This is a genomic window from Microbulbifer variabilis, assembly GCF_052468405.1.
In genome coordinates, this window is sequence record NZ_CP174343.1 from 2,363,864 (window position 1) to 2,421,534 (window position 57,671).

The following is a 57,671-nucleotide window of genomic DNA, read 5'->3' on the forward strand; positions in this document are numbered from 1 at the left end:
TTTCACATAAAAGAACGACAAGACCCCACAGCCCATTACTGGAGATAAAAGAGGAGTTCACAAGAACAACACACCAACAGATTGAAATCAGGAAAACCTAGCGGCCTAATATAAAACCAAATAAATGCATTAACTATTCATAAATTTCGACGTGACACATCGAAGTTAAAATCGCTATGACTGTAATGCTACTCGCCGTTCACACTTAAAATGTCGGAATAACGGTTGCAGAAAACATGACTCACTCCCCTTGCATGCACGCTCAACAGTATCACTGCGTTCATTGTCCAGGGGGTAATTGAGGTAACCACTGGTTCTGTCGATCTCCCTTTATACGTCATCCACAGCAACCTGGCAGTTTTCACATGAGTACCGATCACTTCCACAATTAAGGCCAAAAGCAATTTGGCCGGGACCTGAGAGCCCACGTCAGCTTCTATCCAGCAATAGAAATCACGAGGCTCCCCAGGCACTCGAAGAAACAGCAAGAGCAGATTTCAAAGCATCGAACTTCTCTGCTTTGCTATAAAAAAAATATTTGCCCCTCTTTAGTTTTCTTTAAGGCGAACATGGTATAATCCTTGAGACCAAATCTCACCCCATGACTGTGAGCAGGAAGAGAACTTTTCTTCGTCAAACCATAAAGTCACACTCTTACCAGTTGCATGAGCCGTGGTTAGAAGAGAAAAAGCAACCTTACACGATTCTTGCTTGAATCCACCCTCTATATCTTCTGTGACTCTGCAAAGTGCGACACTATGAAAATTTGTGCCATTTCCGCTATCTTTTATACCAGCATTAACATTTCCGTTTGCAGCAACTTCTACTGAAGTTACTTTACCAGTACATTCAGTGCCAGAGTAAGCACTTCCAGTAGCAAAAATAAATCCCAGCATGGCAAGCTTTCCAGGATTCACAATATATTTCTTTAAATTACTATTCATATCTACTTCGAGCTATAGTCAAATTCGTCGTTAAAGGGATTGAAAGATTTGCCCTATCTACTTGATACTGTCGCCAAATAACAAATCAGTTTTTGGGTGCGACCCATAAAATAAAATATCAAGTTTGACACTTTAGGTCTATAAGAGATGGTCGATTGGTTATTAGAACCAATACACTAAAAAGAGAGCTATTGCAGATTATCGAGAAAAGTAAACCAACCACTTTCTTGAAAGTATTTCGTGTGCGCTATTTAGATGATGATCTCTAAATCGTAGTGCACAATGGTCCCTACCGGAGATTAATTTTCAAATCAGTAACACTGACGGTGCTTATAGTGCGCAGTAAAGCTTATCAGACACTACTATGTAGTAGCTTGACAGGATTTTTGAGGATAACAACTAACCGCAAATTATGTAGTGTAGTAAAAATTAAATTAGGGTATAGAGGGAATTGCTTTGCGTACTTGCTAGTTGACCCTCTTATGACTTTTACGATTTAAATATCAATGAGTTCTCACCAATCAACACAATTATAGGCGAACCTATTTTATTTAAAGTAAGAGTTGGGAAATATGTATTGACATCCAGTCGATAGCAAATTGCTCTCCAAACTCCTCTAACGAAGAAACTAACAGACCCTGCTACTTTTTAGGAGTATCTAATAAGTGGGTGGAGCCATTAAAAATCAAGTGAAATTAAATAAGTGGGCCCGCAAATGCGGGCTTTTCTAGCATCTTACTGGCGAACTAACCTCGTTGAGAATCTGGCACTCTGTCAATACGCCCATTCTTTACAACTTCCCAATAATATTCACAAACACCCCCTGGCTATCGTAATCAAGTTGGGTAAGATCATCGGAGAAGTCGGTAAAATTGTAGCCTACACCCAGTTTCAGGTGATCCCCGATATGGCGATATAGGCCAATCAGAGCACCACTCTTGCTATCTTGGGCGTCTGGAAGGTCAAGCAGGCGGCCCTCGATCAACAGATCCCAGCGCTTTACGAAGTGCCAGTCTGCTCGTAGAACATAGAGGCTGGCACGGCTGTCGAAGAACTCAGGGTCTTCTCTATCGAGGCTTAATTGCCCAAGGCGATAGGCATATTTGGCTCCCAGAGTCCAGCGGCGGGTAAGATCATAGCTGGTATCTACAGAGAAAATATGGCTCTTCTGTATAAATTCAGCTGAGGTATTTTCCACCGTAACCTGGTCTTGAGTCGGTACATTATAAAAATAAGTGTATTTCAATAACGTATTCAGACGGTCGTGATTTACCGGGCGATAAGCATAGCCCATTACGGCTTCGGTAAATTTGCCATCATAAAACTCTCCCTGGGAACTTTTGCTGTCGGAATAGTTTAACTTACCCACCAAACGCCAATCCGGGTTGAGCTGATAACTCAGGGTATTTTTTAGCAGCCAGGTGTCCCGCTCAGATTCCGTTACGGTTTCTTCATCTAATGCCGTTTCCATAATATCAGTACGGTACTCAAGCGCAGTTGCCAGGCGAATAGTGTCCAGGCTATAGCCCATATTAAAGCCCAGGGCATTGCGCTCGGTTTTGGCACCAGTACGCGGATCTTCCAGTGTGCCCGCCTCTACCGTGGTGCCGTAGGTCCAGCGGTCGTTAGGTGCCAAGTCCATACCCAAGGCGTGTGTCAGGCCGGTGGAAACATCGCCGTGGCTGTAACGCTCCTCGCCGTACATACTCAAAGTATCGGAGTAGCGGCTGCGGAAACCGGTACTCATATTCCCCTTGCGCGCACGCACGCCAGTATCACTGCGCTCATTATCCAGGGTGTAATTGAGATAAACACTGGTTCTGTCGCTAACCAGGAGATCTGTGCCCAAACGTGCTGCCATACCGGTATCGCCGCTGGACAGTTCACTATCCATTGTGAGTCGATCGCTCACTCTATAGGCGCCTCCCAGGCCAACACGGTTATTTTCCTCTCGAGTACCGGTGACCTCCATAGTGTTCTGTACAAAACCATAAGCACTCCAGTTTTCACCGGAATCGTAACTGGCCTCCACTGCCATATCGGTGCGGTCACCCTGGGTTTGGGTGGCTGCAACAACTTCAGAGAAATCTTCACGGCTGTCCGTCCTCACTCCGGAGCTGAGCCGCCAGTGATCGTTAAGGCGATAGCCGAGCATCAGGTCTGTAGCACTGGTATGCAGCCCAAACTCCTCTTCCTTGCTATCCGCTTTGAGGCCCACATCAAAACTCTCCCCAAGGGGTAGATTAATACCGGCTCCATACTGGGTGGTATCACCCTGTACAAATTGACCGGGACCGGAGAAACCTGCTTCCCGCTCCTGATGATAGAAATTCCCGGAACCGCGTAGGCTTTCAAAAAAATCCCCGACCTGCAGGCTACCCTCAACCTTGGTTGCGCCTGCTGTAGCTTCCGGGTCCAGGTTTTGCCCATCATCAAAAGTAAAACCGCCATCCAGAGAGCTAAAGCTATCCAGGTTACCGCCTTCGCTATCTGCGACTTCAACCTTTAGCCAACTACCGGCACTTTTCCGCAGGGTGAGATCAAAGCCCTGGAGGGCCGTTTCATTATCATCCTCGTCCTGCTGAGTACCACTGATACCCAACTTTACGTAATCCCCAAACCAATAGTGGGCGCGGCCACCAAATGCCAGAGTGTCCATCTCCTCAAAGCCGGGGGTATATTCGTAGCGGGCTACCAAGTACTGGGGGTTCCCGTTATAGGAGCCATCCTGAATCAATAAATTATCATTGGCCAAGGCGGAAAGGGGCTTATTGAGTAAGATACGCCCCTGGATATAGTCGATATCGTAATCGATCACCGGAGAGAGATTTTTTACTCCTAAAACCAGGCCGGAATCCTTATCCCGCACTTCTATACGCAGACGCTCAGAGCCACTGAGAATATCCTGGTGACGAAGGGAATACAGTGAGCCGCCGGTACCACGATATTCATCGCGACCGGCAATAGTGCCGGGTTCCGCTCCAAAGGCATCTACCTGGAATCGCTTTTCCCCGAAGCTGGTCATGGCATCACTTTCAAAGTGGCCGTTGGCCCCGTAAAGTGCCCGGTCTATTTGCGCCAGTTCGTTGTCAGAATAGGTCGCCTTGAAATTACCCCACAGGCCGTAGTCATCGTATTTGGATAACTTCACATAAAACTTGCCGGAAGTGGGCGCATCTTCAACTACCGTAGAATCATCACCGAAGGTGGGATAGTAAAGATCACTATCGAGCCGACGAAAAAGTGCATCCGGTGACTTTTCCATAAAATTGGAAAACAAATCATCGACAGGCCCCTCTTCCGTATCCGCACTGGCAGCCAAGCGCCAACCCTCTCCAAAACCGCCGCTGGTATAAAACGCCAGACGACCATCGTAGCTTACAGAGTTGTCGTAGTGGGTTTCATCGCCCGTCACCAGGGCCGCGGGGCCATTGGTTTTATCGTAACCAACAGTTAGGTCGGCTATCCCTACGGTAAACCAGTCATTTTTAGCAAATTCCAGATCACGCAGGAACAGTTCACCATTGCCCTCTTCATCCAGGATTGCCACTTCTACAGTGTGCATACCAGGGTCAAAAATCTGTTCAGCAATGAATTGACCTTGATCATTTACCGGTACCGGATTGCCCGCCAGCCATACAGTATGGCCCGGCGGCACCTGAGCGCCGTTGACAAGCACACTATTGCCGTCCAGGGGAATATTTCTCCGTGCGAGGCGGTTCTCACCATAGCCCACCAGTAGCTCCTGGGCTATATCCACCTCTTCATCAGACTCTTCGATACTATCTACCAGCCACAAAGTTTGCTCAGCGGTTTCATCGAAGCGGCCTTTTTTGTCATATACCCGCAGCACATAGTGGAGCTTTTTCAGTGGTGCCTGGAATTCAGTAAATTCTGCCTGCCAGTTCCCTTTTCCATATTGGTCTAACGGAACAATCGCAATGGGAGTATCGCGCAGGGATTGCTCCTCTTCAAACAGCCGCACTTCAGCCCGATCAACAAAAGATGGGTAATTGGTGTAACTGCGAAAAACTACACGATTCTCGCTAAGGTCAGTATCTGGATTATCCGCATAGCGAATGGTATTGGGCCACGCAGTGACATTTAGCCGTGGTTGCATTTTTTTGTTATCGAAACGGAATTGGATATTGGCACTATCCAGAGCCACGTCCGTACAGCGCTGCAGGTCAGCGGAGTTTTTATAAGGATCGTATTCCGGGCTGCCATCCACGGTAATACGCATCAAATTCAATGAGTAAGGATTATTGGCGATAGCCTCACGGTTAATGCGCTCGATTTCTAAGCGATCACTTTCTGCCAGTATTGCCAGCTCATCGTAGAGCACCTGCACTTCAACACGCGCTCCTTCCTCCTGGATAAAGCCGTTGGTCACCACATCGCCTGACTGCACATAACCACGCCCTTCAAACTCCACCTGTGCATCTTCGAGGCCAAGCAGTTCTTTTACCTGTTCCATTGCGCGTTGGGCACGGGCGCCAGATAAGCCAATATCATCCCCATAGACCATGGCCTCACGGCGATCCATACGCTTGTTTTCGCTATAGCCAATAAAACTTAAGCGCACATTGGCCTTGCTGGAAATTTCTGACATGGCACTGCGCATTTGCATCAGTTGCGACTGGGTAATGATGGGGTCGCCATTGTCAAAACGAATCGGTGCTACCGCACCGCGAAGGGATTCATAGGCAATAGTAATAGTTTCTGCGGCTGCAGCTTCCGGGCAGGCCTGCACACCATCCGCTGTAACTTCCAACGGGTCGTCATACCAAAATTCCACTTCCACCCGCCGGTTAAGGGCACGACCTTTAGGTGTGTCATTTGCGGCAATGGGCTGGCTGGCTCCTTTACCACTGCTAGTAATCATCGCATCTGGCAAGGCCAGTGCATCGCGCACGGCGAGGGCAACACGGCGGGCTTCACCGTGGGATTTTTCCAGGTAAGCTACCTGTTGATCTTCGGAACTTTGATTCACATCCAGCGGCAGTGCATCGGTGTGCCCAACAAAGCGCATTACCAGATTATTTTTATCTGCGAGATTTGACCGCACCTCGCCTAAACGCCGAATAAATGCTTCAGGCAAGTCTGTTTGTCCCGGCTCAAGGCGCAGGGGAATAACCAGGTTTTTCAAGCGTGCACGTTGCTCACTACCCGCAGTGTAATTAAGTCTACACACTGTTTCCTGGCGGCACACTTTTACTCGATTCAATGCCAAAGCTTCTGCTCGGGCACGTGCAGCCATGGCTTCCTCGTCTAGTGCGTCATAAGTCACCTGTACCTGAATACGACGATTTAATTCCCGCCCCGCGGTGGTGATATTATCGGCAATCGGCTCTACATCACCGCGACCTTCCACCACTATCATTTCTTCCGGTAATTCCAGCGCTTGCTGGAAGAAATCTGCAACAAATTGAGCACGAGCCAGGGTAAAATCTTCCTTACTCTCGAAATCTGCCACCAGTTCTTTTTGCATGGGATCAGAATCAGTGTGGCCGATAAAGTACAATTTGAAGTTAGGCGTCTCTCCCAGTTCGTTTAATTTTGCCCGCAATAACTCCACAGTTTCTGCCGGAACCTCGTCATCCACTGTGTAAAACGATATTGGTTCAATAAAGTCTTCTACAATAATCGGGTCAAGCGGTGGAATAAAAGTGGTGGCATCCTGCAGCCATTGATTAGTAGGTGCACGCAGCAACATACCTTCGGTATTACTACCGATAGACGTTTCCTCAAACTCAACTTCGGGCCCTTCCACTTCCGAAGCCAAGCCGGGAATTTTCTGCCATACCTGCCACCAGCTTGCTTCCTGGTACTGAGTGTCCTGCGCTGCAGCTTTCTCTTGACCTTGCACGGGAAGAGTTAAAGCCAGGGCAATCGCTGTGGCAAGACAGTGTTCGCGGCGACGGAAAGTCCTGGTCATTGTTTCCATTGAGCTACCAGAGCTGCGTAACCGACCCATATTGCTGCGCTTGACCGAGGACATTACTCCAATCCTCCCTTACTGGGCGGCGCTCCACGCCGCCAGAACACTTCAGTCTCAATATTCAAGTCGTAGTCGCCATTACTACGCGCCCACTCATCGGCAATCTCTGCCTTGATCGTTTGCAAACGCTCTTCCACCAGATCCGGATCTTCATTTTCCGCAAGGTAGGACAGGCGCAATACTGATGGAGCTTCACTGAGTTTTTCCAACAACAGCTCAATACGAGACTGCCACTGGGGACGCAACTCAGTAGAGCCTGGCTCAAATACCGCCTCGGCCATATCCAGGCGTACTACCCGATGCAAGCTGGCACCGAAGTTAAACTTCACCATCTTGCCTCGAGTTGCACGCATCACCCGCGGGTTTTCAGTAGTGAGACGATATCCGCTAGGCAAGCTGCGGTCGTCGAGCTTGAGCACAAAATTGGAACCGCGATCAGCATTTGGTACTACTGCACAGGTGATATGGAATCGCCCGTGAGCATCAGCTGTGGCATTTAAGCCGGTTGCAGTAACTACCCTTGCTCCAGGAAGGCCACCCTCACCGGCATCCTGGTAGCCGTTCATATTTTTATCATCGAAGACTTTGCCGATGACATCAGTGCAATCGAAAGTGGGGTCCGGCACCACGCGCACTGTGGCTGAGGCTTCACCGGACGCAACCTGGCTGGAGAGCTGGTTAAACATACGCGCGCGGTTGACATACTTACCCTCGCCTACACCGGAGCCGACTACCAGCAATAGTTTCAGCTCACGGGTTTGCTCGGCTTCCACACGCAGATCGGACCAGATCAGCTGTAGCCCATTCATCACCGGCTCCACTGGTTCGCCATCCATGCGCGCCGAACCAGCCACGTATTTAAAGCCTGCGGGGAAGAAGTCCACCAGCTGCAAATCCGAAAGCGGTATAGGCAAGGTATTGCCAAAGGTAATGGTGTAAGGCACCAGCTGGCTTCGGGTTACATTCAACATCGCCGCAGTTTTGGTAATGGAAAGTGCACCTTCCAGGTGCGGGTCCATGGCGATATGGTTATTGAACAGCTGGCTGTCTCCTGGAACCTGATCACCGTCCAGTGTCAGGCGCAGGTAATAGTCGGTAGCTGCATCGCGTGCTTCTATATCCAACGGTGGGAGCGCTGGAGATAGCTGTACTTCACAATGCTGAGCCGTGCCAGGAATCATATCGGCATTGCTGCCGAGGCACGCACCCACATCGAAGCCCGCAGTTTCCTCATTGGTCTGTGCAGGAATTACCAGGGATTCACCACCGACATAATCCTCATCGGCAATCTCCACTTTAATCAGGTAATCCGTATTGGCCGGACACGCAGCATCATCGAAGTTAATATCAAATTTGTAATAACCACCTGCACGGGTTACTTGCCCCTGCTGCTTTTTATCATCGAAGCAACGATCCGGCAGCTCCTGACCAGAGCTGGCGCGCAGCATAGTCAACGTAGCTCCGGTGATAGGAGCACGCAGAATAGAGTTATAAATCACTCCATTAGGCGTGAGCGGCAGGTTCAGATCTTGCGGATTGGCTCCCGACTCCACAAAGATCTCGCTGATACGCTGAGGACCATTGGTAAAATCAGAAACCGGATTACCCAGGGATGCTGTTTTTTCGCCGGCATCTGGAGCGGTGTAACGCATCTCATAACTGAGTCCACCATAGCTATTAGGTACTAGCCCCTGAAATTGGAAGTAGCCATTTTCATCGGTCTGAATGGTTTCCAACAATGCGTCATTGAAGTAGAGATCTACGGCCCAGTTCAACAATAACCGTTCATCCATATCGACTTGGTTATTGAAGTTCACATCGTGCCACAAGTAGCCTGCCAGATTGGCGATTCCCGGTGTGCCACCAACATCAAGAGCAACGCTGGCCTGATTGGTTGAAGGTGGATCATTCCAATGCACTTCCGCGGTGTTCAACACCGTATAACCAATTTCCAGGTTATCGGAGAGCTTGGCCTGGAAACGCAATACAGCACTTTCACCCGGTAACAAATCTCCATAAATAGCGGAGTAATCTGCAGTAATTACGGTACCGGCTATGCTGACTCCATCTACCTGACCATTAAGCATGGCGGAGTCTGTAACATAGGTAAGGACACCATCGCCAGCAACCATAAGATCATCAGTAATACTCACCATGGTCGCCGGTACACCACTGATATTTTCGATGGTCACCAGGTATTCAAGCACCACACCAGCTTCTGCTGCGCCGCCACCGACAACAGCAACTTCTTTTACAATCGACAACAGCTGCGCATCGCCCACAACCACAAGTGTCGGCTGTGCACCATTGGCCGGATTGCCATCCGCGTCAGTGAGTACCAGTGGCAGCTCCTCTGCGGTAACGCTGCCCTGATTGCTGATCACAGTACCCCTGGCAGCATCCACATTCACCATCACATCAAAAGTTACGGTGGCAGTTTGTGCAGAAGTAATCACACCCTCATTGGCACCCGGCAAGGGTGGCGTTAGGTCATCCGAAGCTACCGGCAATTCAGTATTTAAAAGCGACATACCACCGGCGTTATCAGCGACAGCCATACCATTTAAGGTGGTGCTGCCGGCAACATAAGTGGTATTTGCGGGCACTTGGTCAGTGAGTGCCACCTGCAGTGCATCAACGCCCCCCATATTGGATATTGCAATGGTGTAACGCAGTACATCACCGGGATCGACAATCCCCATAGAGATATTGTCCACGGCAATTGCCACCGTTTTATGAGCGATTAAAAGGGGAACATCGCCAACAATATCTATAGTCGGGTCGTTGGGAGCATCTGTAGCAGGGTCATCCGATGGCGCTTCATCGAAGGGTCCACTGCCTGCACCTTCGCCATTAACAAAGCCTTGGTTGGAAATTATGGTACCGTCATTGACATCATTAATGGTGACATCAAAGGTGATTACAGAAGCCGCGGCGCCAGTTGCAGTTGCACCAATAAAGCCATCGGCCTGGCCAGGTGTATGAATACTCATACCAGCTTCAAGAGGCGAAGCACCACTCACATCTGAAAGCGCTGAACCGTTCAAGGTCGTAGAGCCAGCTACATAGGTGGTATTCGCCGGGATCTGGTCGCGCAACATCGCATTAACGATATTTTCGTTACCGGCATTTTCCACGCGAATGGTATAGCGCAGGGTATCCGCCACCATCAGTAAATCCGGGTCACCGATGATATCTGCTGAGGTTTTGTGAATCACCAGCAGTGGCTCGGACTCAATTAATATCTGGGTAGGATCTTCATCATCCGCAACGTCAGGGTCGTCAGTACCGTTGATATTGGGATCATCACTGTTTTTCAGTAGCTGGCCAGGCAATTGCACCTGGGCCTGGTTCAACACCGGCGTACCGCTGTCGATCACAGCTGCCAAAGTGACCTCGTATACCAGCTGAACAGAATCACCAGTATTTCCTGTGGCCGCCAAATCCAGGTTTTTCACCTGTAAAAAGCCGCTGCCATGTGTGCCAGCAGATGCATCAGAGTTACTGCTATCGCTACCCACCGGCGCTGTCACCAGTTGTAGTGAACCCGACTGGAACAATGGCAGGCTGTTCAGGCGACCCAGATCATCAGTAATTTCAATGCCACTAACATCTGCACCACTCAGGTTGGTAAGCGTGAGTGTATAGCGCAGTACATCTGCTGGAGTGGCCAAAGTTGCCGGATTTTCTGCACGGGTAACATTCTCAACGGTTTTGTAGAAAGTTACCTTGGGCACAGAGGCGCTTACGGTATAGGCATCTTCGTGATCGAGTACGCCTGGCGTGCCATCAGTGGGCGCCGGGCGTGTGTACTGGCGTGCTTCCGGTAAGCCACTATCCCAACTGTGCCAGAGTTCCACACCGGCAATATTGGTCAGTGTATCGCCATCGATGGTATCCACGTCCAGGGTGGCATCGTAACTCAACAATAGGTGGTGGTCCGCAGCCAGCATAGCCGCCGCACCCATGGAGGTGATCGTCAGAGTGCAGCTGGCTTCATCAAAAACCGTATTAAAGTCAGTTCCTGCTACCAGAGTAGCAACCGCAGTGCCTGCACCATCAATAATTTGCGCAGCAAAATTATTCGGAGGAGTTTCACACATACCACCGGGATCTTTATCCGGCAGAATATCGGTCACTGTAATATCCCATGCGGGGCCAGTGCCAACATTGTGAAGGTCGAGGGTGAAGGTACCTGGCAATCCAGACTGCACACTGGCAGGGCCGGTTTTAGTCAGGGTGATGGCCGTTGGCTCCACTACCTGCATATCAAGGGTCGTGTTTCCGGCACCGGCACCCTGCCCGGCGGCCGCATTATCATTGTCGTAGTTATAGCTGTAGCTGGCGCTATTATTAAATGCCAACCCATCCACATTGGGTGGATTGCTGTCGCGCAGGCGCAGAGTCACATCAATAACCACCTGTTCACCCGCCGGTACATCAATGCCGCTAGTGGCATCGGCAATGACCAGCGCAGTGCCCGATCCACTATTTTCTGGAGTGAATACGTTGCTGCCCGATACTTTTGCCGCGCCGACAAATTCCATGTCGGCTGCAGAAGTACTCAGGTCCATCAGCACACTGACATCGTGCAGGGCTGTGGGCTGCACGGTTTCCGGAATAGTGATGCGGTAATTAAACGGTTCGCCAATAGAGGCTGTCGGCTGGGTATTTTCAATAAGCAACGGCGCTGCATTGGGCGTATTGAACTGCACACTGACTGGTGCTGTAGGACCGTAGTCCTCACGCATATCTGTGGTAACCGCGGTCGCACCCAGGGATGGTAAATTATCGTCATCCAATGAGTAATACAGCTCGACATAAGCGGCATTTTGCAGATTGAGACCTGCCCCCAGATTGGCATCTGCCTGAACGCGATACACCATCTCCAAAGCCTGGCCAGGATTAATGGCATAACCTGTGCCCGCAGAGAAATCCCAAACTGCCGCACCAGTGGCGTTGTCAAAAGTCGGGGCAACAATAGTTGCTGCAGCGCCATTCACAGTAAGGGACTGCACATTGACACCGCCTTGGCGCAGGCCAATGGGGATCATGTCGCGGAAGACCGGATCGTAGGCCGGCGCTGATCCGTTATTGGTAATCGTTATGGTGTAATCGACAATATCACCGGCAGACAAGGTAGTGCCGCCAGCAGGGGTAGCGCTGATTGCCGCAATGAGATCCGGCTGTAACAGGTCCAGGGTATCACTATCATTTCGCAGCTCGGCACCGGCGGCGGCATCGAAAGTGAATTCCACATTATTGGTTAGCGCTGTATTACTGGCCGGCCAGGGGTGTACGTCCTTATTCAGAACCCTTGCCTGATAGCGAAGTATAAATTCATCGTTAGTGAGATTGTTATCACCACTGTTGATCAGCTGTGCAATATTCCAGCTCAGTGTTGTCGGGCCGGTAGCGGGATCACCGGTCTGCACAGGTTCGGCAATATCGTTATGAGCAAAGGGTGCCGCCGATGCGAAGGGTGCAGTAGTAACGCCATTAATTGATTGGGTACCTACAAACACCATCCCCTGTGGCAGGGTATCGACAATTAAGGTATTGGGAGAGGTGCCCTCTGGCAGGGACAAACGCAGCTCGTATTCCACCAAGTCACCGACACGCAGCTGTGCATCTGCACTACCGTAACTGTCGTTAACGCGGGTCTTACTGATTGTGCTGTCATTGGCAGCGGTTAGCTGAGCGGCAATATTTTCCAGCACATAATCATTCAAACCACCAATACCATCGGCACCGTTTCGCTCGTAGGGGCTACTGTTATCCTCATCCAAACTGGTCCACTCAATACGGGCAGAGGCAGACAGCGAGGCTTCAGCCAGCACTTCATCCAGCACCAGCACATCAAATACCAGTAGGCTGTTAGTGCCAGCAGCGATATCCAGGTCGCTGTTTGCGCGATTCCACTCCAGTAACTGCGCAGCATTAATACCATCCCCACTCACAGTAGGATCAGCCTGGGCGACACCGGCAAAGATCACACTGCCCGGAACAAATGCCAGGCCAAGGGACAACTGCTCCCTGACCAACAAATCGTAAGCAGCGGTGTTTTCCGGATTACCTGCGGCGGTGAGATCCAATGTGAAACGCAGGATATCGCCAGCATCCGGGTCGTTACCAGGGTTAGTCTGGTTAGCCACAGAATTTGTCGCAGACAAATCCGGCTCCACGATAGTTAAGGTCGGTGCAGTACCCGTGCCACCGGCTTGAATCACACCACCGCTTGTAGCGGCATAGGAATAGCTGGCTTCATTATTGAAATTATGACCCGCCTGTGCCGTTGCATTATTTGCAACCCGGGCACGCAACTCGAAAATAGCGACAGCACCAGCCGGAATAATATCCAGGGCCAGGACAATATTGTTGTTAGTGGTGTTATCGGTAAATGCACGGCCATTAATTTCCTGCAGCTGGATCAGCTCCAGGCTCGGGTCCAGTACATCGGTAATTTCCACATCATAGATGGCCGATGTGGTTGCACTACCTGGAACCTGTATACGGTAAACCACTTCCTCGCCCACTGCTGCCGTAGCAGCACTCTGCAGAGTTTTTTGCGGCGCAGTGACTGTGGTGGCGACAGTTCCCATCGGATAGGGTGTACCCAGTGGAACAGGAGCGTATTGCTCTCCGCTTTTTGCCGGCAGTGACCAGAATTCATTGACCGTGAAGGTATTTACCCAGTTTTCGCCACCGCCAATATCAGTATAAAAGCCAATTTCGTAATTGATATCCAGGCAGGCTCCCGCTTCGACAGGCACCAGGAAAGTGAACTGCATATCGTCGCCACGATTACCTGGCGCTGTGTAGGTGTACTCGGTGCCCTCTGTGAGGAGTGTGCCATTCAAAGTGACCTGCAGATTGGCGATGGAGGCCTCATCCATCTGAGTAGCCAAGTCATCAGTCAGGGACAGATCGTAGGCTGGCGCCAAACCGGAGTTACAGGCGTGCAGAGTAAACTGCATCACATCGTTGGCCGGGTCCACATTCATATGGGAGCTTGGCCAGGTAGCGTCCGTTTTTGTCAGGCTGTCGATCACCGGCTGCAATATCGTAATGTCGGCACTATCTTGCAGGGTACTGGCAGCGCCGGTGTAATTAAGAACGGCTGTATTGGTCAGGGTCGCAGTCGGCGCTGCAATACCCGAACCCGCCACTACTTTGGCGGTGTACTCGATAACAAATTTATTGGTATTGCCGAAGTTGCTGAGGATATCTCCCAGGTTCCAGGTGACCGTACCTGTGTCTCCTGCTGCGGGCACAGCAATGGCTGAATAAACAAAATCATTCAGGTTGTCGTCGTAGGGCGCAGCAGTATCACCATTCACACTGACAATGGAATTAAATTCCAATCCGCTCGGCAGTGCATCATTAATAGTCACTGCCGGTGTCGTACCCGCTTGCAGGTTCAGGGCCAGTTGATAGGTAACCGTATCGCCAACCCTCAGCGTGCCTACTACAGAAGCAGTATCAGAATCTGCAACAACCGTTTTCACAATACCGGTGTTGTCCACAGTATCAATACTGGCTTCAGCCGGACCCTCACAGTAATCGTCCGGTGCGGATACTGCCGGGCAGCCGTCACCATCACGCTCGTAAGCCAGCTGGTTAATGCTGCTGTCGTCGAGGGACGTCCAGTCAAGCATTACGCTGTTGCTAATCGGCGAACCAAATACTCCTGTTACCTGGGTTCGATAGGTAATAACTAAAGTTTCACCAAGCTGCAGGTCCAGAGTGTTATCGCCATTATCACGCCCCCAAACCAGAGGGCCAGTGGGTGCTGCCGCAGGTGTTGCAACAAAACCAGTAACTGCACCACCATTAATTAATGCAGTTGGGGTAAAGCTGCTATCAAACTGCAACTCCGATGGCAGTGTATCCACTAAATTCAGATCAAATGCTGCAGCAGTAGATGCGGGATCATGGGCAACGGTAATCACGTACTCCAGTACATCGCCACCCACTGGCAAATTGCCCGGGTTAGTCGCATTGCTGACCGCTTTATTGATAGTAAGCAGAGGTTCCACCACCGTAACTGCGGCGGTATTGTCATTTAAGTTTTCTGTCGCCCCACTCTCACCGTTACTATATGTCAACGCCGCACTGTTCTGGCGGGTGTCACCATTATTGGTCGCAAGGTCATTCTCCACGCGAGCGAAATAAGTAATTCTTATTAAGGGGTCCAGAGTGCTGGCGGCAGTATCATTTTCACTGGCAGTATCGACTGTACCAATATTCCATACAGCGTTACCGGAAGTATTATCAGTAGGGAAACTGTTAAATGCCCCCTCAGACGGGGCCGCACCATTAATGGTTTCAATACCTACAAAATCATAGGTAATATCGAAATCCGCATTGTGGCTCAGTACATAGCCTTCCGGGCTGCCGAGCTGGTCAGTAATTACTACACTCTGGCTTATGCCTTCAGGTAGGCGGATTTCCAATTGGAATTTTTTATGCGCACCTATAGTAGGAACTACAGTGGGCTCAAGATCGGTTTTAACCAACTGTAACGCTGGCACCTCTGTCTGGGCACTAGCTGTAGTTTCGTAATCGTTAATCGGATCGCCGGTATTGGGTAACACACCAATACGCATACCATCGTCTGCACCACCGGTGCCGATAGAATTACTGCTGTTTAAAGCAATATCATTGCCCGGCAGGGACTGCCAGCGCGATTGGATGGTGTTATCCAGGATTTCATGGGGCTCTACGCCCTGCTCTACCCGGACATCAAATGTAAAGGTTTTAGTCTCGCCTACAGCAATGGCGTAATCCGCATTGCTGCGATTCCAGCTGAAGATGGGCGCATTGGCTCCGATAGTAGTGACATCGACAACCTGAGGCGGATCAGTACCACCGATATTGCCCAGGTAAACCAGCTTGGTGCCTGTGAGATCGTCGAGCACATGCAGATTGTAAGCTGCCGCAGTACCAGTATTTTCTGCCGTTACAGTAACGGTAAGAATGTCATCTGCATCGCTGTTAGCAACTGAAAATGACTTATTTAATTGTATTTTCGGTTCCTGTACAGTAATTGCGTGAGAATCAAAGGGTACAACTACGGTAGTCCCTGCTTCATCAACATAACTCACCTGTGCAGTGGTATAGCTACCGCCATTCCCAAGCACATCGCCGTCATCAGTATTGCTGCTGTTCTCAATACGTGCAATAAATTCCACCGGGAAATCAAAAAGGCTGCCCGTGACAGTGGTAAGCTCCTGATCACCAAAATCCCACTGTACATAGTCGGCTGTGCCAGTGCTCGTACAGGTAGCATTAAATGTACCACCGGGAATAAAGCCGGCGGCATCGTAAGGTGACGTATTCAGGTTAACCGCTTGCCCTTCGATACAGCGCATACCAGCCGGCAACTCATCACGAATTACAAAGTTACGCAATTTGGCCGCGGGAATTTTCGCTGTCAGTTTATAGCGGACTTCCTCTCCGACAACGGCTGTATCGCTGTTGGTGCCACTGGCAGTGCCATTAGAGAACTCCAAGGCTTGTTTAGGCTCCGCCTTAACTTCAATAATTTGCATACGCGCTTCGGCGTCTGCAGATTTATAGTGGCGTGCACGCCCTGCTGCAGGAGTTCCATCACCGATACCATCATTATCCGCATCGCTGTCGATTTGTGGCGCACTCTGGTTACCAAAGTCTCCTTCCAAACTATCATAACGAGCATAGAAGGTATTTGTAAATGTCTGCAGCGGTGCTACGGAACGATGTGGTTTCACTCGATAATAAAGAGTGACAGAGTCACCCGGGTTAATACGCTCAAGGGCCGTAGAATGTTCATAAGAGAAGGTAATTACTGCCGGTGTCCCGCCATCACTGCAGTGGAGGGCTTCAGAGTAGTCATTTGCTCCAGTAGTTATACCCACCAAGCCGTCATCGCCTGCGATGGTCTCTGAGGAACCATCTCCATCGTTGTCCAAACCATCACTATCCAAGGGCTGCACGCACATTTGCCCGGAAACATCTAGTGTGTCAGTTACAACCAAATCATAAGCAGGGGCTCGATTTACGCCGCCATCGGACGTACGATTAGTTAAAGTCAGGCGGAAAACATAAGTTTGGTCACGATGACCCTCGTTAGTAAAATCAACGAAATTTGCACAGCTGGTGCCTATACCATGCAAATTTTCGTTACAGACTTTTTTATCGATTTCAATGTGGGGCTCAGAAACAGTAACAGATTCGGACCACTCGGAAATATCGGGAAAGCCGGGTACTGTTGTAGGCACACCATCAATATTGGTCAGCACCCCACTAGTATTATAATTATCTACCACGATGGTTTCGGTATCAAATACTGCGGTAAATTGCGCACGAGCATAGTCGGTACTGGGGTTTGCATGCTGATTGGGGTCAGCGCTTTCAGTATCTATAGGATCATTTAATAGACGCGTGGTCATATCCGATAGGAACCAACGATCCCGTTCGGTAATTTTTGAAGTTACCTCCCATAGAAAATCTGTCTCGCTAAGGGGAATATTCAGGCCTCCACCTTCTACAATATCACCAGAGGAAATTACAACACAGTTAGCCTGAGAAACCGGATGCGGCAGAGTTACATCTACACAGTTTAGCGGCGCATCTGCTATATAACCCTGGCCATCCGGTAAGTCATCACGCACATCAATATCGCGCACTTCAATCAGAGTAAATCCGGGTGTGTCAAAGCCAAACCAGCCACCGGCCTGGATTTCAAAGCGGCACTCTTCACCAATAAGAACACTGCTATTGGGGAATGCTGCCTCAGAAGTCAATTCATTACACTGATCAGAGCGTTCCTTGATCAGATTAAAACCCATTACACGAGCGCGCATGCCATCGAGGGTGTAGTTATTAGCCAGTTGTTTACCTGGTGTTGTTTCAGTCAGAGTGGCCGGTTCAGGAAAGTTCAGGGGTGTATCATCCGATAATGTGATCTCCCCCACCACATCGGCACGGAAAGTGAGATCGTCATCGGTTGCCGCGTGGTTTTTTTCCACTTGAAAAACGATACGCTCAGTTGTTCCGGGCTCAATAACACCTCCCAAGTTGGTGGTATTACATCGATAAACAATTGCTGAAGAAGGAAGGTAATCTGGCTGATTCCATACAGGATGCCCAGGTACAGTACCTGGATTTGGACTACCAATCGCAGTACAGGCACGATCGCTGGACAATACTCTCATTGCCTCACCGAAAGTCACATACACACTAAAATTATCCGCATCATGACCACCGTTGTTGGTCACATCCACCGTTAACTCGGAGGTGCCATTGTCCCGTACGATATACAAAGGGTGTACTGTACTAATATCAAGATCTTCTGGATCTGGTGTCACCGATTGATTTTCAACCTGGGTAGGCGGATTGGTGCCAGGACAGAAATCTTCATAATCAATAGTTAGAACATTATCAGATAAACGGATATTGCTGTTCGGATCTTTGCCATTTGATGCCGACTCCTCTTCAACATCAAGATCGGCAATCTTGTCATAGAAATTTGGTTCGGTGGTGACAATACGAAAGCGAATCTGAATTTCATCGCCATAACGCATCATATTTTGCTGATCTGAATAGTTGGGATGTACAGTGCTACTCAATAGGCGAAATTCTGGTTTGTTGTTTTTTAGAGGGTCTGTATCCCACTGATTCCAGTTGCTCCCCACGCGCCATTCGAGAGTATCTGCTTTACCCGGATAAGTGGCACTATAACTTGCACTATGATTATCTTCACCGCGACGTTCGCGGACAATTTGCGGTGTATATGTGGTATCTACCACATACTCATCAGGCAGATCACTAACGAACTGGATATCCTTAACTGATCCACCTGTCCGGTTATTGACAGTAACAGTCACAAAACCAGCCGAACCCAATGGCTGGTTCAGGTTTGTACCGGTTATCGCCTGGGTAATATTGAGGTCGGTAGTTACCAGGGCCCGCATTTCTTCGGAGTCAGGTCTTGGGGCATTTGCCGTGGCCGGATCAGAGATCCCCCCTACTCCGGTATCATCATCAATTTCACAACCCCACTGCAAGTCAGAGACAGTATTTGTACCATTGCTGCAAGAAGTATTGACTTTACCCACCAGGTAAATGTTTAAGGTTGAATTTGCAGGAATATCCGTACGTCCGGGGCCATTGGAGAAAGCTCCACTCAACTCAAAATTATTAATGCTGTTATTCGCAGATACACATCCAGAACCTACCGGGTTTACTCCATTATTATTTGCAACTGAAAGTGCTGCACTTTCACTGGGGCAGGCATAATTGATATCCATATTGGGGTTGGTCATCAAATCATCGAATCGCACATCCTGCATATCGGCATCTCCACCATTAGAGATAGCGATACGCCAGATCACATCATCATTGATATTGCCGTAAACATCGTTGGTATAGTTGGTCTGCGCCGCATCAATATTCCTTCCACGTTTATCCATGGATGGAAGGGGTTCGCGTATGTCCAGCTCAATACTGTCTGTATCTGTTGTAGTGGGATAACTACAATATTCAAAAGTCGCTGTAGCATTCAGGGTACGATTGTTGTTTACCAGATCCTCTTCTCGGTCGACCTTACTGCGTACACCAAAAGTAATTGTCATCGTGGTGTTTTCATTGCGCGCGGCAAGTGCGGAGAGATCATTCTGATCCCAGCGAATAACCGTCCCGCTTATGGTAGGCTCACTCAATACAGAGCCTGAACTTACTCGAGTAGAACCCGGAATATACTCTAACTCAGAACTACCCAGATTTTCCGTCACAATAATATTTTCAATATGCTGGGTTCCCATAAAACCACTGGAGATTCCAGGCACATCAATCTCTATCGTTACCTGCCCATCTCCACAGAGTTCACACCAGCTATCACTGAAGCGGTGATCCAGAATATTAAAGTTAACTGGGTTATCGGGAAAAGAGGGACAATTATGGTCAGCCAGGGCCTGCGGCGCGAACATGATTGCCCAGATACATAGCAGTACCAAGCCAGCAAGCAAATTATTCCAGGATTTCCGTCCAGTTACTTCTGACATCATCGTCACTTATAGCCGCCACTTTTCTATTTCAAAACCCTTGACAATGTCCAAGAACACTGCCGCCGAACAGACACAGTCCGGTGCGCGAACTTTAAATACAGGGTGAAAAAGTGGCCGTGAAGCAGGTCATAAATAACAGTCAGGTAAGGGAACTTTTTTGGGGATTGCCAAGTGGTTCTCAGGCTGGGGGATAGAAAAGACTGATCAAGTGGAGGGGAAGAAACCCAACTCCTCGACGCCTTCTAAAATAGCAGCCTCCTTCTCACTTAAACGAGAAGGAGGCGGAGGCAATACCACCTAGTTGTTCGGGAAGAAGTCGATTGGGAAAAGAATGGTGATCGTTGGAACACCGGCCTTCTCGCCAAAATTAAATCGCTTCACCCGCGCTACAATCTTGGCGTTGAGTGCAGGCGAATCCATATCGCTGGACTCCACTTCCGCAAGGGATACCGAGCCATCAGGCTCAATGGTAATCCTCAAGACCATCTTACCCTGCAAGGCGGGGTTGTTACGCAGTTCACGGTTGTAAATGCGATACAGCGAAGCCTTATAGCGGTCGAAGACAATCTGGATTTCCTCGTCGGTACGAGACGGACCCACACCATCACTGAGCGGTCGGTCCTCGCCGGCGAAATCACCTTCTGTGCCAATGGAGCTCTCCACTCGCGAGAAGGCTACTCCACCCAGGGATGATCCAGTACCACCCACATTGCGACTAAGCTCTGCAGTATTAATACCACCACTACCCGCAGTTGCCGCTGCAGTAATCAGCGAACGCTGACTACGGTTTTCCTTCTTACCTGCAGTACTGAGCTGTGTTTGTTGGCCCAAACGATTGTCCAGGTCATCTTGAATAAGATCCTGGAAATTATCCTTAAAGGCGAGAACACCCGCACGCTCAGCTTTCTTACGCGCTTGTTTTTTCTCCACTTTGGATGGTTTCGGATCCTGCTTGGCCACTTTCTGCTCAGGCTTGGTTTCAGGTTTTTTCTCCTCTTTCTTGGGCTTGGCTTTTTCTGGCTCAGGTGGTGGCTTGGGTTTGGTCTTCTTCTCGATTACCAATTTGGCCAGGCGCTCGGGTATCTCCACTATCTGTGTTTCGGGTTCAGGCAAGGTATATAGAGGAACCAGATAACCCAACAGTGCCGCAATAAACAGTGATGCAAATACACAAATACGGAAGCGCTTTTCATCCTCACCCTTGGTATGCCAAGGCATTTCCATCGGGCGAAAAGTGGGCTGCTCATATTCACGGGTGATCTCGAATTCAAACTTGGATTCCTCTTCCTCACGGCGCAGCTCATCAGCGCGCTCATCAAGGGCAAAGATCTCCTCATTGCAGTATTCGATATTATCCAGGATATCCCTACGCTTCTGATGAAGCTGATCCAGGCTTTCGTTATAAGTACGAGTTGACGCCCCAATCCGTGCGATAACCTGCTGGGAAGCATCGACCCGATAATTCTCGGCCCAAAACATTTCACCTGCGCCGATGTCCTCGAGTTTTCCAAGGCGCTCAGAAATTTCATCGAGCAACTGGTACTTGGAACCATCGACTTGCAATTCAGCCAGCTTCTCTTCGATCTGCCGCTGCTCATCCTCGAGCAGATGCATACGCTGGCGAACCGTATCAAGCGCCTCGCTGACCGCCTGCTGTTGTTGAAGAAAATTACTCACAAACTTCCATTAACCCTGAGATGCTTTCTGAATTACCGCCAGTGATACCTTGGTGTAGCCCGCTTCGGTGCAGCTGGACATCACCTTTTTCAGCAAACTGAACGGAATGCCCCTGTCCGCAAGAATATTCACTTCGGGTGGTTCCGGTCCCTGCTCACCTTCCACTTCAGCCTCGCCCTCATTTTCTGCGGCAGAGGCCTGGGCTATACCGATTGCCTTACCCAGCTCTGCGGTCATGGCCTGCTTAATAACATCAATCACAACCTCTTCACTTTCGAGCACCTCACTGGTTGCGATAACAGATTTGGATTCCACCAGGATCTCCTCTGCAGTCACCATCAGGGTTACGGTTTCCCTGGGTTTGCTCTCAACCACCGAATCCGGCAATGTAATCACTTTGGGGGGCTCCAGCGCTTCGTTACTGGAAGTATTGGTCAACAGGAAAAATACCAGGATAGTGAACACATCCATCAGGGATGTCAGATTCATGCCTGAAGTTTTTTTACGCTTATGGCTGCGAGCCATGCGCTTCATTCGTCGGCTTTCATGTCTCACGGCGCATCTCCTATGGAAATATCAGGAAACAAAATCACCTTCTCCACAGCTTCCGGATCACTGGGGTCGCTGCCTTCAACCCGAACTTCTGCACCACGCACGGTATCCATGACACCCACAAGATGCTCATAAGCAATATCCGCCTCCATCAATAAAATGGAGTCTGTTTTTTCCGGATAACTGGCTTTCACCTGCAATAAAAACTCAGTGAGTTTTTTCAGGTCGTACACTTCAGCTGTCGGTAATACTGCGAGGTCCGTATTCTGCCCATCGGCTTCCACTACAGTCACATCCGGCTGGACAGTCTCGCTTTCTTCAGTGGCATTCAAATTAGGGAAACGCGCAATTACTTTCTCACCATCGCTGATTTCCACAGCCTGCTTTCGCACCACTACTTCCACGGTCACTGTGGGGTCATCCGGTGCACCACCGCCAGCCCCGCTCGGCATATTCAGTTCCAGGATTGTTACCCGTGAAAACACCGCCGACACCAGTAGGAAAGGTACCAGTACCACCATCAGGTTAAGGAAGGCGGTAATGTCCAGCTCCGGGGCTTCTTTGTCTCTCCCGTGACGCCGCCTTCTCATTATGCAGTTTCCGTTTGCAATTCTTCGGTTTCGACTTCATTCGCAGATTGCTCGCCAGGCTGTTTTTCTGGCTTGGGTGCATCCATTTCGAAGCGACGACGGGTTGAGCTGTCAATCAGGTTGGAAGCTTTTACAGAGACCATTTCCAGGCTATCGATAATTTGACCGGTCAGGGAGTTGAGCAGTGCGTGCACTATCAACAGGGGAATACCGGTCATCAGGCCAAAGGCGGTGGTGTTCATCGCTACGGAAATACTGGCAGAAAGTAAATCAGCTTTTTCCGCCGGGTTGGCATTGGCTACCGCAGTAAAGGCTTCGATCAAACCCATGATGGTACCGAGCAGCCCCAGCAGCGTGGCGATATTGGAAAAGAGCGCAACATAAGGTGTGCGTTTTTCCAGCTGAGGTGTTATCTCCATCATGCTCTCTTCCATCGCGATCTCGATATCTTCGCGACGACGCACCGCACCCTGGCGTGCCAGACCCATGGACAGCAGTTTACTCACACTGGAGTTATCCTGCTTAACCAAGTTGCGCGCGCGATCAAAATCCCCGGAGGCGAGAACGGGTTGTAATTTATCCCACATGGCACGGTTTGTATGGCGCTCATAATGCAGGCGAATAAATCGTTCAATCGCTACGGCGCCGCCCAAAGCGGCAACGACAAGAATGGGGTACATAAAAGTACCGCCCGTCTGGAAAAACTCGATGACGCTGTTAAAAAAGTCCATTACAAACCCTCTTGAGAAATACTGCAGTAATTTGTTGCTGCTCCAGTCTTACCCGGAGAAAGGACGGCGTTAATCGCCGGACAGGCTGAGCTGGTAGAACTCCAACTCACGCATGAAAACTTCCTTGTCAAGCGGCTTAAGTTTGTCATCCATCAGACTGGAGACAAGATCGCTTTCGACACCGACTTCGGAACTTTTCCAGGGGACAATATAGAGAGACTTGGGAGCTTCCTTGTTACCGATAATGGAAATACCCGATAGCTCTTTGATCTTGGAGTCCACTTTCTTTTCCTTGGACTCATTTTCTTCTTCACTCCCGGACTGCGCAAAGGCAGCGGGGAGAGTTGTGAAACAGACAACCAATAGCAAAATCCATTTAAACTTCAATATCACTTGCCCGCTCTCCGCTTAAGATCCGCCAGCCAGATGGAAACATCCTGGTCCTCTGGCTCCAGTTGTACATATTGCTGGAATTGTGCCAGAGCACACTGGAGATCTTGCAGATAGAGATCACACAATATGCCGAGATTTTTTATCAAAGGCAGGTATTCGGGGTTTTCTGCCAAAGCATTCACATAAATTTTCCGCGCATCCGCAAAACGCCCCTGCTTGCGATAGAGCACTGCCAATTCATTGGTTGCGACCGGGTGTTTCGTATCCAGCTCGAGAGCCTTCAGAAAAGCTGTCTCCGCGTCTTTCTCACTTCCTACCTGATAGTGAGCAATTCCCAGGTTGATATAAGGGGCCGGAAGGCGCTGCTCCCGCTCCACCACCGACTGCAAAAGCTCAATAGCAGGCTCGTACCTCTTTTCGGCCAAGTATTCCAGTGAGCGCTCAAAGTCCCTATTAACACTGCCCGAAACCTTCACCGAGGAATAGTCAGAGATTTTTCCCGTCTTGGTTTGGGTGCCCGCACAGGCCGTGAAAAGCAGTGTAAGCCCCAGTAGAAAAAATACTCTCAATTTTGTATGCATAACCTTCAGCCCCGCACCTTAATGCTACTAGCTTGAACCTTTTATTTATTACCGCGTCGGCAGTTGCCCTTACTGACCGGAGACCGCTTCACCAGGGCCCAGCTGCTCAGGTGCTGGCGGCAGCGGTACAATACTTTGCAGATACTGCCCTGCTTCCTCGGCCCTTGCATACCGGGCCGGCATCAATCCAGCAAGCTTATCGATACTCCTGTCAATCCAGGGGTTATAGATACCTACCCCCAAAAGCTCGACATTTTTCTGGTGGACCGAGATCGCCTTTTCCTCAAATGGGTAAATCTGATCCTCCAGAGCCAGCTCGTATTCCTCCAGTTCCAACGCATTTAAATTAGTAGGCCGCTCGGAATCTTTGAGAGACTGACTGAAATGCAAATAGATTTCTGCAAGATAATAAGTCGCCGCGGCAGTGACATCTGCAACCTGGTAATCAATCAAATCTGTGAAAGTGCTGATAGCTGCTTTCATCCGCTTGCGCTTCAAGTTCAAATTCTTTTCAATGGGCTTCACCAGGGCTATCTGGGTAAAGGCAGCGTAACTCGGCTCGGCAAGTTGCAGTGCTGCATTACCTGCAAGGTAGCGGGTGCGATCAGTACGCTGTGAGCCACCGCGCAATTCAATACGGACCATCTCACGAAGCTCTTTCATATAGAGCATTTCATTCCCACCTGCTTTATAGATATCGGCGATTCTCTGCCGTGTTTCGAGAGCAGGCTCCATGGGGTTGGGGAAAAGGCCCACATAGCGGCGCAACACTTCCAGAGCTTTTTTGCTGTCTTTTGCTGCACTGTACAAATCCGCTGCCTGGGTCAAGGCTTCGCGGCGGATCTCCTCATCCTCAGACTCGCGCTCAATACGCTCAAATTCCGCCGCAGCCAGCAGTAATTCACCACTCTCCTGGTACACCACTGCTAATTTCTTGGTTACGTCTTTTGCCAGCTCATGCTCAGGGAAGTTAGTGCGAAAATTGTTGAGCACTGTCGCAGCCTGGCTCCAGTCTTTCAGGATAATCAGGGAAGCGGCGGCATCATACTCTGCCGTGGCCAGCAGGGTTGCCCCGGGAGCAGCGGTACGAATACGCAGGAAGTGTCCAGCAGCTGCCGCATGATCTTCCTGCGTACGGGCCATATCGCCCTGCTGGTAAATCGATGCTGCCAAGTTATCGATCAGTCCAGCGCGATCTTTGGCATCCGCAGCGGTAAGAGTCAGGGTTTCCCCATAGGCTACTTCCGCATCCTCAAACGCCTGAACATCAAACGAGGCATGTGCTACAAGCATCCAGCTGGACCGGCGAATCTCCTGTTCCGCCGCCGGGAATTTCTCCAGCAATGATCGGCCGTTTTCAATAGTGGGGGTATAGTCCTTGAGGCCATACAAGTCCTCTACTGCACCTAACATCACCTGCGGTGCCTTCCCATGCGCAGGGAAAGTATCAGCAAAAGTCAGAGATGAACGGATAATTTCGCGTAATAAAGGAGCACGCTGGTCTGCCGAAGCTTCTTTCAGGTTATTTGCCAGGTGCTCGCGGTAAGCGTAGACGGCCGCATATCCCGCCTCACTGGAATCCTTGTGGGCCGGATATTCATAAGCTGTGCGCTCATACTCCAAAGCGGAGCTATGGAAATCCCTATTCTCCAGCATCAAGCCGGCCAGCTGGTAATTAATCTCCGGTGCACGCTCAGTTTCACGGAAGGATTCCAGGTAACTGCGATACCAGTGAATTGCTTCACGATAGTGCTCGGACTTTTTATCCTTCAGCTTCTTGTTCTGGTAAGCCGCGTGATAGTGGCTGGCGAGGTCAATCAGGTTTGCCTGCAGGAACTCGACCACCTCTCCGTATTCATTGATATCGAATACTGTCCAGTATTCAGCTTTGAGGGCATAGGTGTTGGCAAAGGATTTCTTGGCTTCAAGTACCAGCTTGGGAAAGCCACCCTTCGCGTAGATTTCAATTACGCGAATAGAGAAATCTGCAGAAACCTTGTGCAGGGGATTACGCTCAACAAAAGCAGTGTAGGATTTTGCCGAGTCCTGATAGCGACGCTTATCCAGGTAGTATTCGCCCAGATGGCTGTACACCAGGTACTCGTACTGGCGCGCCCCCTTGCGGGAGAAATAGTCGACAATCGAATCGGGACCTTCCAGGTAAGAGAAGCTCAAGCTCACCACACGGAAGGTATCATCGATATGCTTTCGCTCTACCTCGTTGGTCTGCTGGTCGAAGTCATAACCTTGGGAAACTTTGTAATCGAGCATGGCGATATAATCATCCAACGCCATCTCGTACATGTCCTGCTTGAACAGGGACCAACCGCGCTTGTACAGGGCCAGCTCATAAAAGCTGGAAACCACTCCGATATTAATCACCTTACCGTAGGCTTCCTCAGCATCCAGGTATTTCTTACGGGTAAAGTAATACTCTCCCAGACGGAACCAGGATTCATCAATGTGACGGGAATCTGGATATTTGGCAACCAACTGTCGCAAAACATCCACTGCATTTTCAATCTGTCCCGCCTCTTCATAGGCTCGGGACAGCTGATACATCACCTGGTCGTTGCGGTCGTACAGCGGGTATTTTTTAAGTAGATCGAGATATAGGTTAATTGCTTCCCGGGCATTGGCAGACATCAGCGCATCGGGATCATCCGCAGGCAGTGGCAATGCAGAATTATCTGAGGCAATCTCAACATTGCCACTGGCACGCGCCTCAAATTCATCATCAGACTCTATCGCACCTGAGTTTTCCCCTGCCACCTGTTGGGCCCGAGTAACCGGTGCGGCGACTTCGGCGGGTGCATCAAGGGTATTCTCCGCGGAAATTTCCGCTGCTTCTATAGCAACTACCGCTCCACTCGTACTAACCGCGCCGGCACCACTGGCGATTCCATCAATAGCAGCATCCTCAGCCCGGTGCGCCTGTTTAATTTTCAGGTCGGCAATTCGACGCATCGCCTCCGGGGTGAGATTTGATTCAGGCGTTTCCTGTAGGTAACGTTGGTAACTGGCGAGGGCTTTCTCCAGGCTTCCGTCGATATACTCCTCTTTAATTTCAATATCGACATTTTGCAGGCTGCCAATAGTCTTGCCGCTATTCACGGCACAGGCATTGAGCATCAGTGCAGCAGTGGAAGCCAGTACACATCGACGCGCAATAGTCATACTCAGCAGACTGGAATTAAAGCAAGGCATCAGGCTTCCCCTCCATCACTCACTTCGACTTCCGCATCCAGTTCGGGAGGATTTTCCTCTGGCAGGGATTCGCGGTGCTGCTCAATTTTGAGCTGGTCCTCACGCTGCTCCTGCAATTCATTGGCACGGTCATAGCTGTCGGCCAAGGCAAATCTCGCTTTGATTTGATAGCTTTCCAGCTGGGTACGACGGCGCTCCAACTCCTGGATTGCCAAAGCCTCCAACATACTGCCCTGACGTGCCATCAACATTTCCAGGCGCTGTTGGCTGCTGCGGATCTGCGCACGCAAGCGGGTAATCTCTTTGTTGTAGCCGGTGTAACTATGTGTGGCCGCCTGGCGGCTACGCACATAGGACTGGTAAACCACCTGTAGCTTTTCAATTTCTATATTGAGTTCCTGCAGGTGTTTATAAGCTTCTGTAAGCCGCTGGTCATACTCAGTGGAAAGGCGAAGATCTAAAACACCCTGCAGGCGCGCTACCCGGCTACGCGTCGCCTCGGTAAAGCCCTGCGGACGCTCTGTGATCTGTTGATGCAACTTCATCAACTCCAGGCGTGCCTCCTGCTCATTTGCGGTGGCAAGATATTCCGGGCGGCGAGAAACCAGCATCTGTTCAATACGGCTGGCAAATATATCCCGCTGCTCAATACGTAGTTTGATACGGGCATCCAGCTTGCGAAATTGCTCGTCGAGCTGCGGCAACAGGGGTTCGTAATAAGCCCTGCGGATACTGATAATATCTTCGTAGGCGCTAAGGCTTTTGAGCCACTCTTCATTGCGCTCAAAGAGATCGTTTAGGTCGCGGTAGTTACGCAGGAATTCCTGATAGTCATTGGATGCCATCAGGTCGAGGAGGTAATGAGTCTCAGGGGCATCAGGCAGGTTGCGCAGTGCCACCACCCAGTTCTGTACCTGGGTTGCCTCTTTGCGGCGCAATGCCTCAAGGAACTTGCCTTCTCGGATACTGTTGATCGAAGCGGTCAACGTATCAATCTCATTGCCGAATGAGTCCAACGCACGACCATAATTAATTGCGGCTGTACTGTGTACATCCAGCTTGCCATAGGCATAGGGTACGGCGAGCATGGCTTCATGTACGGATTCATTGGTGCCTTTGCGGTTTTGCAGCATTTTCCAGGGCACCAATGCTCTCCCATAGCGACCGGCACGTGCCTCGACCCAACCAGCGCCCAGCAACGCCCGATTGGAAAACGGTCCTTCGAGATTGACGCGGTCAAAATATGGACGAGCCAGTTCTAATTCACCGGCCTCCATTAAATGCGAACCTAGCAATAAATTGGTTTTATCATACAGCGCCTGCGCGGCGGGCTTGCTGCTGCTCTTCTTACCCAAGGCAGTCAGTTCCAGTACACCACGGGTTTCTTCGCCAGACTTTAACTGGGCGATTCCGAGGTTGAACTCAATAAACCCGGCAAGGGATTCTTCCCCCTTCAGGTCTTTTAGTAATTCCACCGCTTCATCAAAGCGCCCCAACTGCATAAATACCCGCGCACGTAAGAACTGTTCTTCCGCACGCACACGCTCGGGTACACGCCCTTCTATCATTTCCAGAGCATGCAAGGCATTCACTGGTTGCTGCTTGTGGTAATGAATTTTGGCGAGGCGATAGGCAGCCTCATTGCGTACCGCCTGAGAAACATTACCTTTAAGCACTGCTTCAATTGCGCGCCCAGCCTCCCGATGCATGCGATAGGAAAGCTCCAGGTCGCCCACGGAAAATTCTGCCTGCCCCAGATGCGCACTGAATGGGTCCAGCTCCGGCTGATCCAACCGATAAAACTGGGCCAGCTCTGTATCCAGAGCCACAATCGCATCAAAAAAGTTTTCCTGGTGAGCATGAAACATGGCAGCACCAAAAAACAGGTCGCGCAGCTCCTCACGCTCTTCGGCATTAACCACACCTACGAGGATAGGCAAAGTACACAGGGAGGCCGCCAAAGCTCGCAGTATTGCTTTAGCCGGGACCGGCAGTAGCGACAGCAGAGATGTACACATGGTTACCAGTCCTTGAAGTTAATCTCAGACTCGGCTCCTAAGATGCTGATCTCAACAAATTTCGGCCCCACAGCCTTATCTACCTGGTAAGAAGCTTCGGCCCGATACTCGCGGCCGGAGGGTGTTTTACCGATGAAGCGGACTTGCAAAGGATGCGCGCCAGTCTGGACGTTACCGGTATATAATTTTTGCACGCCACCTTTTTGTAGGGATTCGATTTCGCGATAGGTATATAAATGGTGCGCAACAATTTCGCCGTTTAGCCTGACCTCTACAGATTCCAGCTCAAAGGGATGCTCATCGGCAACAGAGACAAAAAAGGCCACTTGTGAGTTAGAGGGAAACAGTAGTTTCTCTTCCAGCTGCGAGAGAGTCGCAGTCAGGTCGATCACATCCTTTTTTACATCCTGGATTTGCTCATCCAGACCACGAATATCATCGCGACTGACATTTTGCGCAGAAACCACGCTTGCCAATAGCAGCAGGATTGTTACCTGTAGAATTCTGAACATGTGATCTACCTCTGACCCTACCTTTAACAATGAAACCAGCGATGCGGAAGACCCTTGCGGGCCACATTGAAATGCCTGTACACAGGGACCCTTCAGCCAGCGGCATTGTATTGAATACAGGAATCGGCAGATGTGAGGAAAGTCAAATCTAGCGAAACAGACAGGTGGGAATTTTTCCGATTTTAGAGGGGCGCAGGGCAGGAAAGTGTGAAAGAAATCACGTATTTTATCTATGCGATGGCCAAGCTCTGATTACTATAAAACAGCTTGCATTACCTTAAGATTGTGCCACTTATTGATAAACCTACAATAATAAAACTTTTGTACTGTAAGAGTTTATCCGGCCCCTTAACTTGACCGCCCCTGTTTTTGGGGCGGTATTGATATCAAATCAAATTATCTATTTTAAGAGCTTTACTACCCACTTAAGCATTAGCTGACTCCCCCATGGATACAATAACCTTGCCTTTCGCACGACCGGTTTCCAGGTATGAAAGCGCCTCAAGGCTCTGTTCAAAGGGGTAAATCTTATCAATAACAGGGCTGATAATATTGTCCCGACAAAGGGAGCCCAATTCCTCAAGCTGCGATCCGTTTGCCTCCATAATCACCATCCGGTAGAGCGCTGTCTTTTCCTTTGCAGCCTTCATTACAGAACGTGCTTTAAGCCTGAGCAGCTTGCGCAGGAGCCAGCCGATACCAAATTCCTTCGCCGTCTGAGGGTCCAATACACCGGAGATTGAGACAACCCTTCCGCCCCGCTTCAGAACTTTAAAAGCATCGAGCGTGTATTGCCCACCCAGGGTGTCATAGACCACATCAATATCAGAGAGGAGATCCAGGTAATTTTCCTTCTTATAATCAATTACCTGATCCGCGCCCAGTTCGCGTACCCACTCAACATTGGCGCTACTTGTTGTGGTAATGACATAGGCCCCATAGGCCTTGGCGAGTTGAACTGCCACAGAACCGATACCACCGGAACCGGCATGAATCAGTACTCTCTCACCTTTTTTCAGGCCGGCAACCTGAATCAGGGCCTGGTAGGAAGTCAGGCTCACCAAGGGGATGCTGGCAGCCTCCTCATGCGTCAGATTTTTTGGCTTTCTCGCCAGGTGTGAGGCATCCACGCTCAGGAAATGCGACAGTGTCCCCACATGATCCTCCCCAACGCGGGCGAAAACCTCATCGCCGGGCTGGTAGGCTGTAACGCCACCGCCTACAGAAACCACTACGCCGCTGAGATCGCGACCAATCCCTACCGGAAGATCCAGCTTTTTGACGGCCTTCATATCGCCACGCATCACCATCAGGTCAATCGGATTGATACTCGCTGCATGGATTCGTATCAATACTTCACCTGTTCCTGGTATCGGCACACTCGCCTCACCAAAAGCCAGGCTCGTATTGATATCACCATAGCGAGTTATTTTAAGTGCTTTCATAAATATCTCTGGTCATCCGTTCATTTGATGTCAGCGATAGTGCCCCCCGCCCACCTTGGGAAACAGATGGCAATAGGTGGAAGTCTTTTGTCTTTTTGACAACAATAAGGAGAAATACTGGGCGGTATGATCATCTGGGGAGGTAATTATGGACAAAATCAGGGCGTTACGTTATTTCAAGCGGGTGGCAGAACTATGTAGTTTCACTGCCGTGGCCGAGGAGTTTGACGTACCAGCTTCCTCCATCTCGCGCAGAGTCCGCGATCTGGAGCATTCCCTGGGTATTGAATTGCTACAACGCAGCACTCGCCAGGTTGAGGTGACCGAACTGGGGAAACTCTACTACTCCATGATCGGCGAGGCCATTCGCCAACTGGAACAAGCTGATGAACTGGTCAGCCAGACTTTTGAGGCTCCTAGTGGACTTGTTCGAATCAGCTGCCTCCCCTCCTATGGTGAGCAACACCTGACTCCCCTGCTGGAGCAGTTTGCCCAACGCTATCCGGATATTGTCTTTGACCTGCACTATAGCGACGATCTCACCCAGCTGGGTAAGGACCCGGTTGATATCGCTATACGCGGAGGCTACGCTCCTGACGAACATGTTATCGCCAAGCGCTTGTCAAAAAACGAATTCTCACTAACCGCTTCACCTGAATATCTCAGCTCCCTGAAGCAAGAATTTCCCCTAAACAAGCAAGCCATAGAGTCCGCAAACGCATTGCAGTACCGGGGCCCCAAAGGGCCTATTGACTGGCACTATTTCAACGGCAATTACTGGGAGCCAATCGAGCTTACCACTCACCTGATCAGTAATAATGGCAAAGCCCTACTGGCTGCCGCTTTAAATCATCGCGGTATGTTCTGTGTGCCCTCATGGAGTATTTGTGAACACATAGACTCTGGCGAGCTGGTAGAAGTGCCTACCGAGGGCAAGGTATCGGTTAGTCCCGGAGGGGACATTGGCATTTTTCTACTCTACGAACGCAGCAAATATCAGATCCCCAAAATTAAACTTTGCGTGGACTTTATATATTCAAATTTGGGCAAGCTGTAAAAATATCGAGAAATTTACTCAACACGACTTTCCGGGGTGCCCCTGGCAATAAAAAATACCCCAACTATCAAGCTAGCAAAAACCAAAAATGCATTTAACAAAAAGGCCCGACCAATACCAGTGATCATATCTGGAGCAAATGCCACCACCACGGCATTCAGGCCCAGCCCCAAAGCGCCGCCTGCAACCTTAAACATAAACAGGATCGCACTGGCAAGACTCTCCCGCCCAGGCTCGACTATTGTTACAACCAGGGTTGTTGCGGCAGGGTTAAACAACCCCAGGCCAAGCCCCAACAATACTAAACCTGGAACAACATCTATGTAACGTGATTCACCCGATACAGCAGAAAGTGATGCCATCCCTGTCCCCATCAGGAAAATCCCCACACAAATTATAAGTTTCGGCCCCAAACTTAAATAGACTCTCCCCGATAAAAACGAGATAAAGACGAAGGAAATCATTAGTGGCAGTAGCGCCAAGCCCGAATCAAGAGCCGAGAATCCGAGCACTTTAGAGGAATACTGGGGCAAATAAAGAATCACTGAAAAGAAAACAACCGATGTAACAAAACTGATGGCACCCACCACTGTAAATTTTGCGTTAGTGATTACATCACCGGGAATCAATGCATCCCTGCCTTTCTTTACTTCCAAAAACAAAAAGACCACAAGAGAAACAAAAAAAACGAAGAAAAAATACAATGTATATAAGCGATTGAACCCGATCTCCGCGGCAACATACATACCAAACAAAAGACTAAACACTGACACCATTAGCATAATTACACCGGCATAATCGACCCTGACCGATGATTTAGTTGGCGTATCCTGTGGAACAAACTTCCAGCAAAGAAATACAGATAACAGGGTTAGGGGTATATTGATCAGGAAAATCCACCGCCACCCCCATAGATCAGACAGTGTTCCTCCCAGAATTGGCCCTATTGCATTTGCCAAACCACATACCGTCATCACCAACCCACCTACCTGGCCAGCCCTGCTGGGTGGCACCAATGTATAGGCAATTCCCAGAATTGATGGCCACATCAGTGCAGCCCCAGCCCCTATAACAATTCTAGAAATCAGCAAGGTTGGCGTATTAAAGGATAAGCCCCCGATCAACGAAAATAACAGAAAAACACTGCTGCCAATAAAAAATAGCCTACGGCGCCCATAGATATCAGCAAGACGTCCACCCGTAACGATCAATACCCCAAACATCAGCCCATAGCCATTGATAATCCATTGGGAGGTAGTGATATCAATATTAAATTCCTGTTCAATCGCGGGAATTGCAGGAGAAAAAGCCGTGAAATCAACAGTGACAAGGAATAAAGCGAGGTTGACTGCAATAAAACCCAATTTCTGAGACTTCGAGAGCGTCATCTGGAAATATGACATAAACAGCAGCCTTACCAAAAACCTCAAGTCAACTCAGCGATGAAGCCCCTTCAACCGAAAAACCAATACAGCCTCCGCCAACTCACAAAAAATGCTTATCATTCAGTACTACCTCTCTCACTTTCAGTCACAGTGGGTGCGCTCATAAACAGGAAAGCAATAACAAACCCTACAAATGCAAAGCAGGCATTTACTTCAAAAGCCCTACTAATACCTGTAGTAATATCGGGTGCAAACCCCACAATAGCGGCATTAACACCGAGTCCCACCGCGCCGCCAGTGATTTTCAACATATAGATAATCGCACTGGCCAGGCTCGCGCGACTGGGGTCTACTACAGCGATGACCATTGTGGTTGTAGATGGATTAAATAACCCCAGTCCAGCCCCGAGGATAATCAATCCAAAGATATACTCACGGCCATCACTTAACCTGGAGATATAAAACATCCCCAGACTCATGGCCAGGATCCCAACACAAACCAGAATCTTCCCCCCGGTCTTTTGATAGAGTTGACCGGCTATAAATGAAAAAACCGCAAAGGCAATCATCAAGGGAACAAGCGTTAAACCCGATTGCATAGTGGTAAAACCACGCACATTTGTCAGGTACTGGGGCAGATATAAAATAACTGAAAAGAAAGTAATAGAAGTAAAAAGAGTAACGGCTCCGGCCGCAAAGAACCTCTTATTTTTAATAACATCCTGAGGAATAAGAGCTACCTCTCGTTGGAGAGACTCGACATAAATAAAAACTGCACTAAATACCAGAAATCCCACCAATAGCCCGATTACCAACGGATGCATAAAACTAACCCCCGATGCATAATTCAGGGCCAGGAGAAAACTCAGTAGAGAAGCAGTCAGAGTGATAACACCCAGATAGTCAATACGTTCATCGGGATCAAAGGGAACATCTCGGGGAACAAATTTCCAGCACATAAGTGCAGCGGCAAACGCTACTGGCAGGTTTATAAAAAAAATCCATCGCCAACTGAACATATCCGCCAATAACCCGCCCATTACAGGTCCAAGGGTGTTCGCCAAGCCACAAACAGCCATAATCAGACCACCGGTTTCTCCAGCGCGCTCTTCGGGCATCAGGCTATATGCCATTCCCAGAATAGAGGGCCACATCAACGCTGCCCCCACCCCCATGAATGCCCTGGCGGCGAGAAGCATCGGCACATTCAGGGCAAGGCCGCCCATCAAGGAGAACGTCAGGAAAATTCCTGCTCCAGTGATAAATGCCCGTCGCCGCCCAAAGATATCCGCGATTCGCCCTCCGGTAACCACCAACACACCAAAGACAAGACCATAGCCATTGATAACCCACTGGGAGGTGGTGATATCCATATCCATCTCCCGCTCGATCGCCGGGATCGCGGGAGAGAATGCAGTGATATCAATAGCAATGATAAATAGGGCCACGAATATGGCCAGCAAGCCTAGACGGGGGGAATTGGGGTCCTGCTCCTGGATGTGTGACATGGACGTTACCAACTCCAAGGGTTTCAGCCTGGAATTACAATCCGACCAGATTCCAAGTTAAGTTCCCGGAAAATCCCAAGTTATACCCCATACCCTTGGATGTACGCTATAGCCTCAGCAGTGACGGCAATTTATAAATTTCCACCCCAACCGAGACAGAGAATAAGTAGCAATAAGTTTAGTTGAGAGCACTCGGCTAAAATATAGATATTGGTGATTCTTCCCATCCACAGCCAGGTTTTCTCTACGGTACCAAACAGCTCTTTATGCTATTTAAACAACGTAAGCAGAGATGCTGAAGTCACCAACCGGGCCATAGCAGAGATATTCTCATGCGCAAATACATTCTTCTTATTTTGTTAATCTTCGCTCCTTATCAATTTGCGGAAGCAGACACTGTGAACAATCTAAGCAGCTTCCAGTGGCAGAAACGCGTATTACTCCTCAACAACCCTGCCAATGAGACAGAGACTATGCAGTCTCTACTGAAGTTGGGCCCTCAGTTTGCAGAAAGGGATTTACTGTGGTTTGTCTTTTCCAAGGACAATATCGAGACGAATTATCCAGGGAAAATCACCAGCGATTTCAACACCAATATCAAGGATCAGTATTTCAAGGGCGATGGCGAGCAGGTAGTCTTGATAGGAAAGGACGGTGGCGTGAAATATCGTGCTGTCAAGTATGCCCCCACGGAAATTTTGCGGCGTATCGACAGCATGCCGATGCGCCAGCAAGAGACAAAAGATGGTTCCGCGCCTTGACCCCATAGGTATCATCGGCGCCCACACGCAAAAACACTGAAGGCGACCCTTTAGCTATAAGCCCACACAAAGCTTATACCCTATCCCTTGCCCTCTTGCCGGCCATTTTGAATAACACCGGGCGCACTTTGGCTACCAACCAACCCAGTGCCTTGCCACCAGCTGTAGTCTCTGTTGCCTGGGCGTATTTATTCAGTGCCAGCTCACTTTGGGCTTGTTGACTTAACAGGTCAACCTCTTTATCCAACTCTATTCCTGTCGCGTTGGCAATACGATTCATGCGCTGGAAACTGCCGATTAGTGCCGCCACATCCACTAAAGCGGAACTACCGTGTTCCTGCTCCAGTCTCTCCCTGGTGGGGGGGATCAGCTGTACATCCTCGCCCATGACCGCATCCACAAAAGCGAGAAGTTGCGCATAATCCTCTGCTCCATGGGGGTGATGTCTTCCACCGCCATTGCCTCCTGCAGAATCTTCAGAAATAAGCAGGTTGGCAATATCTTCCTGTTTTCCCTGCACTTCACTACTCACCTGGAGCAACATCGCGTGTGAGGCCGCACAGTAAAAGCACTCGTTGTTCATCGACACCCTAGTGGCCACCAACTCTATCTCAGTACGAGAAAGAGCGCGATCGTGATTCTCTCCCACTTGCATGACCTGAAAGGGCATAAAGTAATAGCGGTTTTCCATATAGCGCTGGCAACGCACAGCATCCGGCACCAAGCTCAGAGCCCTGAGTACATTAGTAGGTCTGGGGATATCCTCATACAGATCCTGCTCGGCACCCGTGCACTGGCCCTGTCCAATCATAGGCACCCAGGCAGCACCCTCTTCCAACCCTGCGGGTGTGTATTGGGAGGGCACTGTGTCCTCCCCGGCCAACGCCTTAGGGAGCTCTTCTAAATCCAACCCCAACGCACGATGGAAGGTATCCACATTCATGGCAAAGACAACAACCGCCACAAGCTCCACATACTGGCCTATGGAGATTTCCGAAGGTACCAGCTTTTTCAACCACTCCTCACTCAGGCGGGAGGGGTCAGTCACTATTCGATGAACAGTATCTACAACCGCTTTGGGAAGATCCGAGCGGCTGTCGTGCAGCCCCTCCACCTGATAAGGGGAGAGCGCCTTTCTTCGCTCCCGACAATATTCGCAGTCGTAGGCCGCACGCACTTCCCTGGCAATAGCTATATGATCTTCTATAGACCACCAGTTGCCCGTTTCTCCAATAAACCGCCAAGCCTTTAGATTTGCCTTGCGTAAATCATCGCGAATAGGATAAGGCACGTTCGAATAATTAAATGGCATCGCTTATACAAATCCCTATGACTAATAACCAAAATATTAGGCCGTCAATCGAAGGAGTATTACTCAAGGCATTACGTTTCCCAGTATTCAATTCACGACTACTCTTCAGACTAATTCCCCCCAGCATGAAGTACAGTTTAATTTGTCATTAATACCGGTGATTTAAGGATTCTCTACAACGCCAGGCCCACAAAGAGCTTGAAGGCAACACCCCTGGCAGGCCATCATCCACACGCATTCCAAACAAAGAAGTCGGAAGCTATGGCTAAAAAAGCAATTGTTATAGGTGCAACTGGGCTGATTGGTAGCCACTTGGTTGAGCAGCTGGCACAGGAAAAATCGATAGGCGAAATAGTCGCTCTGACCCGCCGCCCCTTGTCCTTTTCCCATCCAAAAGTTCGCAATGAGCAGGTTGATTTTGAACACTTAGAAGAATACGCAGACCTGTTTCATGGTGACTTGCTGTTCTCCTGCCTGGGCACCACCAAGAAGCAAGCGGGCGGCCTGGAGCAACAATTCAAAGTGGACGTGGAGTATCAATTTCGCGCTGCACAGCTGGCAGCAGATAATGGGGTTGCCCACTACCTGCTGGTATCCTCCAGCGGCGCCAATACGAAAAGCAACAGTGCCTATTTGCGCATGAAAGGGGAACTGGAACAAAAGATCCTGTCACTGCCCTTTGCCCGCATCAGTATTTTCCGCCCTTCTCTGCTCATCGGTAAACGGGCCGACCTCCGCCCTGCAGAGAAAATAGGCGCCATTATCTTACCCTGGGTCTGCCGACTACCCGGACTACATCGTTATCGTCCTATTACGGGCTTCCAGGTAGCCGAGAAAATGGTAGCCGTATGCGAAAAAGCGGGAACTGGCGTAGAAACCTTCACGTTGGATGAGCTGTTCTACACCTGACTTTTATTTCTGCATCCGGGGCATCAAGACTGGCGATCAGCGCCACAGGGGCACAGACTATCAATAGGTAACCGCTTTCCGGTAAGCACTATGTTGTTGTCTGTGCGCCTTCTCACCCCTTTGCTTTTTATCTGTTGGGCCCTATTCCCCAGCTCTTTCATGGCAGACTGTCGCCTAGATCGACAGCAACAGAAGCGCTGCGGCCCCGGCCAGTGTGCGCGAGATAGCGATGGAAATGTCTATTGCGCTATTCACTCCGGAGGTGGAGCCCTCTCTGATATCAATGGCAATATTGTCTGTGGTGTAGGGTTTTGCACCAAAGACTACCTCGGCAAAGTCTGGTGTTCAAAACAAAGGGGTGGCCTGGTTGGGCGCGATAGCAAACAGAAAGTTGAGTGCCAGGGAAGCTGCGCACGGGGCACGGCGAAACTCTGTGTGCCAGGGCGCTGAGGGCTAGCCCATCATGTCACAAGAGATTACCGGTCTTAGCCAGTTGCTGGATCAGATAAAATCCAGTTGCCAGCACACCGAGCGCATTTCCCTACAGCTGGTACTGGAATCCATCGGGCGCAGGTCATTCGCGCCCTTCCTGCTATTAGTTGGGTTAATCCTCTTTTCTCCCCTAAGCGGAGTACCCGGCTTATCTACCGTAATGGCCACTCTCTTATTGCTCGTCGCTATACAACTGCTGCTGGGCCGTAGGCACGTTTGGTTGCCACAGTGGTTACTGAGTCGGTCCATCTCGCGGAAAAAAATGAATGACGCCTTACAATGGCTGAGGCGGCCAGCAGCATTTGCCGACCGCTGGATGCGGCCGCGCCTGGATTTTATGGTGCGGCGCAGTGGCACCTATGCGATAGGCACTATCTGCTCACTGATTGCATTAACCATACCACTGCTGGAACTGGTGCCCTTCTCCGCAACCACAGCAGGTTTTGCCCTCACCATTTTCGGCCTGGCGCTCGTTACCCACGATGGCCTGCTCGCACTGATTGCCTGCATAATTACCGTGCTACTCACCTGGCTTCTCGCCCATACCCTACTTTGACAAATATTGAGCCATCTGCACCGTCGTCTTATGCACTGGTATTATAATTGTAGGCTTGCCGCTGTTAACGGATTTATTAAACTCAACTCTAAAAACTTAACCCAGCATAAGCTTATTCAAAAACGCATGAATGAGTTTTCAATTTTAAACATCAAGTTTAGCGGTGATTAACGTAAAATAGTTTGCACACCATCAAACCAGACCAGTAACACACTATTACCAACACGACCTTACCCAAACATGTCAGAAAGTACATTTCATCAATTCTAAAAAATTATCCCCCGCTTAATGACACAAACAAAAACAAACCCGATATGAATTAGCCTTTAAAAAAATAAGCTTAAAAAAATAGATTGACCTGATACAAACAAAATTGTATTTACTATTGACCCCTACTGTTAGCAATCCTAAACTTGAACGTCTAACATGCAGTTTCATTGGACAACCCACATGACAGATTTTATCGAAGTATATGATGATGCCCTTCCCTTAGATTTCTGTCAGCAGGTGATCAAACTTTTTGAGAGCAGCCCAAGCAGGCAAGTACAGGGAGTAACCGGAGGAGGCGTCGACCCGTCTAAAAAACTAAGCAAAGATATCTATTTAAATCAACACCCTGAATTTAAAGATATCTTAGCCCAAACCATTGACTATACCTCAGAATATATAACCGAGTACTTTAAAAAGTATTACTTTCTGCTTATAGGTACCTTTGGACTTACTGTCATCCACCCCAAAACGGGGGAGCCGGTTAAACTCACCCAGGATAATTATGAAGAAGTCGGCGCTCCGCAAGCACACATTTTGATGCAGCAGTTGTTCCGCTTAGGGCATATTAACGCCCAGAAATACAATAAGGGGGAAGGTGGCTACCCCTATTGGCACAGTGAAGTTTTTCCACAAATGCCGCACAATGAGGCCTTGCATCGCGTCCTCTTGTTTATGTTTTATCTAAATGATGTTGATGAAGGTGGGCATACTGAATTTCACTACCAAAATAAAACAGTAAAGCCCAAAGCTGGCCGAATGGTGATTGCTCCAGCAGGCTTTACCCATACTCATAGGGGTAACATACCCAAATCAGGAGATAAGTATATATTAACTTCTTGGGTCCTATTCAATCGGGCAGAGCAAATATATGGTGCGGCAAAGTAATTCAGATAATGGCCAGTTTTTACTGGCCACTTTTCTTTTTTTTAAGTGAACGTCTTAGGGCTTGCCGGCCACCCCAACCTGTGCGGCACCTCCTCCAATATCAACAGAATACGCCTCCTCACTCAGTAAACACCTCGCTAGATGTATAAAGACAGTTCATGTTCCGCTGAAGAAGCGGGACAGATTCTTCCTGAACCTGCCTCCACACAACTAAAGTGTATTGACCGACAATAAATGCGTCAGTAGCTGATCTCGCTCAAGTTGTTTCTATCAGCAATCATTAACCTACCAGCAAGTCATAGATTAGCTTTTAAGTGAACAAGCCCTTTTGGGCATCAAAAATACCTGAAGGACCGCAAATCGTGTAAGAAATGTGGAGCAAAAAAGGAGTAAATAAGGAACTTTTGCTTAATTCGCCAACTTAGGTAGTTACCAAAAAATTGGCATGCTAAGTTCAAGATTGGAATTTACATTACACTATCAATTATCAAATTAATTTTATTATCTAGTGAAATGAAGAAATCGTCGACTATCGACCTGCATTTGAATAATCTATAAACACTATCATCTTAGCGAACAACCGGATATCGCGCATAGTTAAAATCTAACGAAAAGGAAATAGAGATATGCCAAGTTATGACGATTTCTTAAGTGAATTGGACAACGATATTGAGACGGCCTTCAAAAAGTATAAACTGGATTTCAATACTCAGGAATTTGATATTAAGAATGGAGTGTATCAAACCGGAATCGACTTTGTATTCAGGGACCCAAATATAATCCTGATGAAAAAGGATGACAAATCCGAAAAAAAAGCGACTTATATGACCTGGGCTCGTAAATCAGCCGTATCAGTAACTTTAGATAGTAAGAGCCCTCCCTACTTTATGACATCGCACCTTAGCGGCTGCCGAATGACCCTTAAATTTCACGATGACGCAAGACATAGCGTTACAGTCATGCATGTTGCCGGTGATACTAGTTCAGGGACAACCTGGAATGGTTCTAAACAAAGGGATAAACTGGAAGAAGAGGTAGATATTCCTGCTCCAGTAAAGCTCGAAAGAAGGCTTTCGGTTACGGGCTTTAAAATGAATGGAGTATCAGGACCCAAAAAGATGAAAAAAGTACTCGCGAAAGGAGGTACTACCTTCTACGACAGCCTTGCCCGCTGTTTTGGTGTGCGCGGCGAAGATAACAAATGGAGATTCTACGTCCAAAATTTAAATAATGATGAACAGATCATAGGCTTTTTTGAGATTGTATAACAATATATTTATGCGGTGGTCCAAATTAACATTTTCCCTATTGTTAACTGGCTACCGCATAATCAAAATCGAATCATCAGGCCTAAAATCGATCAACAAGCCACCTGTATTTAAATAATTTTTTTGTTTTCTCCAGGGCAGACGGGAGGTGCTGCCCCAGACAAATAGTTTCCCAAATCTCTATTTGTCCAGTGGAACTTCCAGGCCTAACATACGAGGATATTTTGAAAGTACCATGAGTGCGAGCAAGTCATAAACTGCGTGCCAAATAATCACCCCCAATAAGCTGCCTGTCTGCTGATAAGCAACCCCCAAAACCAATCCAACAACAAATGTCAGCAGGAAATATGTAAATGATGCCCAATGCAGAAAGGCAAAAATTAGTGAAGCACCCAGCAACCCGATTAAAGGGGAACTGAGCTGTGATAGCCATACCTGTAGAAATCCCCGAAAAAAAATCTCCTCACAAATACCTGCAACGATAGACAACAGAATAATCTGCGTAGTAGATATTCCTGAGAATAATTGAGTCAGCTGCGCACAGTGGCCGCGCAGCGTACAACCGAAAGATGTAGGAGAGCGGGTAAGAATTACAACAGCGGTAAAACTAAATAGTGCCCCACAGACTCCCCAAACTACTGACAAAAATGGAGAGTCGCCAGGTATAGGAAGTTCAATACCGGAGAAGCCAATCGCAACAAGGGCAAATAGCAACCCCCCTGCCTCAATCCACATCATGACAGAAAAAATTTGTCTGCTGCTCAATTTATCCGCTGTCTTCTTAAACACTGAATTTTTGTCTTCCGACACAGGACATGCTCCATCAACCCCCTTGCTCGCCAGCCCGCTCTTCACCAACAACAGTTTTAAGGCTTACCTGGCCACTGGGCGCCACCATTAACTCTGCCACCCCCCCTTCTCGTAGATCCTTCTCAAGCTGCAGCGCCTTTTTCTTGGGAGCAAAGTAAGCCTCTATGCCGTACTTAACACGATAGCTATCGTCATTACCCCAAGGCCTTGTGTTGGATATACGCCCCCTCAGGAATATACCCTCATCGGGCTTATCAAAACTCGCCGAAGAGAATTCATAAAGTCCTGATGGAGACTTCTTCAGGGAGACATAAACCACCTCTCCCTGGCGCACCTGCCTGCCAGCAGACAGTGCCGATTTCTTAATCTCAGAAAAGCCATAGTTCAAGCGGGCGTAATTACCTCGGAACATGGAGCGGGGGTCCACCGGGATAGTCTTAACCCGAATTGGCTCGCCAGACCAAAGCGGTACCTGAGCCTTCACGTATAGGCCAGCAAGAATCAAAAACTGTACAGCAATCGCTGCAACTAAGGCGAAGAAAACCCCCCTCTTCATCGTGCTTCCTCCCTGCCCTGATGGAACTTCCAATACTTGGCCGCCCCCAACAAAAGGCCGGCGAACAGGATGAAAATCAGAGCTGCCCCCAGGTAATCTCCAATAAGGTCGATATAACGTAACAAGGCGGTGAGCAGTATCGCCACAACTCCAAGGAAGAAATAATGTGAAATACCATCGTGAACCCCACGATATATCAGCCAAATACCACTGCCAATCAAGGCAAAGTTGGCAGCCACCTGCAGGTAAATTGCCAGATCTATATTATCAATGGTAGTTACCAAAGCCAGGACTCCAGCAAACAAAACAAGGAGGGCACTACTGGATAACAACCTTCGCGTAGGCATCGCCAATACCACGGTTACTGCAGCCATGGCTGCAACCACCAGCCACATGGACCACAAATGATCCCAATTCGCTTCAATCAAGGACTCCCAGGGAGATTCAAAGCTGAAAACCAATAAGGTGATCAACGCAAAACGCAAGCACCAAATGGAGATTACCGCCGAATAATCCCGAGCTACGGAGGATTGCTTCAAGGCCAGCCAATGACTGAATACATACAGCATTACAAACAAGGCAATTGCCACCGGTAAGCTCTCAGCCTGCAGAGCCAGCTTAAAGCCCTGCTCTTGTATGCGCCAGATCTCCGCCAGTGAGTATTCAATCCAAAGGCCAATGCTTCCCAGTATCACCAGCAGCAATAAAACACTCGCCCGTCCACGTAGCAGAACAAAAAGGGAAACAAGAATGAATAACGGAAATAGTGCTGGGTAATATCCCATCACTACCTGCAGGTAGAACCAAATTAGCGCAAGGATATTGGCTTGTAGCGCTATCCAGGGGCTCCTTGTAATCAGGGCAAATGGGATACAGCCAAGCGCCCACCACAAGAGCCCATCGGGCATATGCTCACCTAAGTGATAAATCTGGGCGATAAGAATTATCGAGGCACCAAAAAAGAAGTTCCCCAATAGGAAAAGCCCCTCGCCTGCACGGGGGTTGCGCTTGAAATATACATGCAATGCAGCACACTGGGTCGCAACAGTGAGGGCGATCAAACCTCCCATTCTCAATGCGCGGGGAATCTCATCCCAGTTGGCGCCTATCAAAGTGATTAATGCCAGGGCAATAAACAAGTAGCCAAGGCCCACCAATACGTTATACCCAAGGGAACGCTGGCGCGCCTTGTGGTAGTCCACCTCGTAGCGAGCACAGATCAACTCGGCCTGCGCCTCACTGATCAGTCCATCATCTACCCACTCCCCAGTCTCTTGTGCCAGGTCGTGCTTTAACAATCGAATCAGTCGCATACCACTATCCTGCGGAAAAGTATCCATCCCGGTGCGATCTACTACTCGCACCCTGAGTCAGCGCTGAGTATCCCTAAAGTCGCCCTTACCCTCAATGAACAACCGCAGATAGTCAAAGGCTATCTGCGGCATTTAAATTGTTAATTTCTATTAAAGTTGACCAACCCATAGTATTTAAACCATCAAAGAACACAGACAAACAACGGAATTTCAAAAGGAGCTATCCATGTCCCGTTACATTGAATCCCAACTCAAGCCGTTCAACGCCAAGGCCTATCAAAACGGTGAGTTTCACGACGTCAGCGATTCCGATGTCAAAGGCAAGTGGGCTGTATTCTTTTTCTATCCTGCCGACTTCACCTTTGTCTGCCCCACTGAGCTAGGCGACCTGGCCGACAACTATGAAGAGTTCAAGAAACTGGGTGTTGAGATTTACTCCGTATCCACCGATACCCACTTCACCCATAAAGCGTGGCACGACTCTTCCGATACCATCGGAAAAATCCAATACCCGATGATCGGCGATCCCACCGGCACCATTACCCGTAACTTCGGCGTGATGATCGAAGAGGAAGGTATCGCTGACCGAGGCACCTTTGTGATCGACCCAGAAGGGCGTGTCCAGATCGTTGAGATCACCGCAGGCGGTATTGGGCGTGACGCCAGCGAGCTGCTGCGCAAGATTAAAGCTGCTCAGTACATCGCAGCACACCCAGGCGAAGTATGTCCAGCTAAATGGAAGGAAGGTGAAGAAACCCTGGCACCATCTCTCGACCTAATAGGAAAGATCTAAGATTTCCCAAACCCTCACAGGATTGGAACTGGCGTTGCCCACCATTTGGTGGGCATTGCCATTTTTTAACTATTGCGGTGGGCAGGGAACGTGTGCAAGAGTCATTGGTACAAAGTAAATTAATCACTCTGGTTTCAAATATCTTTAGGCCGCATCACTGCCTCAATAGAAAAACCAGAGGATGAATTATTAATAAATATCTGTGTGGCTTGACAGACTGCGAAGAACTGAGAAACATGCAATAAGTTGACCCTGAACCACCAATAGCCTACACAGCCAGGCAGCGCAACATTCTTAGAGCTTTTACATTTATAGGTCCATTTGGCAGTATGGAAAAGATAAAAAATAAGTTAATGTGCGTCTCTCCCCACCTTCCATAGCCTGGACATAATGAGGGAACCTTGAGCTCAAAGCGACAACCATTGAGTTTTCTTTTGTCTTTAACTCAACCTCAGCATCCCTTAGATAATTCGTATAGGTGTAGCTCCCTCCCGTATATCCACTGGAGAAATGCAGCACTATCGAGGCATAATAATTTGGATTAGTATCTGTATCCAGATGCTCAGAAATAAAACCTCCTTTTTCTAAAATAGTAAATTGACACCTTGGCATAATAAACTGATCACTTCCTATAATTTCCTTATAGAAGGCTCTCATTTTTTCTGACAGTAAGATAGAAAGTATTTCTGGTGCAATTTTTGTATTCATTAATTTGGGTTTATAGTCTTTAAACTGATCATAAACCACCCTGCTAACAAATATTTCATGAGTATCACCAGCATTACTGAGTGTTACTTTTTCATAGTTAACGTCGCTGGAAATACGCCTTAATATTTGCCACTCTGATTCTGTAAAAGGAATTTCTTTTTTGGGGAAAACCATGGGCTGATGTAAGAGTTCATGCTTAAAACTCAACAGCTGATCATTATATAAGCAGCTTTCTCGACGAAACCCAAAGTTGTCCGACAAAAAATAAACTAAGGTCTCCCGATAGCCCTTTGATATCCGAGTCACTTCATGAAGAAGATTACCATCAGTAATTAACATAGCTCCGGGCTCTATATTTATTCTTTTATCTTCATCAGCAAAATGAAGAATGGTTTCTCCCCCCTGCTGTTGATAGGAATCTATATGCACCACTATTGCAAACTGGTAGTCCAAATGGCTATCTGGCTTGTCTGGATCACCTTGCATATCAGAGTGCAAGCCAACAAAATTCCCCACCTTGAGCCTGTTTACCTGGCATCTTCGAATACACACATTGCCAAACCCGGTTATTCCCTTATAAAACTGTTGCATCTGCTCATTATTTATAATGAGATCAACTTGCTGCATATAGTTTGAGCAGTCCTCAGGGAGGTCAATATCATTCCTTAGCCTACCAACTAGAAGATTATGCTTATCTCCAGCATCTCCATCTAAAACCTCCTCATAATCCAGGTTGCTAGCAATGGAATCTATTTCTTTTAACTTATCCTGGGTGAGAGGATGTGAATCTAACCTTAGATACAAATACTTATCCTTCTTGAGCTTCTCCCTCAAATCTCCAAAATCAACCGATAGATTCATCTCATCCTCACTAACCCGCCTCAAAACCTCTTCATGCAAATAAATGCAGAGCGTATTAGTTCAGCCTAGGTTGCCCTTGCTTACATGCCCAATCCGATAAGGCGCCCGCTTAACATTACTCTTACTCTCTCGGCCAACTACTTGACTAACTTTGCACTGTACTACTTGACCTCACCAATCCCTGCCGCCTACAGGCTTTAATTGCCTGAAAGCCACCTGCTCCCTCCCACCTCGACCTATCAGCCCCCAGCTATCAGAAGATGCAGATAAATTAAAAATTTTTATCACATACATTTATATTAATAATTTTTATCAATGAATACGATTCAATAGTATAGATCCCGTTCCCCAAACAACGACTGACAAGACAGTGATGAGTAAGGAGTTATCCATGTCACGTTACATCGAATCCCAACTAAAGCCCTTTGACGCCAAGGCTTACCAGAACGGCGACTTCTTCGATATCAGCGACGCCGATGTAAAGGGCAAGTGGGCGGTGTTCTTCTTCTATCCCGCAGACTTCACCTTTGTGTGCCCCACCGAACTGGGCGATCTGGCGGATAACTACGAAGAGTTCAAGAAACTGGGAGTGGAGATCTACTCCGTATCCACCGATACCCATTTCACTCACAAGGCCTGGCACGACGCTTCCGACACTATCGGCAAGATTCAATACCCCATGATTGGCGACCCGACAGGCACCATCACTCGTAACTTTGGAGTGATGATCGAAGAGGAAGGTATCGCTGACCGCGGCACCTTTGTGATCGACCCCGAAGGCCGTATCCAGATTGTCGAGATAACTGCCGGAGGAATTGGCCGCGACGCCAGCGAGCTATTGCGCAAGATCAAAGCAGCACAGTACATCGCCGCTCATCCCGGGGAGGTCTGCCCAGCTAAGTGGAAGGAAGGTGAAGAGACCTTAGCGCCCTCCCTCGATCTGGTAGGAAAAATTTAAACCAAATACCTCTGACCCGGCCCACCAACCGGTGGGCCACAACCAATCTGAACTAGTTAGAGAAAGGACACACCGATGTTGGACGCAAACCTGAAAAAACAACTGGACACTTACCTGCAGAATATCGTCAAGCCGATCGAGATTCGTGTGTCCACTGATAACAGCGAAAAATCAAAAGAACTGGAAACCCTGGTAGATGAAATCTCAGGGCTCTCTAGCAAGATTACCGCACAACAGGGCCAGGCCAGGCGCACACCAAGCATGGCTATCGCCCCTGCTGGAGAGGAACCCCGTGTAAGCTTTGCCGGCATTCCCCTGGGCCACGAATTTACATCATTGGTTTTGGCGCTACTACAAGCTGGTGGCCACCCCTCCAAGTTAGATCCCGAGCTGTTGGAGCAAGTGCGTAACTTGGAAGGTGAATTTCACTTTGAAACTTACATTTCCCTCTCATGCCAGAACTGCCCGGATGTTGTTCAGGCACTGAACCTGATGGCCACCCTTAATCCGAACATCACCCACGAGATGATCGATGGTGGGCTGTTCCAGAAGGAAGTCGAGCAACGCAATATCATGGCCGTACCTGCGGTCTACCTAAACGGCGAACATTTCGGCCAGGGTAGAATGTCCCTTGAAGAAATTGTCGGCAAACTGGATACCGGCTCCGCAGAACGTAAAGCTGGAGAATTGAATGAAAAAGCCCCCTACGACCTTCTAGTAGTTGGCGGCGGGCCGGCGGGCGCAGCGGCAGCCATCTACGCCGCACGTAAAGGCATTCGTACCGGACTGGTAGCCGAACGCTTTGGCGGCCAGGTGATGGACACTGTTGGTATTGAGAACTTTATCTCTGTACCTTACACCGAGGGCCCCAAGCTCGCAGCCAGCCTGGAGCAGCATGTTAAAGAATATGGTGTAGATATTGTTACCGACCAGCGCGCAGCAAATTTACAGCGCAACGAGCTGGTAGACATTGAACTACAAAGTGGCGCCACCCTATCCAGCCGCTCAGTAATACTGGCCACGGGTGCACGCTGGAGAGAGCTGGGCGTTCCTGGAGAAGCAGAATACCGCACCAAGGGCGTAGCCTACTGCCCCCACTGCGATGGCCCATTCTTTAAAGGCAAGCGCGTAGCGGTTATTGGCGGCGGCAACTCCGGTATCGAAGCAGCCATCGATCTTGCCGGAATCGTTGAACACGTCACCGTACTAGAATTTGCCGATAAACTGCGTGCAGATGAAGTATTGGTACGCAAAGCACAGCTGATGGACAACATCGATATTATTGTCAATGCACAAACCACGGAAGTATTGGGCGATGGCAACAGGGTCAACGGCCTTGCCTACACTGACCGAGAGTCAGGCGAGAGCAAAAAGCTCGATCTGGCCGGCGTCTTTGTGCAGATTGGCCTGGTACCGAACACGGAATTCCTTAAGGAAACCGATATAGAGATGAACCCTATGGGTGAGATTGTGATCGACGAGCGCGGAGCAACCTCTATCCCCGGCGTTTACGCCGCTGGTGATGCCACTACCGTACCCTACAAGCAGATTGTAATATCAATGGGTGCAGGGGCTACAGCCGCTCTGGGCGCTTTTGATTACTTAATTCGATCTTCAGTTGAGTAATGATAGTAATTAATAGGGGCCAGCAAAAAGCTGGTCCCTAATCAGTAAAAAAAGCATTATGCATTGGCCAACAATTGACTGAATAACTTACAAGCCCTTCAAGCAATCAGGGCTTGAGGTATCAGCTGTATTATTTTCCCAGGTATTCAGCTGATTGGTGCAGAAAGCATTTTCTGTGACATCAATTAAGTCGAACATGCCACTGCCCAGCGCCGTATTATCCTTGATCGTATTTCCTACTGCATTTGTCTCAATAGCAATCCCCAACTCAACACTATCTATAACATAATTATTATTGATTAAATTCCCGGTTACGACATTATCCACATCAATACCATCCTCTCCATTCTCCCTGATAACATTTCCTGACATTGTGTTGAAGCCAGTCTCTATATCAATACCATCATCTAAATTAAAACTGATAAAGTTATTGGTTACCGTGGTATTTTCTGCATTAATCAATAACCCGTTGATACCACTGTTAACTATTTCATTTAGCGTCACCAGTGTATTTTGACCACGAACAGCTATACCATCTATGCCATTGTCATCTATAAAATTACTGCTAATCGTTGTGTACTCTCCCCCTTCAGTGATTGCCACTCCTGTACTTGAAGATCCTGGCCCTGAACCGATTATTTCACTTCCAGAGATGAAATTAAAATCACTTATTACCTCAACTCCATCCGATGTTGAGTTACTAATCTTTGTATTCAAAATAGAATGCGAACCAACCCCTTCTAAAATGATTCCTGTAGGGCAAGCGTCAACTGCACCGCCAGCTACAAATGAAGAAAGACCTTCTACCAATACCCCAGCGATTCCAGCACCTAGAGAATTATCGCAAGTTATCTTGCCCTTACCGAGCATCCTTAAATACCCAGAAGGCCCAACGATAGTAAGCGCATATGGGCTATCAACTGTTAGAGGGCAATGCAACTCCTCTGTCAGAAATGTCGGTATAAGTATTCTATCACCGCATTCAACCGCAAACGCTTGGTGTGGCACAAGAAACCCACACGCCATAAGAGAAGAAAATATAGGACCCGCTGCCAGATTTAAACTCTTCAGATTCATAGTTAATTCCCTGTATATATAAGGCATTCAGCGCCAAAGAAAATCCGTCTGTAACCCCATAGGGGGGTTCTAGCAGCGTAGATTGAAAACACCTGGAAGATTATTGCCTACATATATTTTTTATTCTGAATTCGAGTGTTTTTATTCTGCTTCTACATGTATGACCTGTATGCTTGACATGCCCTGAAACCCGTCCAATAAAAAAGCGTCAAATCAGGATAAATACAAGAAGATCACCCTAAATTTATAACGTCACAAAAAACATCATCACGCAGCAAATACGAATTGAAGACTTCACTTTATAAGGAGTATCTTATGACAGCCAAAACTTCACCGCTTATAAAATAGGTATGATCTCAATGGTGATGGAATAACATATAAAATCGAATCTGGACCATACGGAATGATAGTAAAACATAAAGCACATCGTTTAAACAATTAACTCCGTTCAATTAGACTTCTTAATCTAGACCAACAACCCTTAGAGAATTTCACCAAACTGGTCAATCAAAACATCAGATCACAGTTAAAGCGAGAACGGGCCCCTATAAAACCTATCTCTATTTACTTCAGCCAGAAACGCCAGCAAACTCATTTCAAGCGAATAAATCTATATTTTTGTTTTCCATTACCCCAGTAAGTGAGGCTCATACCCGAATATAGATATTTCGGCACATATATCTAAATTAACCATAGACGGCAGAACTTTTCCCTCCCTCCTTACCCTCTCCAATTGATTGATGACGGATAACGGTGTCGCGATATGCCTAAAAGTGAAGTTGATCCTCACTATCATCTCTAGAAAACGGACAGAAAAACTGAAAATTAATCTATCAAAGGGAACCCTCACCCTAGCTGAGGGTCAGTTCAATTAGTGTAAGTGAACGAGTTCATAAATTTATCCAAGAATTTTTTTCTACAAATCTATGAAACAGTAAAAAAGATTCCAAGGCAAAGAAAAGCCAACTTGCTTCACAGTTTATGCTAAGAAATTATTTTTAAAATGCCAAACAGGCCGAATTAACCCCTTTTAACGGAGCCGCTCAAACAGCAAGATTTTCTTGCTAACAGTTCAACCATAACCGTGAATAATTTTATTCATCTAAGAAAAACGGGCCTAAGAAAGATATAGAAACCTGGAGTAATTTCATGCTACTAAGAACTAAATGTGCCATTGCAACAATGCTACTAATGCCTTTCAGTATGCAGGTTCAAGCTCATGGCTGGTCTGAATACCCAAAGGCCAGGCAAAAAATTTGCTATGACCAGGGAAACATCTGGTCTGGAACACCACCTAACCCCGCTTGCGCACTGGCAAAAACTATTTCTGGATCTTATCCTTTCCAGCAGCACAATGAATTTTCTATCAACATCCCTGACTACAATAATTTTACAGCCGTAAAAAATGCCATTCCTGATGGGACTCTATGTTATGCCAATGACCCCCAGAAAAAGGGCATGGGTGCAGCAACTGAAGCCTGGACCCGGGTTGAAGTCAGTGCGGGAACCTTCGAGTACGTATTTCACGCAACAGCACCACACAACCCATCTTTCTGGCAATTTTTCCTAACAAAACCAAACGCTGATCTTTCGCAACCCCTTGCTTGGGATGACCTGGAGCTTATCCAGGAGGTGGGAAATGTGCCTGTTGTGAATAGTCAATATCGCATGAATGTTACTATTCCAGAAGATAGAGTGGGTAATGCAATTTTATTTGTACGCTGGCAGCGAGAAGATGCAGCGGGTGAAGGCTTCTACAACTGTAGTGATATCACCATTGTAAATGGTGATGTTGAGCCGCCTACCGAACCTGATCCCGGTACTACGGAACCATACCTCATCCAGGGTAACACCTTTATTCCAGAAGACATTAATATCGATTCGGTAGATGTAGGTGACACCGTCAATTACAAGGTATTCAATAAAAATGGTGAGGAACATTCATCATTTTCACTGGCAATTACCGAAGACAATAAAAATGATTGGGATAGACTGCTCGCCTCTCAGGTTACCGGCTGGTATCAATCAAATCACAATGGAAATGTCTTTATCGGCCGCTGGCATGAGGAGATGAACCACTACATGTATTTCCAGGGTGATTTACATGGAAACTATTTCAACTCCAAAGATTCTCGCGCTTCCGGAGAGTTCACTATCACGAGTAATGGAAGCGAGTTAATAGCCGCTATCACGCCCAAGGTTTTAAAACCTCTCGACATAGCAAAGGTGGAGCACGGAGATTTACTGGTACTCTCACCGGGGGAAAGCACAGGAGATATCACTGATACCGCGTGGTCACAAGTAAGTGGAAGCCCTGTTGAAACAGCGACCGGACCTAGTGGTGCACTGGTAATTGATACGTCAAGCTTAACCAATGCACATCATGAGTTGAGCTTCAAATTAACGGTAAGCAGTAACTCTACTACGGATGACGAGGTCTACTCCTTTGTAGTTGAACCATCATCTCCTACTGATCCTACTGATCCTACTGATCCTACTGATCCCAATATTCAAGCTTGGGATAGCAACCAAATCTACACCGCAGGTGATCAGGTAAGCCACAATGGCCAAACATGGACTGCTGGATGGTGGACCAGGGGTGAAGAACCTGGCACAACCGGGCAATGGGGAGTGTGGCGCTAAGCCACCCAACAAGTAACTTTTACTTTATTAACCTAGGGGGCTTGTGACAATTGACACAAGCCCCCTTAACCCTTTCTAAGTTGCAACTTAGTGACGGTATTGGAAATTTCTAGGCGCTCCTACTCCTAAAAATCTCTAGAAAAGTAGCCAAAATACAGCCAGATCAGTTTTTTCTAGATGCCCTGCCCTAGCTGATTGAAGATCAAACACCTGAGATTAACTCATTAACAATATCCATATACTCATCGATATACTTAGAGATACTTTCCTTACTTATCAAAGGTTCACAATAACCAAAAATAAAAACCGAGTTTCGGTAGGTCGTATAATTGACTACCATTAGCGGATTTATGCCATTAGTTAATGTAATCATTGGCTTCTGTATTTCAAAATATCGTATTTCATCTGCTAAAAAGCGCATATTCCCCACGTTTGAAACAATTATGCCTGCCGGGAAAGAGCTTTGTTGCGCTGTAACTTCAGCAGCCATACGGGTTATGTCTTCCATGTTGTAATCAGAACTTAGGTTTTTTGTCATCGGTCTCTGCTTGAGTAGCACAGCGTCAATCTGCTCATTCAAACTTCCGGCAACATCGATAATATCAGCTGAGACAACATTGGGAGGAAGAGCCAAACTGGTAGTTTCTGAAAATGAGCCGATATGATCGAAAGGTATATTAGGACTGCACAATCCTCGTGCATCCATAGCCAGAATAACTTCTGTTAATTTTTTGTAACCAGGTATAGCTCTTGCAGCAATTGATGCTATGGCGCAGTAAACCGCAGTAAGTTTTACCTTGTTTTTTTTAGCCAGCTGGGCCAACAAATCAATCTTTTCCGGCGGCATGAGATATGAGATGGCACAGGCCTTGCGTTCAGAGGGAGCGGCTTCTTTCTCTACTGCCCAGCTAAAATCTCCTTTGCTTTTATGTTCAAGCTCTTCCTCTCCAAAATATCCAGAAGCTTCCAATTGGCTCGCTATGCTTTCCTGTAGGGGCAGAGATTCAACTTGTTCAAGGTTTGTGTTAGAGCGAAGAAATCTATCTAAATCTGAGAACAGTGTCATTATTGACCTGCCATCGAGTACTGCATGAATATTGATCATAGAGACCCACTCGACCAGTCCCTCTTTATTAAGGTACAACCTCAAACTGTATACATATTTTTCACTATCCAGACAGTTCAGCGCATGGGTCTTAAACGCTTCTTCAAGGTTTAAGTCGCTCTTTAGGTGGCATACCTCCAGAGGGATGTCTTTAAAGTCAACATCACAAATCCAGCGCAGTCGCTCCCCCCTTTTCACACGAGCACGTAGAAGTGGATGGCGTTTATGAAGGTAAGCCAATCCCTCACGTAGAGGGCCTACCTTTAAGGGTTCGCAAACCCTTATAAAAGACACAAACTGCAAACCGCCGTGAGACAGCCTGGTCATCTCGACAAATAGTGCTTCTTGGGGGCCAAGCTCCCTCGAGAATGGCTCTAAGCTCATAAAAAACACGCCAAGTATTAAGAATACTGATATACCGTTGCTCTAGACAGTCACCCGCTTAATCATCTACTCACTGTTATTCAGAATAATTCCATATAAAGGCCGAAACCAGTTCCAGATCGTCAAGATCTCCTCAGACAGAGTGCAATTTAGATGGCGCAATTTACGCTAGCACTCATACTTAGTATCGAATTACTTGTTCAATTGTTGGGAGGATTTTATGCCTAAACTCTTATTTCCAGTGGCTTTGGCGATATTTCTTGGCCTCACTGGTGCCACCAGTGTAATTGCACAATCCGATAATCTTCAAGAAAATAAGAAAATTGCGCTAAAAGCTATTGACTTTTGGAAAAGTGACTCAAAAATTGATCCGTCAACAATATTCGCACCTAACTATGTGAATAATCTTGACTCTGCAGTTAGCCCAGATCTTGGAAAGCAAAAGCGTAATCTAAAGGAATTTGAAGCTGAAGTTACAAAGTTTCGTGCCGCATTTAAGGACTTGAAAGTACTCAATAGTATGCAGGTAGCTGAGGGAAATATGGTAGCCACTCATGTTACGGTTAGCGCCAAGCATGTTGGGTCTTTTATGGGAGAAACACCAACAAATAAAACTATCACCTGGGACTGCGTGGAGTTTGTCAAGATAGAAAACGGAAAAATTGTTGAAACCTGGGTCACTTGGGATAAATATGACTTTTTGAAACAAATTGGTATCTTAAAATGATGTCCATTCAGTCTATCAATATTATGTGATCACTCATCGAGCCCTGGTAATCCTACGCCAGGGCCTTCCATTTATAAAAACTACTTTAAAAATTATTCTATAAAAATATTACTGTTACAGAAATGACGAACCACTAACTCGCGCACACTACCAAGGCTTCCTCTAGTAGCTTTCAACTAACCTCAGATCAATCTCTCTCACTGATCTATCACACTAATTAACTATCATTGAATCTATTCGTGACCCCGCCCACAAATATAATCAAACTTAAACCACCACCAATAATTACACCTGCAATTAATTGACATTAAAAATCTTAATTTTACAGTGTGAGGCAAATAATCTAGAAGGAGCCTCATAAACAGAACAATTAATCGAGATGTCACATACAGGATTTATAAAGATCAGGCCTCTTAACTTTTCACGGAATGGAGAGTATCAATGTTTAAAAAACTTCTAGCACTCGCACTTTGTTCAGTTTTTTCTGGTCCAATTCTGGCAAAAACATTGCTCATTGATGGGCAGCAAATTGAAATTGGAGAAATCGCTGTTAACGGTACCGGCTGTCCCGTAGGATCTGTAACAGCCACGGCGACAGATAACAACGAAAATATCGCTATTCTATTTAGTAAGTACAGCGCAGTTACAAACTCTGTAACCCCAATTGCCAGCTCTGACTGTAACTTGGCAGTGCCTTTAAGCGTGGAACCTGGATTTTCAGTAGGAATACTGGATATTGATTGGCGAGGCACGGTATTTTCTGCCGATGGATCACATATCAACTTCCACCGAGAGTACTTTTTCTCTGGCAGCCAAGGTCCAAGCCATGACAATAACTGGAATAGCTCTGGGTTTGAGAACTTTGTCCTCAATGATCGCCCACCATTTGCCTACTATTCCGGGTGCGATGGGGAGGCCCTTATTGCGAGAGCAGATACCGTTGCAACAGTAATCGGCGCTGACAGTTTATTTTCTTTACGCTCTGCCGATGTTGGAGCACAGTTGCTTTTGAATATACAAATTGTTCCTTGCGATGAGTAATTAAGGGCAACTGTTGTCACTCCCCACCCTTTGTAAGGTGGGGAGTACAAAAAATTTTAATAATAAAAACGGCCTCTTTAACCAGATTGGCAATATTAATATCAGCAATTAATTAAAGATTAATCATTCAGACATACGGAGTGACTCAGCTCAGCAAAGCCAGAAAGATAGGTAATCGCTATATACTTTTTCCCTTCAATAGAGGCTCAGCCATCCCGGCTAGGCAGACCTGAATTTATGTAAGCGGCCTCACCCTAAATTTCGGTCACTTTTAATCATTGAATAACAGGCTACCTGCCCGGCTCTAATCATACTCCGCCCGCTCCAATCCCCAAGACACCAAAACTACCACCATTGCCCACTTGATTTGCAAATACGAATCATTACCATATGAGAAAAGTTCACTTCTGGGAAATCAACCCATGTTTCGCAAAAGCTTGATTGCCATCACCCTCTCCTCCGCAATCCCTGCCTCCTTTGCCAATGACGCGCCTTCCGGACAAAACGCTGTAATGGAGGAGACCCTAGTGATAGGTGTCCGCCAACGACTGTATGAACGCGGCGCCCTTTTGGACGCCATACAGAAGACCGAAGTCGTAGACGAGAGCCTGATCAAGTCCCAACAAGCGGTAAACCTGACGGATGCCATTGAGAAATCCCCCGGTGTACGGGTTTCCAATGAGTGTTCTATGTGCGGGGTTAAGCGGGTAATGCTGAATGGTATGCGCGGGGAGCACTCCACCATCCTCACCGACGGCGTTCCCTTACACACGATGATGGCTGGCTACTACGCGGTAGATGCACTGGCCACCACCGGCATCTCACGTATCGAAGTGGCCCGCGGTGCTGGCGCATCACTGCTGGCACCCGAAGCAATCGGCGGAACCATCAATGTGATTTCCAAGGAGATAGAAGAAACTGGCGTCAACATAAATGCCTCCATGGAGGACAACGACAGTTATTTTC

Annotated in this window: 36 protein-coding genes (1 of these 36 cut by a window edge); 14 read left to right on the top strand and 22 right to left on the bottom strand. The window is 48.1% G+C overall.

The features are described from left to right. Positions 1-548: 548 nt before the first annotated feature. From ACJJJB_RS10915 to ACJJJB_RS10975, 13 genes are all read right to left on the bottom strand, one after another. The gene (locus tag ACJJJB_RS10915; protein WP_445366233.1) at positions 549-944 is read right to left on the bottom strand and encodes a hypothetical protein; all 396 of its coding nucleotides are present in this window, start codon (positions 942-944) and stop codon (positions 549-551) included. Positions 945-1,734: 790 nt separating this feature from the next. Further along, positions 1,735-6,945, bottom strand: a complete 5,211-nt coding sequence (locus ACJJJB_RS10920; protein ID WP_445366234.1) for an OmpA family protein — start codon at positions 6,943-6,945, stop codon at positions 1,735-1,737. After that, complete coding sequence (locus ACJJJB_RS10925) at positions 6,945-19,994, bottom strand: isopeptide-forming domain-containing fimbrial protein (protein WP_445366282.1); 13,050 nt, start codon at positions 19,992-19,994, stop codon at positions 6,945-6,947. The genes ACJJJB_RS10920 and ACJJJB_RS10925 overlap by 1 nt, the downstream gene beginning before the upstream one ends. Positions 19,995-20,291: 297 nt before the next feature. Then, complete coding sequence (locus ACJJJB_RS10930; protein ID WP_445366235.1) at positions 20,292-21,671, bottom strand: AgmX/PglI C-terminal domain-containing protein; 1,380 nt, start codon at positions 21,669-21,671, stop codon at positions 20,292-20,294. 9 nt (positions 21,672-21,680) lie between these two features. After that, on the bottom strand, positions 21,681-22,226 hold the full coding sequence (locus ACJJJB_RS10935; protein WP_445366236.1) for an ExbD/TolR family protein: 546 nt from the start codon (positions 22,224-22,226) through the stop codon (positions 21,681-21,683). Continuing rightward, the gene (locus tag ACJJJB_RS10940) at positions 22,223-22,813 is read right to left on the bottom strand and encodes an ExbD/TolR family protein (protein WP_353376727.1); all 591 of its coding nucleotides are present in this window, start codon (positions 22,811-22,813) and stop codon (positions 22,223-22,225) included. The genes ACJJJB_RS10935 and ACJJJB_RS10940 overlap by 4 nt, the downstream gene beginning before the upstream one ends. Next, entirely contained in the window at positions 22,813-23,544 is a 732-nt protein-coding gene (locus tag ACJJJB_RS10945) for a MotA/TolQ/ExbB proton channel family protein (RefSeq protein ID WP_020413199.1), read from the bottom strand. The genes ACJJJB_RS10940 and ACJJJB_RS10945 overlap by 1 nt, the downstream gene beginning before the upstream one ends. A gap of 69 nt (positions 23,545-23,613) precedes the next feature. Beyond that, positions 23,614-23,937, bottom strand: a complete 324-nt coding sequence (locus ACJJJB_RS10950; RefSeq protein WP_020413200.1) for a hypothetical protein — start codon at positions 23,935-23,937, stop codon at positions 23,614-23,616. Beyond that, entirely contained in the window at positions 23,934-24,518 is a 585-nt protein-coding gene (locus ACJJJB_RS10955; protein ID WP_282953113.1) for a tetratricopeptide repeat protein, read from the bottom strand. The genes ACJJJB_RS10950 and ACJJJB_RS10955 overlap by 4 nt, the downstream gene beginning before the upstream one ends. 69 nt (positions 24,519-24,587) lie before the next feature. After that, the gene (locus tag ACJJJB_RS10960) at positions 24,588-27,725 is read right to left on the bottom strand and encodes a tetratricopeptide repeat protein (protein ID WP_445366237.1); all 3,138 of its coding nucleotides are present in this window, start codon (positions 27,723-27,725) and stop codon (positions 24,588-24,590) included. After that, entirely contained in the window at positions 27,725-29,743 is a 2,019-nt protein-coding gene (locus ACJJJB_RS10965; RefSeq protein ID WP_445366238.1) for a tetratricopeptide repeat protein, read from the bottom strand. Before ACJJJB_RS10965 ends, ACJJJB_RS10960 begins: the two co-directional genes overlap by 1 nt. Positions 29,744-29,745: 2 nt before the next feature. Further along, positions 29,746-30,255 carry a hypothetical protein gene (locus ACJJJB_RS10970; protein WP_020413204.1) on the bottom strand — a complete coding sequence of 170 codons (510 nt, stop codon included), beginning with the start codon at positions 30,253-30,255 and terminating at the stop codon, positions 29,746-29,748. Between the two features lie 425 nt (positions 30,256-30,680). Next, positions 30,681-31,700: an NADP-dependent oxidoreductase gene (locus tag ACJJJB_RS10975; RefSeq protein ID WP_444946527.1), complete on the bottom strand. Its 1,020-nt coding sequence runs from the start codon at positions 31,698-31,700 to the stop codon at positions 30,681-30,683. A gap of 148 nt (positions 31,701-31,848) precedes the next feature. Between ACJJJB_RS10975 and ACJJJB_RS10980 the strand changes: the two genes are divergently transcribed. After that, positions 31,849-32,757, top strand: coding sequence for a LysR family transcriptional regulator (locus tag ACJJJB_RS10980; RefSeq protein ID WP_282953109.1), 909 nt, complete (start codon positions 31,849-31,851; stop codon positions 32,755-32,757). Between the two features lie 14 nt (positions 32,758-32,771). On the opposite strand, the gene ACJJJB_RS10985 is transcribed toward ACJJJB_RS10980, so the two are convergent. Next, positions 32,772-34,160: an MFS transporter gene (locus ACJJJB_RS10985; RefSeq protein ID WP_445366239.1), complete on the bottom strand. Its 1,389-nt coding sequence runs from the start codon at positions 34,158-34,160 to the stop codon at positions 32,772-32,774. 98 nt (positions 34,161-34,258) lie between these two features. Beyond that, positions 34,259-35,701 carry an MFS transporter gene (locus tag ACJJJB_RS10990; protein WP_445366283.1) on the bottom strand — a complete coding sequence of 481 codons (1,443 nt, stop codon included), beginning with the start codon at positions 35,699-35,701 and terminating at the stop codon, positions 34,259-34,261. Between the two features lie 281 nt (positions 35,702-35,982). Here ACJJJB_RS10990 and ACJJJB_RS10995 point away from each other — a divergent pair, with 281 nt between their 5' ends. Then, entirely contained in the window at positions 35,983-36,411 is a 429-nt protein-coding gene (locus tag ACJJJB_RS10995; RefSeq protein WP_445366240.1) for a DUF4174 domain-containing protein, read from the top strand. A gap of 73 nt (positions 36,412-36,484) precedes the next feature. Here the strand turns inward: ACJJJB_RS10995 and ACJJJB_RS11000 are convergent, their stop codons facing one another. After that, positions 36,485-37,723: an alkylhydroperoxidase-related (seleno)protein gene (locus tag ACJJJB_RS11000; protein WP_445366241.1), complete on the bottom strand. Its 1,239-nt coding sequence runs from the start codon at positions 37,721-37,723 to the stop codon at positions 36,485-36,487. A 261-nt stretch (positions 37,724-37,984) separates the two neighbouring features. Here ACJJJB_RS11000 and ACJJJB_RS11005 point away from each other — a divergent pair, with 261 nt between their 5' ends. The 5 genes from ACJJJB_RS11005 (at position 37,985) to ACJJJB_RS11025 (ending at position 42,103) form a co-directional block, all read left to right on the top strand. Beyond that, entirely contained in the window at positions 37,985-38,632 is a 648-nt protein-coding gene (locus ACJJJB_RS11005; RefSeq protein ID WP_445366242.1) for an NAD(P)H-binding protein, read from the top strand. Positions 38,633-38,722: 90 nt separating this feature from the next. After that, entirely contained in the window at positions 38,723-39,082 is a 360-nt protein-coding gene (locus ACJJJB_RS11010) for a hypothetical protein (protein WP_445366243.1), read from the top strand. A gap of 13 nt (positions 39,083-39,095) precedes the next feature. Beyond that, positions 39,096-39,680, top strand: coding sequence for an exopolysaccharide biosynthesis protein (locus tag ACJJJB_RS11015; RefSeq protein WP_020413213.1), 585 nt, complete (start codon positions 39,096-39,098; stop codon positions 39,678-39,680). Positions 39,681-40,130: 450 nt separating this feature from the next. After that, complete coding sequence (locus tag ACJJJB_RS11020) at positions 40,131-40,835, top strand: 2OG-Fe(II) oxygenase (protein WP_445366244.1); 705 nt, start codon at positions 40,131-40,133, stop codon at positions 40,833-40,835. A gap of 626 nt (positions 40,836-41,461) precedes the next feature. Next, the gene (locus ACJJJB_RS11025) at positions 41,462-42,103 is read left to right on the top strand and encodes a hypothetical protein (RefSeq protein WP_445366245.1); all 642 of its coding nucleotides are present in this window, start codon (positions 41,462-41,464) and stop codon (positions 42,101-42,103) included. A 180-nt stretch (positions 42,104-42,283) separates the two neighbouring features. Here the strand turns inward: ACJJJB_RS11025 and ACJJJB_RS11030 are convergent, their stop codons facing one another. From ACJJJB_RS11030 to ACJJJB_RS11040, 3 genes are read right to left on the bottom strand one after another with little or no spacing between them, the layout of a single operon-like run. Continuing rightward, positions 42,284-42,913 carry a CPBP family intramembrane glutamic endopeptidase gene (locus ACJJJB_RS11030; RefSeq protein WP_444901294.1) on the bottom strand — a complete coding sequence of 210 codons (630 nt, stop codon included), beginning with the start codon at positions 42,911-42,913 and terminating at the stop codon, positions 42,284-42,286. Between the two features lie 13 nt (positions 42,914-42,926). Then, positions 42,927-43,469: a GDYXXLXY domain-containing protein gene (locus ACJJJB_RS11035; RefSeq protein WP_020413217.1), complete on the bottom strand. Its 543-nt coding sequence runs from the start codon at positions 43,467-43,469 to the stop codon at positions 42,927-42,929. Then, positions 43,466-44,782: a DUF2157 domain-containing protein gene (locus tag ACJJJB_RS11040; RefSeq protein WP_157533479.1), complete on the bottom strand. Its 1,317-nt coding sequence runs from the start codon at positions 44,780-44,782 to the stop codon at positions 43,466-43,468. Before ACJJJB_RS11040 ends, ACJJJB_RS11035 begins: the two co-directional genes overlap by 4 nt. A 226-nt stretch (positions 44,783-45,008) precedes the next feature. On the opposite strand from ACJJJB_RS11040, the gene ahpC (ACJJJB_RS11045) reads away from it, so the two are divergent. Continuing rightward, positions 45,009-45,575, top strand: a complete 567-nt coding sequence (gene ahpC / locus ACJJJB_RS11045; RefSeq protein WP_445366246.1) for an alkyl hydroperoxide reductase subunit C — start codon at positions 45,009-45,011, stop codon at positions 45,573-45,575. Between the two features lie 309 nt (positions 45,576-45,884). Here the strand turns inward: ahpC (ACJJJB_RS11045) and ACJJJB_RS11050 are convergent, their stop codons facing one another. Beyond that, positions 45,885-47,144, bottom strand: a complete 1,260-nt coding sequence (locus tag ACJJJB_RS11050; RefSeq protein ID WP_444946521.1) for a 2OG-Fe(II) oxygenase — start codon at positions 47,142-47,144, stop codon at positions 45,885-45,887. Between the two features lie 391 nt (positions 47,145-47,535). On the opposite strand from ACJJJB_RS11050, the gene ahpC (ACJJJB_RS11055) reads away from it, so the two are divergent. Next, positions 47,536-48,102, top strand: coding sequence for an alkyl hydroperoxide reductase subunit C (ahpC, locus tag ACJJJB_RS11055; RefSeq protein WP_020413221.1), 567 nt, complete (start codon positions 47,536-47,538; stop codon positions 48,100-48,102). 75 nt (positions 48,103-48,177) lie between these two features. Further along, positions 48,178-49,728, top strand: coding sequence for an alkyl hydroperoxide reductase subunit F (ahpF, locus tag ACJJJB_RS11060; RefSeq protein WP_353376709.1), 1,551 nt, complete (start codon positions 48,178-48,180; stop codon positions 49,726-49,728). Positions 49,729-49,815: 87 nt separating this feature from the next. Here ahpF and ACJJJB_RS11065 read toward each other — a convergent pair whose 3' ends face one another. Then, entirely contained in the window at positions 49,816-50,805 is a 990-nt protein-coding gene (locus ACJJJB_RS11065; RefSeq protein WP_444946520.1) for a right-handed parallel beta-helix repeat-containing protein, read from the bottom strand. A gap of 1,149 nt (positions 50,806-51,954) precedes the next feature. On the opposite strand from ACJJJB_RS11065, the gene ACJJJB_RS11070 reads away from it, so the two are divergent. Then, positions 51,955-53,448 carry a lytic polysaccharide monooxygenase gene (locus tag ACJJJB_RS11070; protein WP_445366247.1) on the top strand — a complete coding sequence of 498 codons (1,494 nt, stop codon included), beginning with the start codon at positions 51,955-51,957 and terminating at the stop codon, positions 53,446-53,448. Between the two features lie 202 nt (positions 53,449-53,650). Here ACJJJB_RS11070 and ACJJJB_RS11075 read toward each other — a convergent pair whose 3' ends face one another. After that, complete coding sequence (locus ACJJJB_RS11075) at positions 53,651-54,937, bottom strand: hypothetical protein (protein WP_444946519.1); 1,287 nt, start codon at positions 54,935-54,937, stop codon at positions 53,651-53,653. Between the two features lie 220 nt (positions 54,938-55,157). Here ACJJJB_RS11075 and ACJJJB_RS11080 point away from each other — a divergent pair, with 220 nt between their 5' ends. The 3 genes from ACJJJB_RS11080 to ACJJJB_RS11090 all read left to right on the top strand — a co-directional run. Continuing rightward, positions 55,158-55,664 (top strand): ester cyclase, encoded by a 507-nt coding sequence (locus tag ACJJJB_RS11080; RefSeq protein WP_282953085.1) that lies wholly within the window; start codon positions 55,158-55,160, stop codon positions 55,662-55,664. Positions 55,665-56,105: 441 nt separating this feature from the next. Next, a complete protein-coding gene (locus tag ACJJJB_RS11085) occupies positions 56,106-56,705 on the top strand; it encodes a DUF4360 domain-containing protein (protein ID WP_020413227.1) in 600 nt (199 codons plus the stop codon). 422 nt (positions 56,706-57,127) lie between these two features. Then, positions 57,128-57,671, top strand: partial view of a TonB-dependent receptor plug domain-containing protein gene (locus ACJJJB_RS11090; RefSeq protein ID WP_444946518.1) — the beginning only. Its footprint extends 1,565 nt past the window's final position; 544 of the gene's 2,109 nt are visible here — the first part of the coding sequence; it begins with the start codon at positions 57,128-57,130; the stop codon falls past the right edge of the window.

What these genes read in the sequence shown, in the direction of transcription:
- ACJJJB_RS11005 (WP_445366242.1), top strand. Translation starts at nt 37,985, where the DNA reads ATGGCTAAAAAAGCAATTGTTATAGGTGCAACTGGGCTGATTGGTAGC.
- ACJJJB_RS10985 (WP_445366239.1), bottom strand. Translation starts at nt 34,160, where the DNA reads ATGTCATATTTCCAGATGACGCTCTCGAAGTCTCAGAAATTGGGTTTT.
- ACJJJB_RS10970 (WP_020413204.1), bottom strand. Translation starts at nt 30,255, where the DNA reads ATGTTCAGAATTCTACAGGTAACAATCCTGCTGCTATTGGCAAGCGTG.
- ACJJJB_RS10995 (WP_445366240.1), top strand. Translation starts at nt 35,983, where the DNA reads ATGCGCAAATACATTCTTCTTATTTTGTTAATCTTCGCTCCTTATCAA.
- ACJJJB_RS10915 (WP_445366233.1), bottom strand. Translation starts at nt 944, where the DNA reads ATGAATAGTAATTTAAAGAAATATATTGTGAATCCTGGAAAGCTTGCC.
- ACJJJB_RS10955 (WP_282953113.1), bottom strand. Translation starts at nt 24,518, where the DNA reads ATGCATACAAAATTGAGAGTATTTTTTCTACTGGGGCTTACACTGCTT.
- ACJJJB_RS10945 (WP_020413199.1), bottom strand. Translation starts at nt 23,544, where the DNA reads ATGGACTTTTTTAACAGCGTCATCGAGTTTTTCCAGACGGGCGGTACT.
- ACJJJB_RS11085 (WP_020413227.1), top strand. Translation starts at nt 56,106, where the DNA reads ATGTTTAAAAAACTTCTAGCACTCGCACTTTGTTCAGTTTTTTCTGGT.
- ACJJJB_RS11015 (WP_020413213.1), top strand. Translation starts at nt 39,096, where the DNA reads ATGTCACAAGAGATTACCGGTCTTAGCCAGTTGCTGGATCAGATAAAA.
- ACJJJB_RS10965 (WP_445366238.1), bottom strand. Translation starts at nt 29,743, where the DNA reads ATGTGTACATCTCTGCTGTCGCTACTGCCGGTCCCGGCTAAAGCAATA.
- ACJJJB_RS11025 (WP_445366245.1), top strand. Translation starts at nt 41,462, where the DNA reads ATGCCAAGTTATGACGATTTCTTAAGTGAATTGGACAACGATATTGAG.
- ACJJJB_RS11070 (WP_445366247.1), top strand. Translation starts at nt 51,955, where the DNA reads ATGCTACTAAGAACTAAATGTGCCATTGCAACAATGCTACTAATGCCT.
- ACJJJB_RS11020 (WP_445366244.1), top strand. Translation starts at nt 40,131, where the DNA reads ATGACAGATTTTATCGAAGTATATGATGATGCCCTTCCCTTAGATTTC.
- ACJJJB_RS11080 (WP_282953085.1), top strand. Translation starts at nt 55,158, where the DNA reads ATGCCTAAACTCTTATTTCCAGTGGCTTTGGCGATATTTCTTGGCCTC.
- ACJJJB_RS11050 (WP_444946521.1), bottom strand. Translation starts at nt 47,144, where the DNA reads ATGAATCTATCGGTTGATTTTGGAGATTTGAGGGAGAAGCTCAAGAAG.
- ACJJJB_RS11010 (WP_445366243.1), top strand. Translation starts at nt 38,723, where the DNA reads ATGTTGTTGTCTGTGCGCCTTCTCACCCCTTTGCTTTTTATCTGTTGG.
- ACJJJB_RS11075 (WP_444946519.1), bottom strand. Translation starts at nt 54,937, where the DNA reads ATGAGCTTAGAGCCATTCTCGAGGGAGCTTGGCCCCCAAGAAGCACTA.
- ACJJJB_RS10940 (WP_353376727.1), bottom strand. Translation starts at nt 22,813, where the DNA reads ATGAGAAGGCGGCGTCACGGGAGAGACAAAGAAGCCCCGGAGCTGGAC.
- ACJJJB_RS10920 (WP_445366234.1), bottom strand. Translation starts at nt 6,945, where the DNA reads ATGTCCTCGGTCAAGCGCAGCAATATGGGTCGGTTACGCAGCTCTGGT.
- ahpC (WP_445366246.1), top strand. Translation starts at nt 45,009, where the DNA reads ATGTCCCGTTACATTGAATCCCAACTCAAGCCGTTCAACGCCAAGGCC.
- ACJJJB_RS10980 (WP_282953109.1), top strand. Translation starts at nt 31,849, where the DNA reads ATGGACAAAATCAGGGCGTTACGTTATTTCAAGCGGGTGGCAGAACTA.
- ACJJJB_RS10975 (WP_444946527.1), bottom strand. Translation starts at nt 31,700, where the DNA reads ATGAAAGCACTTAAAATAACTCGCTATGGTGATATCAATACGAGCCTG.
- ACJJJB_RS11040 (WP_157533479.1), bottom strand. Translation starts at nt 44,782, where the DNA reads ATGCGACTGATTCGATTGTTAAAGCACGACCTGGCACAAGAGACTGGG.
- ahpF (WP_353376709.1), top strand. Translation starts at nt 48,178, where the DNA reads ATGTTGGACGCAAACCTGAAAAAACAACTGGACACTTACCTGCAGAAT.
- ACJJJB_RS10960 (WP_445366237.1), bottom strand. Translation starts at nt 27,725, where the DNA reads ATGCCTTGCTTTAATTCCAGTCTGCTGAGTATGACTATTGCGCGTCGA.
- ACJJJB_RS11000 (WP_445366241.1), bottom strand. Translation starts at nt 37,723, where the DNA reads ATGCCATTTAATTATTCGAACGTGCCTTATCCTATTCGCGATGATTTA.
- ACJJJB_RS11035 (WP_020413217.1), bottom strand. Translation starts at nt 43,469, where the DNA reads ATGAAGAGGGGGGTTTTCTTCGCCTTAGTTGCAGCGATTGCTGTACAG.
- ACJJJB_RS11065 (WP_444946520.1), bottom strand. Translation starts at nt 50,805, where the DNA reads ATGAATCTGAAGAGTTTAAATCTGGCAGCGGGTCCTATATTTTCTTCT.
- ahpC (WP_020413221.1), top strand. Translation starts at nt 47,536, where the DNA reads ATGTCACGTTACATCGAATCCCAACTAAAGCCCTTTGACGCCAAGGCT.
- ACJJJB_RS10925 (WP_445366282.1), bottom strand. Translation starts at nt 19,994, where the DNA reads ATGATGTCAGAAGTAACTGGACGGAAATCCTGGAATAATTTGCTTGCT.